Below are 56,575 nucleotides of genomic sequence, written 5' to 3'. Positions count from 1 at the left end.
ACCGCCCCGGTCCGGCATCTGGAAAGCCAACGTGCGCCCCTCGATGTTGATGCGTCTGAAAGCAGGCCCCGCGATCGTAGAGCCCACTGGTGCAACTTACTGAGGCTTTACCTAGTTCCCGTGTTCCGGGTCAGAGGAGGCAGGATGTTGGTCATGTCCAACGTTTCCCCCTCCGGCCCGGCCATGGCCGCGAGCCCCCTCACCCGCGCGGTGCTCGAGATCGACGAGTACGCGGCGGGCCTCGGCTGGGACCAGCCGGCCCGTCTCTTCGCCCTCGTCGACACCGCACGGCTGCGCGCCAAGGAACCCGCGCTCGCCTCCCAGCTGGGCCTGGGTGACGATGCCACCGCCTACACCCCGATCGAGCAGGACAAGCTGCCGCGCGGGAAGCCCCTCGACGAGTTCCTCGGCACGATCGCCTGGCCCAAGGGCGTGGCCGGCTGCGCCATGACGGTGGAGCGGCTCATGCTGCCCCCGTCGGCGGAGGCCCAGGTCCCGCAGGGGCTGAACGAGAAGCAGCTCGCCAAGTGGGTGGCCGCGCACCCCGACCGGCAGGAGGTGCGGATGACCGTGGCGGTGCTGCGCGGCGGCGCCCGCGAGGCGGCGATCCGGCTGCGCGAGAAGGACACCGCGACGGAGGTGCTGACCGGCCCCGACCTGGTACCGGGCCTCGCGGAGGCACTGGCGGCGACCTTCGAGTCCTGAGTCCCTGCGATACGCCGAAGGGGCGCCCGCCGGTCCGGCGGGCGCCCCTTCGGCGTAACCGTGGTCAGCTCTTCGAGCAGCTCGGCAGGGACTTCGTGTCGCCCGTGCGGAGCTTCTCCAGGGACTTCGTGGCGTCGTCGATGGTGTTCACCTTCACCAGGGTGAGGCCGTCGGGCGTGTCGGCGGCGGCGGCCTCGCAGTTGTCGGCCGGGGTGAGGAAGTACTGGGCGCCGGCGTCGCGCGCGCCCACCAGCTTCATCTCGATGCCGCCGATCGGGCCGACCTCGCCCGCGTCGTCGATGGTGCCGGTGCCGGCGATGAACCGGCCGCCGGTGAGGCTCTCCGGGGTGAGCTTGTCGACGATGCCGAGCGCGAACATCAGACCGGCGCTGGGTCCGCCGACGTCGGCCAGGTTGATGTCGATCGTGAACGGGAAGACGTGGTCGGTCCCGGCCTGGATGCCGACGACGGCCCGGTCGCCCTCCTCCGAGGTGGTGGTCGTGATGACCACCTTCCGGGTGACGGTCGGCTCCTTGCGCGCCTTCTCGGCCGCGGCGGCCTCCTTGGCGGGGACGATCGTGAACTCGACGTCCTGACCCGGCTTCCGCTTGACGACCTGCTTGGCGACATCCGCCTGCGCGGTGATCGGCACACCGTCGACGGCCTTGATCACGTCGCCCGCGTGCAGCTTGCCCTCGGCGGGCGAGCCCTTGACCACGGCGCCGACCACGACCCGGGAGACCACCGGGATCCCCAGCTCGTCCAGGGCGGCCACCTTGGCGCTCTCCTGGGACTGGCTGAACTCCTCGGCGTTCTCCTGGCTCGACTGCTCCTCGGTCTTCCCGCCCGGGTAGAGGGTGTCGTGCGGCACCACCACGTTGTCGTGGGCGAGCCAGCCGTAGACGGCCTCGACGGCGTTCATCCGGTAGTCCGCGCCGGTGACGCGTACCGTCGTCATGTTGAGGTGGCCGTCGGTCGGGTAGGTCTTGTGTCCCGAGATGTGCAGGACGGGCTCTCCCCTGGCCTCACCGAGGGTGTTGACCGTGGGGCCCGGGCTCATCTCCGCGTACGGCACCGGGATCAGAACGCCCGCGATGAGCAGACAGATCAGGACCAGGGTGGAGGCGAGCATCGTCGCGGTGCGGCGTGGCATGGAACGACAGTACGGGACTCGCCTGTGGGTGCACCCCTGGGGCGGGTCCGTACGAGGCGGCCCGCGTCGGCCCTACGGCGAGGTGGTGACCGTGGCGGCCGTCGTGGCCGGTTCGCGCTCCGGCCGAGCGGAATCCGGTGTCGTGGTGTGGGCGCGTTCCATCGCGTCCCGGAAGCGGGCGTAGCCGGCGAGTTCGGCCACGTCACCTATGGTCTTGTTCCTCGAAGCCCAGCTTCCCCATATCGCCGCGCCGACGACTGCGAAAAGCGGAATCAGCAACCAGGCGAGCGCTGCCATCCCGACCTCCCATCCCCAGTGAGTTGATCAGCAGACTGTTTCATCTGTGATGTCAACGCTGGCGCTTGGGGGCCGGTTACGCAAATCGGGCGTTCGGCTACACGCCGTCGGCGCGTCGACTTGCGGCGCTCAGCAAGCGCCGCCCCTCCCCCAGCCTTCGGCCGGGGCCCCAGGCTACGGGCGGAAGCTCAGCAAGCCCCGACCCACTCCTCCGTGCCGTCCGAGAACGTCTGGTGCTTCCAGATGGGGACCTCGTGCTTGAGGTCGTCGATGAGCATGCGGCTGGCCTCGAAGGCCTCGCCGCGGTGCGGGCAGGACACGGCGACGATCACCGCGATGTCCCCGACGACCAGATCACCCACCCGGTGGACGGCGGCGAGCGCGCGCACCGGGTAGTTCGCGACGACCTTCTCCGCGACCCGGCGCAACTCCGCCTCGGCGGTCGGGTGGCTGGAGTAGCCGAGCCCGTCGACGTCCGCGCCGCCGTCGTGGTTGCGCACGGTGCCGACGAAGAGCGTCGTGCCGCCGGAGGCGTCGTCGCCGACCGCCCGGAAGACCTCGTCGAGGGAGAGCGGGGTCTCCCGGATCGCGAGGAGCTTGATCGGGTCGGCGGCGGCCTGCTCGCCGGGGTGGTCGTGCGTGTGTGCCATGGACCCATCGTGCCGTACGCGCGCGTGAAGCCGGAATAGCGGTTTCGACCGGCGGTCAGATCCCGCGCCGCTTCCGCATCTGGCGGACCAGCGCCGCCGTGCCGAGCAGCGCCACCGTCGCGCCGGCCGCGCCGGCCGCCGTGGCGTCCTTGCGGCCCAAGCGGCGGCCGGCGACCGTGTGGCGGCCCTCGGCCTCCTCCAGGAGCGCGGCGAGGACCTCCTCGTTCGTCCACTTCGGCCGCCAGCCGGCGTCGTGCAGCCGTCCGACGCTCACCACCCACGGGTGCATCGTGTAGGCGAGGTCGCCCGCCGGGGACGGGGTGAGCCCGATCCGGTGCAGCCGGGCGGCGGCGCCGAGGGCGACGGCGGAGGGCAGCTCCATGCGGCGGATGCCGGAGAGTTCCTCGACCTCCTCCTGTTCGAGCCAGCCCTCGCAGCCGACCGCGAACTCGCCGTCGACCTTCTCCAGGGCCGCGTACTCCAGGGCGCTCACCAGGTCCTCGACGTGGCAGAACTGCCAGGTGGGCCGGGAGCCCGCGACGACGAGCAGCCGGGGCGACTCGAAGTAGCGGGTCAGCGCCGTGTCCGTACCGCCGACGAGGACGGCCGGGCGGACGACGGTGACGTTGAGGCCGGGGTGCGCGCGGGGCGCCCGGCGGCCGAGGCGCTCGATCTCCAGCATGTCGCCGACGCCGGTGGCCTCGGCGGTCGCCCGCAGCTCGGCGTCCTCGGAGAGCGGGATGTCGTTCTCGGGCAGGGCGCCGTAGACCATCGCGGAGGTGCACAGCACCACCCGGTGGACGCCGGCGGCCGCGGCGGCGGTCAGCACGGTCTGGGTGCCGCGCACGTTGTAGGCCGTACGGGCGGCGGGGTCGGTCTCCAGGTCGAGATCGACCGCGAGGTGGACGACGACGTCGGCGCCGCGCAGCTTCTCGGCGATGGCCGGGTCGCGCACGTCGAGGACGTGCCAGTGCGCCTCGGCGACCTCGCCCCGGCGCTCGTCGATGGCGACGACCTTCTTGATCTCGTCGGAGGCGGCCAGGCGCCTGGTCAGCAGGTCACCGACCCCGGACGCGGCGCCGGTGACCGCGACGACGGGGCCGCGCGCGGCGGACCGGGTTGAGTGGTTTCGCGCTCCGCGAACCTGAGGATCTGGGGAACTCACCGGGCGTCTCCAGCGGTTGTCTTCAGTACGTACGCGGATGACGCGTACGGACCAGGTGGCGTCCATCCTGCCGCAGGGCACGGCCCGGCGGAGCACCGAGCCCATTTCCGGCTCGGATGTCTACGCTGGTGGTGTGCGGGTCTGTCTGACACAGGCCTGGTCGGGCAGTCGCCGTCGGCAGGAGGCCGGCGGCCCTACGAGCCGAGGAAACCTGTGAGTGACACCCCATTCGGATTCGGCCTTCCGCCGGAGGAGCCGGAGAACGGCGACGAGGGCAAGAAGAAGGACCCCGCCGGAGGTGGCCAGGGGTCCGGTGGCCAGGGCGGCAACCCGTTCGGGGCGAACCCGTTCGGTTTCGGCGGGCTGCCGGGCATGGGCGGTCCGGGCGGCGCGGACAACCCGTTCGCCGCGATGTTCGGCTCGCTGAACCCCAACGACCTGGGTGCGGCCTTCCAGCAGCTCGGGCAGATGCTGAGCTACGAGGGCGGTCCCGTGAACTGGGACATGGCCAAGCAGATCGCCCGCCAGGTGGTGGCCCAGGGCACCGCCGACGGCACCAAGGACGCCAGCGTGGGCCCGGCCGAGAAGTCGGCGGTCGAGGAGGCCGTGCGCCTCGCCGACCTGTGGCTGGACGAGGTCACCTCGCTGCCCTCCGGGTCGAACACGGCGGTGGCGTGGAGCCGCGCCGAGTGGGTCGAGGCGACCCTGCCGGCCTGGCAGCAGCTCGTGGACCCGGTCGCGGAGCGGGTCGGCGCGGCGATGGGCGATGTCCTGCCGGAGGAGATGCAGGCCATGGCGGGTCCGCTGATCGGCATGATGCGCTCCATGGGCGGCGCCATGTTCGGCCAGCAGATCGGGCAGGCCGTCGGCGCGCTCGCCGGTGAGGTCGTCGGCTCGACCGATGTCGGTCTGCCGCTCGGCCCGGCCGGGCGTGCCGCGCTGCTTCCGCTGAACATCGAGGCCTTCGGCAAGGACCTGGGCGTGCCCTCCGACGAGGTGCGGCTGTACCTGGCGCTGCGCGAGGCCGCGCACCAGCGGCTCTTCGCGCACGTGCCGTGGCTGCGGGCGCACCTGTTCGGCGCGGTCGAGGGGTACGCGCGGGGGATCAAGGTCGACACCTCGAAGCTGGAGGAGGCGGTGGGCCAGCTCGACCCGACGCACCCCGAGCAGCTTCAGGAGGCCCTCCAGCAGGGCATGTTTCAGCCGGAGGACACCCCGGCGCAGAAGGCGGCCCTGGCCCGTCTGGAGACGGCGCTCGCGCTCGTCGAGGGCTGGGTGGACGCGGTGGTCCACGAGGCCGCCAAGTCGCGGCTGACCTCGGCGGACGCGCTGCGCGAGACGCTGCGCAGGCGCCGGGCCTCGGGCGGTCCCGCCGAGCAGACCTTCGCGACGCTGATCGGTCTGGAGCTGCGTCCGAGGCGGCTGCGGGACGCGGCGCGGCTGTGGGCCTCGCTGACCGACGCGCGCGGGGTCGACGGCCGGGACGGGCTGTGGGAGCACCCGGACATGCTGCCGACGGCGACCGACCTGGACGACCCGGACGGCTTCGTGCACCGGGAGCACCTGGACTTCTCCGAGCTGGACAAGATGCTCGGCGAGGCGGCGAAGGGCGACGCCCCCGAGGACGGGGACGGCAAGGAGTGAGTCTGTTCGACGACGCGGTCCTGGTCCTGAAGGGGTACGAGGGCCAACCCGAGCTGCGCGATGCCTATCTGGAGCATCTCGCCGCCCACCCGGACGGCATGTACAAGCCCTGCACGGCCGGGCATCTGACGTCCAGTGCGCTGGTGGTCGATCCGGCGCGCGGGCGGGTGCTGCTGACCCTGCACAAGAAGCTGGGCATGTGGCTGCAGATGGGCGGTCACTGCGAGGAGGGCGATCCGACGGTCGAGGCGGCGGCGCTGCGCGAGGCGACGGAGGAGTCCGGGATCGCGGGTCTGACCCTGCTGCCGGGCGGTCCGGTGCGGCTGGACCGGCATCCGATCCCGGCGCCCTGCCACTGGCACCTGGACGTGCAGTACGCGGCGCTCGCCCCGGCGGACGCGGTGGAGCAGATCAGCGACGAGTCGCTGGACCTGCGCTGGTTCGCGTACGACGAGGTGGCGGGGGTGGCGGACACCTCGGTGGTCCGGCTGGTGGAGGGCACACTGGCCCGGCTGTCGTAGCCACGGGCGGCTGCCGTGGACGCGGGCGGGCGCCTCGGACACGGCTGAGGGGGCGGTCGCCGTGGCGGCCGCCCCCTCACGCGCGCTCAGTTCCAGGCGTTGTTCTGGTTCTGGCCGTGCGCGCCGTGCTGTCCCGCGCCGAACTGGGCGGCGACGCCCTGGCCGATGGCCGCGTGCTGCGGGGGCATGACCTCGCTGGGCTGGACGAGCGCGAAGCCCTGGCCGAGGAAGCTCAGCTCCCAGCCCTCGCCGGTGTTGCCGCGGCGGCGGCGGACGCTGGAGTTGGTCGTCTGGGCCTGCATCTGGACGCGCAGCCCGGTGGACCAGGCGACGATGGCGTCCGCGTCGACGTTGACGTACTTGTCGGGCGTGACGTGCATCATCAGCGGCTGCCCGGAGGTCATCAGGGCGACCTTGCCGCGGCCGGAGATGTTGAGCTGGTACTTGCCGGAGCCGGAGATGCCGTACTGGCTGTCGACGGCGATGACCTCGGTGTGGAGGGTCGAGTCGAGCGCCAGGACGTAGCCGCTGTCGACGGTCAGGCCCTCCTGCTCGACCTCCACGATGTGGACGTACTGGGCGAGGTTGGCGAAGTAGACCGTGCCCTGGCCGGAGCAGCGCATCAGGTCCAGGCCCTCACCGGTGCGGGCGTGGGCCCGCCGCTGGTTCGGGGTCTGGTACTCGCCGTCGAAGTCGACGAGTCCCTGGTAGGCGACCATGGCGCCCTTGCGGGCGAGGATGTCGTCCTGCCCGGTGAGGGTGATCCGCAGGAGCTGCGGGTTCTGGACGACGTACCGCTCCTGGCTCTGCTGCTCGGCGTGGTTGAAAAGCGGGCTCTGCATGATGTGTTCTCGCTCTCCCTCAGCCCCGGGCCGGCAGGCGGTCGGTGCTGTCCTCGCTCGGCTGGACGACGACGATGCCCTGGCCGGAGAAGGCCATCTGGTACGCCTCGCCGCTGCCCCGCCCGATGAGCGAGGAGGCCTTGAAGCTGCGCTTGCCCTTGACCTTGAGCGTCGGCGACCAGGCGACGAGCGCGTCGGGGTCGACGTACGTCTCGTCCTCGCCGCGTCCGCAGTCGACGACGATCGGTGTGCCGCGCGAGGTCAGCGCGACCCAGCCGGTACCGGCGATCTGCACGTTGAACAGGCCCTGGCCGGCGAACTTGGCGAGGCCCTTGACGCGCTCGACGCCCCACTGGAGGTGGGCGTCGAAGGCGAGGAGGTTGGTGCCGTTGACCGAGAGGGAGTCGTCCTGGAGGTTGATCACGACGACGTCGGCGCCGTAGTCGGCGAGGTAGAGCAGTCCGTCGCCGGTGCACTTCATGATCGGCGCGCCCTCGCCGGTGGCCCACTGCTGGGCCACCTGGCGGACGGCGGGCGGGTTGGGCTCGTAGGTGATGAAGCCCTCGTAGGCGACCATCGAGCCGGTCCGGGCGTAGAGGTCCTGGCCGGATGCCATGGCCACCTTGAGCATGGTGCGGCCGTGGTTCTCCATCCGGGCCGCGACGGGGGTCGGGGCGTAGCCCGCGAGTTGCTGGTTCATGACTTCGGGCTCCCTCAGACCTCGTAGGGCTGGACGACGATGAAGTTGCCGGGGGCGGCGCGGAACTGGAGGTTCACGGTCTCTCCGCTGTGGCCGGGGTAGGCGTTGCGGCGGAGCCGCACCTGGCTGGAGAGGATGACCTGAGAAGCGGACGACCAGGCGACGACGGCGTTGCAGTCGGCGAAGGTGGTCGGCGTGACGGGCAGCACCACGGGGATGCCGCGGGTCTTGACCACGACGGTGCCGGTGCCCTGGAACTGCATGGTGAACAGGGCGCCGCCGGGGATGCCGTGGCCCTCGATGCGGCGCACCTCGTACTGGAGGGTCTCGTCGAACGCGAGGACGTTCTCGGCGGAGACGCAGATCCCGTCGCCCTGGAGTTCGATCGGGTGCAGATGGGCACCCTCCTCCGCGAGGAAGACCTGTCCGCGGCCGGTGCAGCGCATCAGCTGCATCTCCTGCCCGGTGGCGTTGCCGACGATCCGGCCGGCGAAGCCCGCGCCCTTGTACCCGAAGTCGACCTTGCCCTGGTACATGACCATGGAGCCCTGCCGGGCGAGGACGGGAACGCCGCCCATGGCGAGGTCGACCCGCATGAGCTGCTGGTTCTGCGGGGTCCAGCGGGCGCCGGTGGCGGTCTCCTTGTACGGGGCGAGCGCGGCGGCGAGCCCCGCTCCTCCCGCCGGGACACCCTGCGGGACACCGGGCTGCTGCCCGTACGCCGGGGACTGCTGCCCGTACTGCTGCGGCGGCTGCTGCCCGTACGGGGCGGGCGCGGCCTGCCCGTACGGGGGCTGGCCCTGCGGCGGGTACGGGCCGGGGGCCTGCCCGGGGAACTGGCCCGGGGGCTGACCCGGGACCTGGCCGTACTGCTGCGGCGGCTGCTGCCCGTAGGGGGCGGGGGCCGGAGCGGGCGGCGGGACCGGGCCGGGGGCCAGCGGCGCCACCATCGTGGGCGCGGTGTGGACCGGCTGCACGGGTGCGGGCGGCGCGGGTGCGGGCGGGGCGCCGAAGGCGGGCGCGGGCGCCGGAGCCGGGGGCGCGCCGAAGGCCGGCGGGGCCGCCGACTGCGGCGGCGGGGCGAAGCCGGGGGCCTGGGCCTGCTGCTGCGGGACGGCGGGCTCCTCCTCGGCGACCTCGCCGCCGAAGTTGCGCAGGAGCGCGTCCAGTCCGCCGTCGAAGCCCTGGCCGACGGCGGCGAAGCGCCAGACGTCCTTGAGGTAGAAGTCGCCGAGCATCACCGCGCGCTCGGTGGTGAACTCCGCGCCGGTGAAGGCGTACCGGGCGACCTCCTCGCCGCCCGCGACGATCCGCAGGTGGCCGGGGCCGACCTGGGACATCTGGCCGGCGCCGTCGATGGTCGCGGTGAACGACAGCTTGTGGATGTTCGCGGGGATGCGGTCGAGGGTGACGCGGAAGGACTCGGTGTCGCCGGACTGGGCGCCCAGCAGCTGCACGGACTCCTCGGGCGTCTTCGGCTGGTTGAAGAAGACGAAGTAGCGGTCGTCGGAGAGCCGCTCCTCGGCGTCGAGACCGAAGCAACTGATGTCGAAGGTCAGTCCGGGCGCCGCGATCTGCACACCCACGTACAGATCGGTCCCTGCGGTCAGATCACTGATCTTGGCCTTGTGGCCGCGTTGGAATTCCCTGGCCATGCGTAACGACCGTCCCCCATCCCGAATGGCGAATGCTCGCGCCAGGCTAACCGCTGTATGCGACATTGAGACAGGCCAGGTCGTTTTCGGTACGGAATCGGGAAATCCACTCCCGCGCGTACCCGGGGCGTCACTCCTCGCGAGCGGCGGGCAAATGCGGCAGCCGCTCGGCGGCCACCACACCCTCCAGATAGCCTCGGGCCCGCTCGGTGCGGGGGTACGCCTCCAGGAGCCGCCAGAACCTCGGGCCGTGGCCCGGTACGAGCAGATGGGCCAGCTCGTGCAGGAGGACGTAGTCGACGACGTACTCGGGCATGCCCTGGAGCCGGTGGGAGAGGCGGATGCTGCCTTCGGAGGGGGTGCAGGAGCCCCAGCGGGAGTTCTGGTTGGTGACCCAGCGCACGGAGGAAGGCCGGGCCCGGCCGCCGAAGTACTGCTCCGAGAGCCGCAGTGAGCGCTCGGTCAGCTCACGGTCCCCGAGGACGCTCCGGCTCTCCTGGGCGGCCAGCTTGTCCAGCATGACGCCTACCCAGCGGCGCTCCTCCGCCTCGGACATCCGGGCCGGGATGAGCACCACGGTCCGGTCGCCCTCGCGGTAGGCCGAGACGGTCCTGCTCCGCCGCGGGCTTCTGCGGACCTCGACCGCACTCGTCCCGGCACCGCGGTGCGGCTTGTCGGTCACGCTGCGCTGTGGGTCGGCGGGCACGGCCCCGACGTTACCCGCTGCCGACGGGGGAAGTCCCGCCTCCGGAGTGGTTTCGGGAACGATCCGACCCCACCGCGCACCATTTGAATGACTATTCCCCTCGCCTGTGGACAACTTTCGGCGCCCGTCACGACGGCGGGGCATTCTCACCACGGACGGCGAAAGAGCCGTTGTCGATCATGAGGCTTTCGATCATGAATGCGCGGTACGGGACGAGGGCGGGGGCGGGACGAATGCATCCGATGGTGAAACCGGCACTGCGGCGGGCCTGGCGGGGGCTGCGCCGCCTCCAGTTCGGGGTCACCCCCGCGCACGCGGTGGTGCTCGACCCCGTCGACCCCGGGACGGGAGCGGTGCTGGGACTCCTGGACGGCACCCGGGGTGTCGAACTGCTGCGGGCCGAGGCGCGGGCACGCGGCCTGCCGGAGGGACACCTCGACGCCCTCCTCGGGCGGCTGGAGTCGGCCGGGCTGCTCTCCGACGCGGCGGCCGGGCGACCGGGGAGGACGGGTCCGGCGGCCGGGGCGCGGGACACCGCCCTCGATCCGCTCCGCGCCGATCTGGCCTCGCTCTCGGTGGTCCATCCCGAACCGGACCGGGCGGCGCGGACGCTGGCGGCCCGGCGGGCCCTGCGCGTCCAGGTCCGGGGCGCCGGACGGGTGGGGACGACGGTGGCGGCCCTGCTGTCGGCAGCCGGAGTGGGCACGGTCGAGGTGCTGGACTCCGGCCGGGTCGAGCCCTGGGAGACGTCCCCCGGCGGGCTTCCGCCCGAGGCCGTGGGTGAGCGGCGGGCGACGGCGGCGCGACGCCTGGTCGGCGGCTGGCGGAGGGGCCGGGCCGCCGCGGTCCGGCCGGGCAGGGCGGCGCCCGGCCGCGGACCGGGTGAAGGGAGCGGCGGGACCGGACTCTCACTCGTCGTGGTGACACCGAGGGACGGACTCGGGGCGTACGTCCCCGATCCCCTCCCGGCCGGAGGGTGGGTCGCCACCGGCACCCCCCATCTGTACGCGGGGGTCCTGGAGGCGACGGGCACGGTCGGTCCGCTCGTGCTGCCCGGCGGCACGGCCTGCGCGCGATGTCTCCAGGAGGCGCGGACGGACGGGGAGCCGGACTGGCCCCGGCTGCTCGCCCAGTGGCGCTCGGGCGCCCCGCACCCCCTGCCCGCCTGCGACCTGGGGCTTGCGACGGCGGTGGCGGGGCTGGCCGCCGCGCACGCGCTGGTGTTCCTGGACGGGGACCTCCCGGCGAGCACGGGCACCCGTTGGGAGGCGTCGCTGCCGCTGTTGGAGTGGCGGGCGGAGCGGCTGAGACCCCATCCGGCCTGCCCCTGCGGCGCGGCGCGCGCGGGAGAGGGGGAGCGCGCCTCGGCGGTCGGAGGCGCGCAGGACACAATGGCGGGGTAACGGCCCTGCGCGGCACGGCAGTCTGGGTTTTGGAGGGGCGTATGTCTGATCTTCCCCGGAAGGCGGTCACCCGGACCGCCAAGTTGGCCGCGTTGCCGCTGGGCTTCGCGGGCCGGGCCACCTGGGGCCTGGGCAAGCGGATCGGCGGGAGATCGGCCGAGCTGGTCGCCCGCGAGCTCCAGCAGCGCACCGCCGAGCAGTTGTTCAAGGTCCTCGGTGAGCTGAAGGGAGGGGCGATGAAGTTCGGACAGGCGCTGTCCGTCTTCGAGTCGGCCCTCCCCGAGGAGGTGGCCGGGCCGTATCGGGCGGCGCTGACGAAGCTTCAGGACGCTGCGCCGCCGATGCCGACGCGGACGGTCCACGCGGTCCTGGAGGAGCGGCTGGGCGCGGAGTGGCGGGAGCTGTTCCTCGAGTTCGAGGACAAGCCGGCCGCCGCCGCCTCGATCGGCCAGGTGCACCGGGCCGTGTGGCACGACGGGCGCGAGGTCGCGGTCAAGGTGCAGTACCCGGGTGCCGGGGAGGCGCTGCTCTCGGACCTGACGCAGCTGAGCCGATTCGCGCGGCTGCTCGGTCCGCTGATCCCGGGCATGGACATCAAGCCGCTGATCTCGGAGATGCGGGACCGGGTCTCCGAGGAGCTGGACTACGGCCTGGAGGCGGCGGCGCAGCAGAGGCACGCGGAGGAGTTCGCGGACGATCCCGATGTGCGGGTGCCGGCGGTGGTGCACCGGGCGGACCAGGTCCTGGTGACCGAGTGGATGGACGGCATCCCGCTGGCGGAGGTGATCGCGGACGGCACGCAGGAGCAGCGGGACCGGGCGGGTCAGCTGCTGGCCCGCTTCCTCTTCTCCGGCCCCGCGCGCACGGGGCTGCTGCACGCCGATCCGCACCCGGGGAACTTCCGGCTGCTGCCCGGCGCCGACGAGGACGAGGGGCCGGAGGGCTGGCGGCTCGGGGTCCTCGACTTCGGCACGGTGGACCGGCTGCCGGGCGGGCTGCCGGAGACGATCGGGACCTGCCTGCGGATGACGCTCGCCGGTGACGCCGACGGTGTCTACGGGGCGCTGCGGACGGAGGGCTTCGTCAAGGAGTCGGTCGCGCTCGACCCGGACGCGGTCCTGGAGTACCTGCTGCCGATCATCGAACCGGCGGAGGCGGAGTCCTTCCTCTTCACCCGGGGCTGGATGCGCACCCAGGCGGCCCGGATCGCCGACCCCCGCTCCCCCGCCCACCAGCTGGGCAAGCAGCTCAACCTGCCGCCCTCGTACCTGCTGATACACCGGGTGACGCTGAGCACGATCGGGGTGCTGTGCCAGCTCAACGCGACGGTACGGCTGCGGGACGAGCTGGCGGAGTGGCTGCCGGGCTTCGTGCCTGCCCCCGCCGCCGATTAGTCCCGGCCGGGGCGGGGGCAGGGCCGGGGGCGGGGGCGGGGGGCCGGGCCGGGGCGGCCTTCACCACCAGGAGGAGTCGAGGCGGCCCTCGATCGAGCGGATGTTGGCGCGGGCGCACTCCTCGCAGAAGTAGCTGCGCCGGCCGTTCTCCACGGAACAGGTCCAGGTCAGCGGCAGGGTCTCGGAGGTCTTGCCGCAGCGCGCGCAGGCGAGGGGGCCCTCGGGGGTACGGGCGTCGTTCACCCTTGTGACGATAACCCGACGAAGCCCCGCCGACCCGACAACGCACCGCGGGGGCCGGTCCGTTCGGACGGGCCCCCGCGGGGGCGCCCCTGGGGGGCGCGGGATCTGTCGGTCCGGGTACGGACTCAGTGCATGACGGCCATGGCGAGCGCGCGGCGGGCGCGCAGCGAGACGCGCTCGGCGCGGCGCTGCATGCGCCGGGCGGCGACCAGGCGCACGGCCTGGCGTTCCGCGTCGGCCTCACGCTGTCGCTCGTGCATATGAGCACGAGCCAGGGCTTCTGGGGCGAGTTGCATTTCACGGGTCCTGTTCTGACGCGCGACGGGCGCGGCGGAGGGGGAGAAGACTGAGGTCGCGAAGCCGGCGGGCTCGCTGGTGGAAGAGGTCATCGGGGCCTGCTTCTGGGGATCGTGCGTGAGGGGGCGGTCGATGGTTCCGGTGGCGCTCATGCCGCGACGACCGGGTTCTTGCGCGGACGGCCACGGGGCCGCTTGCGGGCGACGACGACGCCCTGGACGAAGAGCTCGCCACCCCAGACACCCCAGGGCTCGCGGCGCTCCTTGGCGCCGGCGAGGCAGGCGGCCACGAGCGGGCAGGTCCGGCAGAGGGACTTCGCGTACTCGACGTCGGCCGGGGACTCCGCGAAGAAGACCTCCGGGTCGTAGGCGCGACAGGGGACGGGCACGCCGAGGTTCTCGATGGCGTCGTCGAGCGCGGTGAGCGCGGTGAGGGGGATCAAAGCGGGGTCCTCCGTGAGGCCGGGCAGGGGGATCGAGTCGGAAGGCGGTACGGACGGGGCGTGCGCTTCGAGTTGCACGGCGGTATTTCCTCGTCTGGTCGTTTCCGGCCGGTTGACCGGGTTTTCGGCTGGTACCGGGTGGTGCTGTCCCGAGGCGCCTTCGTGTCCTCCCCGTTCGGGGACAAACAGAAGGGCCGCGGATCCCGGGTGGGGTTCCGCGGCCCTGAAGGCGCCGGTCTGATCAAGGATCAGACTGGATCACTCCAGGGTTCGAGCCCACGGAAGGCCCACATCTTGTGGTGGTGCGTCGTCGTCTGCTGCTTGCCGGCACCGGTCGCCGCAAAGCCATAGACCGTGGCCTTGCCTGCTTCTACTGCTTCCAGTGCCTTGGTCGGTCGCTCATTGCGCAGCTTCCGGGCAGCCTCACCGAGACCGGAAATACCGGCGACGGGCAGACCGGTGGCGGGCAGACCGGTGCCAAGGAGCGCAGCGGCGGAGAAGCCGAGCGTGCAGGCGGAGGCGGCCGAGCGATCGGTCATTTTGGCGGTGCTGACGAAGCTGACGGTGCTGGCGGAGCTGGTCTGGATGGTGTAGCTGATCACTGGATTCGCCTCCTCTCGGCGTCTCGGAGGGTTCGGGTGTGAGCCGGACCCTCATGTTTATTTGGACAAGTACAGCACGAAGACAGGGCTTCGAAGAAGCCGCTGTTGTCGTGGTTAAGAACCTATGGGGCTTGACGGGGCAGGCGCAAACTATTTTTCCGACGAGTTTTCCTCAGTCCTCGTCCACTCCTGCCCCACTGTCCTCACCTGCGCAGATGGCCAGGACATCGGCGCCGAAGCGGTCCAGCTTGCGGGCTCCGACGCCGGAGATCGTGGAGAGCTCCCCGCCGGTGGCGGGGACCCGCTCGGCGATGGCCATCAGCGTCTTGTCGGTGAACACGCAATAGCCCGGCTGGCCGAGTTCCCTGGCCTGTTCCGAGCGCCACTCGCGGAGCCGCTCGTAGAGGCCCTCGTCCATGTCCGAGGGGCAGTCCTCGCAGCGCATCAGCTTCATGGCGCCCGCCTCGGTGAGGGTCGTCCCGCAGACCCGGCACAGGGCGGGGCCGCGCGGCTTGCGCCGGCCTGCCGCACCGGAGCCCCGCTCGAAGGAGCCGGACCCGCCGGACGGGACCGTGCCGAGGGACCCGGAGCCGGGCCGCAGCCCCTTGAGAAAGCGGCTGGGCCGCCGGGAGGCCCGGCCGCCCGGGGAGCGCGCGAGCGCCCAGGAGAGCGTGAGGTGGAGCCGGGCGCGGGTGACACCGACGTACAGCAGGCGTCGTTCCTCCTCGACCTGCTCGTCGGTCTTGGCGTAGGTGATGGGCAGCATGCCCTCGGTGAGGCCGACCAGGAAGACGGCGTCCCATTCGAGGCCCTTGGCCGCGTGCAGCGAGGCGAGGGTGACGCCCTGGACGGTCGGGGCGTGCTGGGCGGCGGCCCGCTCGTCCAGCTCGGCGACCAGGTCGGAGAGGGTGGCGCCCTGCTTGGCGCGGGCGAAGTCCTCGGCGAGCCGGACGAGGGCGGCGAGGGACTCCCAGCGGTCGCGGACGGCGCCCGAGCCCGCGGGCGGCCTCGTCGACCAGCCCTTGGTGGAGAGCACGGCCCTGACCTGCGCGGGGAGGTCGTCGGCGTCGTCGAGGAGGGAGTCGTTGCCCCCGGCGCGGGCGGCGCCGCGCAGGGCGATGCCCGCCTCCCGTACCTCCTGGCGCTCGAAGAAGCGCTCGGCGCCGCGCAGCTGGTAGGGCACCCCGGCGTCGGCGAGGGCCTGCTCGTAGACCTCGGACTGGGCGTTGATCCGGTAGAGGACGGCGATCTCGCCGGCCGGGACGCCGGCGGCGATGAGGTCGCGGATGCGGCGGGCGGTGCCCTCGGCCTCGGTGGGCTCGTCGGCGTACTCCGTGTAGACCGGCTCGGGGCCCGGGTCGCGCTGGGAGATCAGCTCCAGACGGTGGTCGGCGGCCCGGCCGCGGGCCTGGCTCAGCAGCCCGTTGGCGAGGTGGACGACCTGCGGGGTGGAGCGGTAGTCGCGGACGAGCTTGACCACGGTGGCGCCGGGGTGGCGGGTGCGGAAGTTCAGCAGGTGGTCGGGGGTGGCGCCGGTGAACGAGTAGATGGTCTGGCTGGCGTCGCCGACGACGCAGAGGTTGTCGCGGTCACCGAGCCACAGGTCGAGCAGCCGCTGCTGGAGCGGGGAGACGTCCTGGTACTCGTCCACCACGAAGTGCTGGTACTGGCTGCGGATCTGGTCGGCGATGTCGTGCCGGTCCTGGAGGATGCCCACGGTGAGCAGCAGCACGTCCTCGAAGTCGATCACCGAGCGGTCGCGCTTCAGCTGCTCGTACATGGCGTAGATCTGGCTGATCTCGGCCGGGTCGCGGGGGGCGTCCCTGAGGGACTTGGCGACGACGGCCGGGTAGTCGGCGGGGACGGTCTGGGTGACCTTGGCCCACTCGATCTCGCCGGTGACGTCCCTGAGCTCGTTCCGGTCGAGCCGGACCCGGCAGCGGGCCGCCGCGTCGGCGACCAGCTGGATCTTCCGCTCCAGGAGCCGGGGCAGATCGCCGCCGACGGCTTTCGGCCAGAAGAACTGGAGCTGGCGGAGGGCCGCCGAGTGGAACGTACGGGCCTGGACACCGCCCGCGCCGAGCTGCCGGAGCCGGCCGCGCATCTCGCCCGCGGCGCGGTTGGTGAACGTGACGGCCAGCACGCTGGCGGGCTGGAGTCTGCCCGACCGGACCCCGTAGGCGATGCGGTGGGTGATCGCCCGCGTCTTGCCCGTGCCGGCTCCCGCCAGCACGCACACCGGGCCGGTCAGGGCCAGGGCGACCTCGCGCTGCTCCGGGTCGAGCCCGTCGAGCACCGCGTCGGCCGTCTCCGGGACCTGCGGGAAAAGAGTGGAGTGCGTTGCTGCTGTCACCCCCCAATGCTGCCAGGTCGGGCGGACTCGTCGCGGAGGCTTGTCCACAGGGGGCCTCGCCGGTCATACGAACTCCGGGAATGGGACGGAAGGCCCGTACGTTCTCCTTCTCGGCACCCGTCAGCGAAGAAGAGGAGCGCCTGGTCATGCAGGGCACTGTGACGATGTACAGCACCACGTGGTGCGGCTACTGCCGTCGGCTGAAGAGCCAGATGGACCGCGAGGGCATCGCGTACACCGAGATCAACATCGAGCAGGACCCCGAGTCGGCGGCCTTCGTCGAGAAGGCCAACGGCGGCAACCAGACCGTGCCCACGCTTCTGGTGGTGGCCCCCACGGGTACCGAGTCGGTCATGACGAACCCGTCGCTGGCCCAGGTCAAGCAGGCGCTGACCGCCTGAGCCCCGCGAGCGGTACGACGAAGCCCCCGGCGACACACGGCCGGGGGCTTCGTCGTACCGGTCGGCCGGACCACCTCGCCCGGCTCGGTCGTATCCGTCGGTCAGACCACGTCGCCCGGCTTCGGCAGCGGCTTGCCGTACCAGCGCTCGATCAGCCGGGAGGCGATCGAGATGCCGTACGGGGGCACGATCTCGCCGGACTCGAAGGCGGCGGCCAGGTCCTCGCGGGAGAACCAGCGGGCCTCGTGGATCTCCTCGCCGTCCACGTTTATCTCCGAGGACGTGGCCCGGGCGAAGAAGCCCAGCATCAGGCTGGACGGGAACGGCCAGGGCTGGCTGGCGATGTACTCGACCTCGCCGACCGTGACGCCCGCCTCCTCGAAGACCTCGCGGGCGACCGACTGCTCGATGGACTCGCCCGGCTCCACGAAACCGGCGAGGGTCGAGAAGCGGCCCTCCGGCCAGTGCACCTGACGGCCCAGGAGCGCCCGGTCCCGGTCGTCCGTGACCAGCATGATCACCGCGGGGTCGGTCCGCGGGTAGTGCTCGGCGCCGCAGGCCTGGCAGCGGCGGATGTGGCCGGCCGCGGCGATGACCGTGCGCTCGCCGCAGCGCGAGCAGAAGCGGTGGAGGCGCTGCCAGTTCTCCAGGGCCACCGCGTGCACCATCAGGCCGGCGTCCCGGTCCGAGAGCAGCAGACCGGCCTCGCGGAGCCCGGCGGGCCGCGCGGACTGGTCCATGCGGCCGGGCAGCGAGTCCTTCTGGAGCGCGAAGTAGGAGACGCCTTCGGCGTCCGTGCCGAGGAAGTAGCGGTGGGTCTCGGTGACCGGCGCCTCGAACGCCGGGGTCATGACGAGTTCGGTGCTGCCGTCCGGCAGGTCGTCGATGAGCACCTGCCCCGCGGAGACCACGAAGACCCGGGTGGTGGGGTGGCTCCAGGCGGCGGCCAGCCACGCCTCGTCGAGGCGGTGGTGCGCGGCGCGGTCGATGCCGCTCGGGGCGGTGAGCGAGATCGGGCGGTCCGCCGGCGCGTGCTTCGGACCGCTCTGCGCGTTCTTCAAGGTGCTCACAGGTGCTTCCAACTCCCCCGGATCGGTGTGTGGGTTCAGCGCTGGGCGACGAGGAGGGCGGCGGGCAGGTCGCCCCACAGGTGCGCGGTCGTCTCGACGCCCTTCATGAGGAGATCGAGTTCGATCTTCTCGTTGGGGGCGTGCCAGCCGTCGGACGGGACGGAGATGCCGAGGAAGAGGACAGGCGCTTCCAGGACGTCCTGGAGGTCGGCGGCCGGTCCCGAGCCGCCCTCGCGGGTGTAGCGGACCTTGGCGCCGTCGAAGGCCCGGCTCATGGCCCCGGCGACCGCCTTGAGGGCGGGGTGGCCGAGGGGCGTGAGGCAGGGGCGGGTCGGGGCGCCGAAGACGATCTCGTACCGGATGCCGGCGGGGACGAGGGCGGCGAGCCAGTCCCGTACCGCCAGTTCGATCTTGGCCGGGTCCTGGCCGGCGACCAGCCGGAACGACAGCTTGAGCTGGGCGGAGGCGGGGACGATCGTCTTGCCGCCGGGGCCCTGGTAGCCGCCGCCGATGCCGTTGACCTCGGCGGTGGGTCGGGCCCAGACGCGCTCCAGGGTGGAGAAGCCGGCCTCGCCGAGGGTGCCGTGCGACTTCGCGGTGCGCAGCCAGGCCTCCTCGTCGAAGGGCAGCTCGGCGACGAGGGCGCGCTCGGCGTCGGTGAGTTCGGTCACGCCCTCGTAGAAGCCGGGGATCGCCACGTGCTCGTGCTCGTCGTGGAGGGCGGCGACGATCCGGCCCGCGACGGTGGCCGGGTTCGGGACGGCGCCGCCGAAGGAACCGGAGTGGATGTCCTGGTCGGGGCCGTACAGCTCGATCTCGCAGTCGGCGACCCCGCGCATGCCGGTGCACACGGTGGGGGTGGTCTCGGACCACATGCCGGTGTCGGAGACGATCACGGCGTCGGCGGCGAGCCGCCCCGCACGGGTCTCGACGAGCTCGCGGAAGTGCGGGGAGCCGGACTCCTCCTCGCCCTCGACGATCAGCTTGAGGTGCACGGCGGGCGCCGTGCGGCCGGTGGCGGCGAGGTGGGCGCGGACGCCGAGGGTGTGGAAGAACACCTGGCCCTTGTCGTCGGCCGCCCCGCGCGCGTACATCCGGCCGTCGACGACCGTCGGCTCGAAGGGGTCCGTGTGCCAGCCGTCCTCGCGGGCCGCGGGCTGCACGTCGTGGTGGCCGTAGACGAGGACGGTCGGGGCGTCCGGGTCGTCGGAGGGCCACTCGGCGAAGACGGCGGGGGCGCCGTCGGTCTCCCAGACCTCGACCGTGGTGAAGCCGGTCTCCGTCAGCTTGGCGGCGAGCCACTCGGCACTGCGCCGTACGTCGTCGGCCCGGTCCGGCTGCGCGGAGACGGAGGGGATGCGCAGCCACTCGGCGAGGTCGCCGAGGAAGGCGGCACGGTGCTGCTCGATGTACGTACGTACGGCGTGGACGGCGCTGTCCGGGGTCTCGCTCATGCCCCCGAGCCTATCCGGCGTCCTGGGGTGCCCCTCCCAGCAGGAGGGTCTCCAGCTCGGCCCGGCCGGGCAGCCGGGCGGGCCGCGCGACCTCACCCGTTCGGACGTACACGAAGGCGGCGGCGACCTCCTCGGGCGGGAGGCCGTGCTGCTCGGCCCAGGCGAGCCGGTAGATCGCGAGCTGGAGGGGGTCGGCGGTGCGGTGCCTGCTGGTCTTCCAGTCGACGATCTCGTACGCCCCGGAGTCCGGGTCCCGGTAGACGGCGTCGATCCGGCCCCGGACGACCCGGCCGCCGAGCGAGAGGTGCACGGGGACCTCGACGCGGTACGGGGTGCGGTGGGCGTACGGGGTACGGGCGAAGGCCTCCTTGAGTTCGTCGAGGTCCCGCTCGTCCAGGATCTCCGGCTCCCCCGCGAAGTCCTCGCCGCCGGGCAGCTCCTCCGGGCCGAGGAACGGCAGCGGCAGCTCCTCGAACCGGGACTCCACCCACGCGTGGAAGCGGGTGCCCCGGCGGGCGGCCGGCTGCGGCGCCTGGGGCATGGGCCGGGCCAGCTCCTGGGCGAAGCCGTCGGGGTCGGCGGCGAGCCGCAGCACCTGGGAGGCGGAGAGGTACGCGGGGAGCAGGACGTCCCGGGTGGTGGCGCGGGCGCGGCGCAGCTCGGTGGTGAGGGCGGTCAGGTCGCGGTCCCAGGAGGCGATGGTCCGGGCGTCCTCGGGGGTCAGCCCGGGTTCCGGGTCCCTCGGCGCGGGGACGCTGTCCGCGTGGGTGTCCTCGGGGAGGGTCTCCTCGTCCCAGAGGGGTTCCTCCTCCTCGGGCCAGGGGTCCTCGGGGTGCGGGTCCGCCGGGGACGGGGCCTGGGTGGGCCCGGCCTCCCGGTACGGGGTCTCCCTGGGCAGGGGGTCCCCGTGCAAGGGGTCCCCGTGCAGGGGCTCCCCATGCGGGGGGACCCCTTGCGGGGGCTTCCCGTGCGAGGGCTCCCCATGCGGGGGCTTCCCGTGCGAGGGCTCCCCGTACGAGGGCTCCCCGTGCGCGTCCTCGGTGTCCGGTGCCGTGTCGATGGACCACAGCGCCGTCTTCACCTGTTCCGCCGCCCTCCTCCGGAGGGCCAGCGCGTCCGCGTCCAGGGGCAGCGGCCAGGTCTGGTCCGTCCCGTCGTCCGCAAGGGTCGGGTTCTTCTCCTCCGGTCCCGGCTCCTGCGCCCAGGCCTCGATGTCGCCGTGGCCCGCCGCGCAGTGCTCGTACAGGTCCTGGAGGAAGTCCGAGGGGCCCCGGGGCTTCTTCTGCGAGGGGCCCCACCAGTGGGCGGAGCCGAGCAGCAGGGAGCGGGGGCGGGTGAAGGTGACGTAGCCGAGGCGCAGTTCCTCGGTGTGCTGGTGGTCCTTCATGTCGTTCTTGAAGGCCGAGAGGGACTTGGCGTCCCAGGTGTCGATGCGGGGCAGGGTGGGCGCGTCGCCGCGCAGGGCGTGCGGGAGGACCTGCGGCTGGGAGGTCCAGGACTCGCGGGCGCGGGCGCTGGGGAACTGGCCGGCGACCAGGCCGGGGACGGCGACGACGTCCCACTCCAGGCCCTTGGACTTGTGGGCGGTGAGGACCTTGACGGTGTTCTCGCCGCCGGGGAGGGCGTTGTCGAGGCCCTTCTCGTACTGGACGGCCGTCCGCAGGAAGCCGAGGAAGGCGAGCAGGCTCGCCTCGCCGTCGAGGGAGGCGAAGCCGGCGGCGATGTCGAGGAAGTGGCCGAGGGTCTCGCGGCGGCGGGCGGCGAGCGCGTGCGGGGACGCGGACAGCTCGACCTCCAGGCCGGTCGCGGAGAGCACCCGGTGCAGGACGTCCATGAGGGGGTCGGCGAGCGAGCCGCGCAGGGCGCGCAACTCGGCGGCGAGGCGTGCGAAGCGGACCCGGGCGTCGGCGGAGAACGCCAGGCCGTCGTCGGCGGCGCCGCCGGAGTCGAGGAAGGTGTCGAGCGCGTCGGCGAGGGAGACGACCTCGGCCGGGTCGACGCCCTCGACGGCGGCGGCGAGCCGCTGTTCGGGGTCCGGCGCGTCGCCGCCCCGGTGGACCAGGAGGCGGGCCCGGCGGCCGAGGAGGGCGAGGTCGCGGGGGCCGATGCGCCAGCGGGGGCCGGTGAGGAGGCGGACCAGGGCGGCGTTGGCCCCGGGGTCCTGGAGGACCTCGCAGACGGCGACGAGGTCGGCGATCTCGGGCAGGTGGAGGAGGCCGGAGAGGCCGACGACCTCGACGGGCACGTCACGGGCGACGAGGGCCGCGTGGATGGCGGGGAAGTCGGTGGCGGTACGGCACAGGACGGCGATCTCGCCGGGCTCGCGGCCGGTGCGGACGAGGTGGGCGAGGGAGTCGGCGAGCCAGTCGATCTCCTCGGCGTGGGTGGGGAGGAGGGCGATGCGGACGCTGCCGTCCTGCTCCGCGCCGGGCGCGGGCCGCAGCGCCTCCACGCCCGCGTGCATCGCGCGCAGGGGGGTCGCGAGCCGGTTGGCGAGGTCGAGGAGACGGCCGCCGCTGCGCCGGTTCTCGGAGAGCGAGTAGCGGTCGGCGGGGCTGCCGTCCGCGTGCGGGAAGTGCTCGGGGAAGTCGTCGAGGTTGGCGACGGAGGCGCCGCGCCAGCCGTAGATGGCCTGGCAGGGGTCGCCGACGGCGGTCACGGCGTGGCCGGTGGGCGGACCCGCGGCGCTCCGGCCGAAGAGTCCGGAGAGCAGCAGCCGCTGGGCGACGGAGGTGTCCTGGTACTCGTCGAGGAGGACGACCCGGAACTCCTGGCGGAGGATCTCGCCGACTTCGGGCCGGGTGGTGGCCAGCTCGGCGGAGCGGGCGATCTGGTCGCCGAAGTCGAGCAGGTCGCGGGAGCTCTTGGCGGCGCGGTAGCGGACGACGAGGTCGAGGAGTTCTCGGCGGGCGGCGGCGGCCTCGGGGATCTTGCGCAGTTCGGCGTTGCTGAGCCGGGCGCCGTCGAGGGCGGTGAGCAGCTCGGAGTCGTACGCCCGGAGCGTCTCCGGCGGTACGAGGTGTTCGGCCAGCTCGGCATCGAGGGCGAGGAGGTCGGTGACGAGGGTCGGGAACGACCGGGTGAGGGCCGGGTACGGGCCGGGGGCCTCGCGCAGCACGCGCGCGGCGAGCTGGTAGCGGGTGGCGTCGGCGAGGAGCCGTGAGGTGGGTTCCAGGCCGATGCGGAGGCCGTGGTCGGTGAGGAGCTGACCGGCGAAGGCGTGGTACGTCGAGATGCGGGGCTCGCCGGGGGGCTCGTCGGGGTCGATGACGTCGGGGTCGGTGACCCCCGCGCGGACGAGGGCGGTGCGGACGCGCTCGGCGAGTTCACCGGCGGCCTTGTTGGTGAACGTGAGGCCGAGCACCTGCTCGGGGGCGACCTGGCCGGTACCGACCAGCCACACCACGCGGGCGGCCATCACCGTCGTCTTGCCGGAGCCGGCTCCGGCCACGACGACGTGCGGGGCGAGCGGCGCGGTGATGCAGGCCGTCTGCTCCGGGGTGAAGGGGATGCCGAGCAGCTGCTTGAGCTGCTCGGGGTCGGTGATGCGTGAGGTCACCCCAAAGAGGCTAACGGGGCCGACCGACATTCCGGTCCGGTACGGCTCCGGCCCGGAAGGTCATCAGGGGCTCGTCACGCGGGCGTGCCCTGGTCCAGCTTCGACAGGTCCACGGTCTCCGAGGCGGGCGGGATCACCACCTTGACGGGCTTGTCGTAGTCGGAGAGCACCAGGGTGCCGGGTTCGCCGCCGCCCTTCTTCGCCATCTTGAGGATGTACGGCTTGCCCTCCTGGGCGACGGACACGCTGGTCGTCTCCCCGTCGGCCCTCTTCTTCACCAGGGTCGCGACCGGGGTGCCGCCGACCTTCGCGTCCGGGCCCCTGACGAGGCCGCGGCGCTCGGCCTTGTCCTTGCCGAGGTCCGCGAGGAGCGACTTCAGGTCGCAGACGCCGCCGAGGTCGGCGCTGCCCGCCTGCCCCGGGGAAATCTTCAGCCAGCGGCCCTTGACCAGCTCGATCGTGGCGGCGATCTGCGCGGGGGACATCCCCTGGGAGGTCATGGAGGCGCGCCAGAAGGCCTCGTCGCCCTTGAGGTAGGTGATCGCGTCGGCCTTGCGGAGTTCGGCGGTGCCGCCCTTGATCTTCATCACGCCGGTGCACTCGTCGTGGTCGTTGACGGCGAAGTCGATGTCGAGCGGCTGGCCGCCCGTGGACAGCCGGCCGGTCATGCGGAGGGAGGTCGCGGACCGCGTGGCGGTGACCGCCTTGTTCCCGATCTGCTCGGCGGTGAGGCCGGCGAACGGATCGGGTGACGGGGCCGTCACCGCCGGTGCGGCGGCCTGGGCGCCGGCCGCCGCCCAGGCCACCGCGGGTGCGGGGCCTGTCACGACGGCGACGGCGCAGACGACGGCCGCGGCACGGAGCTTTCGGTGGGACGCCATGCGAGCCTCCTCGCGGTTCACCCGAGCCCTGTCCACCAGGGTCGCTCCACGCGCGCGTGGCCGCTACTCCACCCGGGTGGGTCAGGAACCGCCGAGCTTGGCCAGCTCCGCCATGTCGACGATCTGGTCGGCCGGGGGCGCGGCGACCGCGAGGGGCTTGTCGTACTCGCTGAACGTGACGGTGCCGGGCTCCTTGCCGCCGGTGCTGACGACGCGCAGGACGTACGGCTTGCCCTCCTTGGCGACGTAGAAGGTGGTGGTCTCGGCGCCCTTCTTCTTGGTGAGGGTGGCGGCGGCGGCGCCGTCGACGTCGGCGTCCTTGCCGCGGGTCAGGCCCGTGCGGTCGCTCTTGTCCTCCTCGTCCATCTCCTTGATCATGGTCTTGAGGTCGCAGAGCGAGCCGAGGTCGTTGTCGTCGCCCTGGGACGGCATCTTCATCCAGCGGCCCTTGAGGAGCGCGGACATGGCGCCGGCCTCGTCGGCCGAGGCGCCCTCCTCGCCGCCGGTGGAGCGCCAGAAGGCGTCGTCGCCCTTCATGTACGTGAAGCCGCCGGTCCGCAGGATCTCGGCCTTGCCCTCGCCACCCGTACCCGCGGACATGCTGCCCTTGCAGGAGCCCTTGCTGTCGAGGGTGAAGTCGGTGGTCATGTCCTGGCCGTCGGTCTTGCCGGTCCCGTTCATGCGCAGGGAGGTCGCCGTCTTGGTGGTCGTGACGGCCTTCTCGGCGATGGCGTCGGCGGTGAGCCCGGCGAAGGGGTCGGCGGCGGCCTTGTCCTTGTCCTGGGAACAGCCGGTGACGCCGGCGACCAGGGCCACGCAGATCGTCGCCGTCGCCCAGAGCTTCCTGTTGGCCCTCATGCCCGTACTCCTCACAGCGGTCCTTCACAGCTTGTCTTCACGCCGCCCTTACCGGACGTCGCGAGAAGAGTGACCTGCGAGGAAGTGCGAAGGATGTACGGAAGGGGTACGTGACGCTCCCCACAGCGGGGACCGAGGGGTGTCAGTCGACGACGTGGCGGCCCTCGGGGCGGGCGCTGCACGAGGCGCGGAACGAGCAGGTCGTGCAGTGCTGGCCGGTGGTGGGGGTGAACCGCTCGTCGAGGACCCGGCCGGCGGCGGTGGCGAGCAGTTCGCCGACCCACTCCCCGGTGAGGGCCTCCTGCGCCTGGACCTTCGGCAGGGCGTCGCCGCCCTCCTTCTTCGGGGCGCCCTGGCGCAGCTGGACGAGTTCGGCGCCGCCGGGTTCCGGCCGCCGGCCGTCGAAGAGCTCGTCGAGCGCGCCCTCGCGGACGGCGAGCTGGTAGACGGCGAGCTGGGGGTGGTGGTCGACCTCGTCGCGGGTCGGCGCGGACTTGCCGGTCTTGAAGTCGACGACGTACGCGCGGCCCTCCGCGTCGGTCTCGACGCGGTCCATGGAGCCGCGGATGCGGACCTCGTACTCCCCCGCCGCCAGCGTCACGTCGAAGTCCTGCTCCGAGGCGGCCGGGGTGCGCCCGCCCCGGTCCATGACGTGCCAGCTCAGGAAGCGTTCCAGGGCCACGCGCGCGTGGGCCTTCTCCTGGGCCGACTTCCAGGGGGCGTCGAAGGCGAGGGCGTCCCAGACGGAGTCCAGGCGGGTCATGAGGACGTCGAGATCGGCCGGGGTGCGGCCGGAGGCCACCTCGTCGGCGAGGACGTGGACGACGTTGCCGAAGCCCTGGGCGGCGGTGGCGGGCGCCGCGGCCTTGACCTCGCGGCCCAGGAACCACTGGAGGGAGCAGGTCGTGACCAGGTTCTCCAGGGAGCTGGGCGACAGGGCGACGGGCCGGTCGCGGTCGCGCAGCGGGGCCGCGCCCCGGGTCGGCTCGAAGAGGCCCCACCAGCGGTCCGGGTGGGCGGCGGGGACGAGCGGCTGGCCGTCCTCGTCGGTGAGCGCGGCCAGCCGCGCGAGCCGGTGGGCGGCGGCGTCGCGGAGCGCGGGCGTGGCCGCCGGGTCGACGGTGGTGGCGCGCAGCTCGGCGACCAGGGCGGAGACGGCGAGGGGGCGGCGGGGGCGGCCGGGGACGTCCTTGGGCTCGGCGCCCAGCTCGGTGAGGAAGCGGGACGGCTGGTCGCCGTCCTCGGCGGCGGCCTTCACCGCGGTGACGACCAGCCGGTCACGCGCGCGCGTGGCGGCCACGTAGAAGAGGCGTCGTTCCTCGGCGAGGAGGGCGCCGGGGGTGAGGGGTTCGGCGAGGCCGTCGCGGCCGATGCGGTCGGCCTCCAGGAGGGAGCCGCGGCGGCGCAGGTCGGGCCAGAGGCCCTCCTGGACGCCGGCGACGACGACGAAGCTCCACTCCAGGCCCTTGGAGCGGTGGGCGGTCATGAGGCGCACGGCGTCGGGGCGGGTGTGCCGGCGGGTGAGGGTGTCGGCGGCGATGTCCTGGGCGTCGAGTTCTTCGAGGAAGTTGAGGACGCCTCGGCCGCCGACGCGTTCCTCGGCGCGGGCGGCGGTCTCGAAGAGGGCGCAGACGGCGTCGAGGTCGCGGTCGGCGTTGCGCCCGGCGGGGCCGCCGCGCAGGGCGGCGCGCTCCAGGCGGCCGGGCCAGGGGGTGCCGTTCCAGAGCACCCAGAGGGCCTCCTCGGCGGTGCCGCCGTCGGCGAGCAGGGTGCGGGTGTCCCGGAGGAGGTCGCCGAGCCGCTTGGCGCCGCGGGCGTACGCGGGGTCGTGCGCGACGAGCCGCTCGGGCTCGGCGAGGGCGCGGGCGAGGAGTGCGTCGGAGGGCGGCGGGACCTTGTTGCCCGCGTCGCGCTCCTCGTCGCGCAGGGCGCGGCCGAGTCGGCGGAGGTCGGCGGGGTCCACGCCGGCGAGGGGGGAGGCGAGGAGTTCCAGCGCGGTTTCGACGGAGAGCCAAGGTGCGTCGGTCGCGGGCCGGCCCACGGCCTCGGGCCCCGACGAGACCGCCCGCAGCGCCAGCAGCAACGGCGCCACCGCCGGTTCGTGGCGCAGTGGGGTGTCCGCCGCGTCCGTTTCCACCGGGACGCCCGCCGAGGTGAGGGCGCGGCGGAGGGACGGGAGGGTGGCGGCGGCGCGGGTGAGGACGGCCATGTCCTGCCAGGGGACGCCGTCCTCCAGGTGCGCGCGGCGCAGCAGGTCGGCGATGTTCTCGGCCTCCGCCGAGGCCGTGGGGTAGGTGTACGCCTCCGCCCGGCCGCCGTCCCGCGCCGCCGTGAGGTCCCGGTGGGCGCGGACCCGGTCGGCGGGGAGCCGGGGCATCGGCATCCGCCGGGCGAGCTGCCGGGTCGCCCCGAGCAGTTCGGCGCCCGAGCGGCGGGCGGTGCGCAGCACGCGTACGTCCGCGCCGCCGAAGGCGTCGGGGAAGTCGAGGATGCCGTTCACGTCGGCGCCCCGGAAGGCGTAGATGGACTGGTCGGGGTCGCCGAGGGCGACGACCGTGCTCCGGCCGCGGCCCGCGAGCGCGTGCAGCAGCCGGACCTGCGCCGGGTCGGTGTCCTGGTACTCGTCGACGTACACCGCGTCGTACCCGGGCAGGGTGGTGTCCCCGGCGAGCAGTACGGCCCGGTGGACCAGCTCCGAGTAGTCGAGGACGCCCTGGAGGTCGAGGACGTCGAGGTACTCGGCGAGGAAGCCGGCCGCCGCCTTCCAGTCGGGGCGGCCGACCCGGTCCGCGAAGCGGGCGAGGGCGTCCGGTTCGAGGCCCAGCTCGCGGGAGCGGGCGAGGACCGCCCGGACCTCGTCGGCGAAGCCGCGGGTGGTGAGGCAGGCGCGCAGTTCGTCGGGCCAGCGGATGCTGCCGAGGCCGTCCTTCTCCAGGTCGACGTGGCCGGCGAGCAGCTCGCGGACGGCGAGGTCCTGTTCGGGGCCGGAGAGCAGCCGGAGGGGTTCCGCGAAGAGTTCGGCGTCCTGGTGGGCGCGGATGAGGGCGTAGCAGTACGAGTGGAAGGTGGTGGCCTGGGGCGGGCGGCGGCCGCCGAGCCGGGCGGCCATGCGGTCGCGGAGTTCGACGGCGGCCTTGCGGCTGAAGGTGAGGACGAGGAGGCGCTCGGGGTCGGCGCCGCGCTCCATGCGGGCGGCGACGGCCTCGACCAGGGTCGTCGTCTTGCCGGTGCCGGGTCCGGCGAGGACGAGAAGTGGTCCGCCCGCGTGGTCAACCACTTCCCGTTGCGCTGCGTCCAGCTGAGGGGGATCCATGGGGGCCGGCGTGGTACGCACCAGTCGGTACGCGCCCGGGGTCCGCTGCCGTCCCGGACCCGGGTACGGCTGTCCCTGGTGCGGCGGCGTACGCCGGGTGGTCGAGGAGGTACTCACGTGGGTCGCCGGTCCTGGTGGGAGTGGTGGTGCGGGTGAGGCGGGCGTCCGCCTCGGCCGTCCGTCGGGCCCGGGGGCCCTCCGCCGCTCCGGGAGACGCGAACGTCGACGTTACGCGAAACGGCCCGCCGCCGAGCCGTACTCCGCGCCCCGCCCCCTCGCGTGCGGGACCGTCCCGGCGGCGGGCGCGCCCCGCCCTCCGTGTGCTCCCCCGGCGGACGGGCTCAGGTGTGAGATCCGTCCCAGCGGGCCCGCCGCATGTCGATCCTCGGTACGTGCCCCTCGGCGGCCGGACCCGCCTCGCGCAGCGGGGTGCCCTCCTCGCGGTAGTGGCCGAGGGCCCGCAGCTCGTGCCCGGGGAGCAGGGTTCCGTCCGCGCGGACCACCCGCCACCAGGGCGCCGTCCCGCCGTACAGGGCCATGACGCGGCCCACTTGGCGGGGTCCGCCCTCGCCCAGCCACTCGGCGACGTCCCCGTAGGTCATCACCCGGCCGGGAGGGATGCCGTCGGCCACGTCGAGCACTCGTTCCGCGTACTCGGGCAGTTCTCCGGTCTCCCCCACGGGCTCCTCCATGCTCATCCGCCCCATCCTGCCTCACCCCACCGACATGGCCCTGATGCCTCCGCGCGGCTGTTCTTCGTGCCACCATCGTCCGGGCGGTGACTGGTGATACGAGATCAAGAGCGACAAGTACAAGAACGAGAACACGAGCAAGAACGAGAACGACACGACGCGCATGCAGAGACGGACATGGTGATGGCCCCGGACACCCAGCCCCCCGAGGAGGGCAAGGCCGACGTGCCCGAGCGGGTCTCCGGCGACGAGCCGCTGCTCGCCGCCCGTGTCCACCGGCCCTCCGACCTGATGAGGCTGCTCGCCGGCCTGCTCGCGATCGGGCTCGTCATCGCCATCGCCGCGTTCGCCCACGCGACGACCTCGGGCCTTGAGGAGGACATCAACAAGGGCGCGGTCGGCGCACCCGACGTCTTCGTCAAGATCGCCGGTCTCGTCTCCTCCATCGCCGTCCTGCTGGTCCCGGTCGCCTTCGCCATCGAACGTCTGATCAAACGTGACGGGCTGCGCATCGCGGACGGCGTCCTCGCCGCCGTCCTCGCACACGGCGTCACCCTCGCCACCGACCTCTGGGTCGCCCAGGCCGCGCCCGGCACGATCCAGGACGCGCTGACCCAGCCGCAGTCCGGCGGCGGGCTCACCGACCCGGTGCACAACTACCTGGCCCCGGTGATCGCGTACATGACGGCCGTCGGCATGGCCCGCAGACCCCGCTGGCGGGTGTCGCTGTGGGCGGTGCTGCTGCTCGACGCGTTCACGATGCTGGTGGCCGGCTACACCACCGCGCTGTCGATCATCCTGACCGTCCTGATCGGCTGGACGGTGGCGTACGGCACGCTGTACGCGGTCGGCTCCCCCAACGTCCGGCCCACCGGCCAGACCCTCCTCGCCGGCCTGCGCCGGGTCGGATTCAAACCGGTGACCGCGCTGCGCGCCGAGGGCGTCCCGGACTCCGCGGACAGCGGCGACCGGGGCCGCCGGTACATCGTGACCCTGGAGGACGGGCCACCGCTGGACGTCACCGTCGTCGACCGGGAGCAGCAGGCCCACGGCTTCTTCTACCGGGTGTGGCGGCGGATCACCCTCCGGACGATCACCACCCGCCGCTCGATCGTCTCGCTGCGGCAGGCCCTTGAGCAGGAGGCGCTCCTCGCGTACGCGGCCATCGCCGCCGGGGCGAACGCGCCGAAGCTGATCGCCACCTCGGAGCTCGGCCCGGACGCCGTGATGCTCGTGTACGAGCACATCGGCGGACGCAGTGTGGACTCGCTGGACGACGCCGAGATCACCGACGAACTGGTCCGCAGCGCCTTCCGCCAGGTGCGGGCGCTCCAGTCGCGCCGCATCGCGCACCGCAGGCTCACCGGCGACGCGATCCTGGTGGATCGTTCCGGCAGGGTGATCCTCACCGAACTGCGGGGCGGCGAGATCGCGGCCGGCGACATCATCCTGCGGATGGACGTCGCCCAGCTGCTCACCACCCTCGGTCTGCGGGTCGGGGCCGAGCGGGCGGTCGCCGCCGCCGTCGAGGTCCTCGGCCCCGACACCGTCGCCGACTGTCTGCCCCTGCTCCAGCCGATCGCCCTGAGCCGCTCCACGCGCGCGACGCTGCGGAAACAGGCCCGGGAGCGGTCGGCACGCGAGCGTGAGGCCGTGCTCGCCGCCTCGGAGGCGGCCAAGCACGAGCGGGAGCTCGCGAAGGCGGCGGCGCACGGCGGGCCCGAGACCGTGCAGACGGAGACGAAGGCCGAGAAGAAGGCGGACAAGAAGGCCGAGAAGCGGGCGCTCGACGAGGCTCTCGACGAGGCCCGCGAGGAGGACCTGCTCTCCCAGATCCGTCAGCAGGTGCTGCTGATCCGCCCGCAGGCGCCGGTGGAGCCGGTCCGTCTGGAGCGGATCAAGCCGCGGACGCTGGTCAGTCTGATCGCGGGCGCGGTCGCCGCGTACTTCCTGCTGTCGCAGATCGCCCGTACACCGCTGTCGACGGTCAGCCAGGCGGACTGGCGGTGGGTGGCGGCCGCCGTGGTGTTCTCGGCGCTCAGCTATGTGGCGGCGGCGATGGCCCTGGTGGGCTTCGTACCGGAGCGGGTGGGGTTCTGGCGGACGGTGGTGGCGCAGGTCGCCGGCTCGTTCGTGAAGATCGTCGCCCCGGCGGCGGTCGGCGGTGTGGCCCTCAACACCCGCTTCCTCCAGCGCGCGGGCGTGCGCCCCGGGCTCGCGGTGGCGAGCGTCGGTGCCTCGCAGCTGTTCCAGCTCGGGGTGCACATCATGCTGCTGCTCTCCTTCGGCTATCTGACGGGTACGGAGAAGTCGCAGTCCTTCACCCCGTCGAGGACGGTCATCGCGGGTCTGCTCACGGTCGCGGTCCTCGTTCTGGTCGCGACGGCGATCCCCTTCATGCGGAAGTTCGTCTCGACCCGGCTGCGGTCGCTGTTCGCCGGTGTCGTGCCGCGCATGCTGGACGTCCTCCAGCGGCCGATGAAGCTGGTGACCGGCATCGGCGGGATGCTGCTCCTGACCGCCGCGTTCGTGTTCTGCCTCGACGCCTCGATCCGGGCGTTCGGGCACGGGACCGTGACGGTCAGCTACGCGAGCGTGGCCGTCGTCTTCCTCGCGGGCAACGCGCTCGGCTCGGCGGCGCCGACGCCCGGCGGCGTCGGCGCGGTCGAGGGCGCGCTCACCCTCGGTCTGGTGGCGGTGGGCCTGCCCATCGAGGTCGCGACCCCGGCGGTGCTGCTGTACCGCCTGCTCACGCTGTGGGTCCCGGTGCTGCCGGGCTGGATCTGCTTCAACTGGCTGACGAGGCGCGGAGCGCTGTAGCGGACCACCGCCCGTCGCCCCGCGCCCCCACGATCACCGCCCGCCGCCCGCCACCCGCATGGACCTCCGTCCCGCGCGGGTGCGCGGGCGGCGGCACACCATGGGCCTATGCCGATCTCCGCCGCCCAGCGCGCCGCTCTGTTCACCGCCACCACCGTGCTGCTCGCCGCCGGGTGCTCGGACGGCGGAGAGGGGACGGCGGAGCAGGCGCGGCCGAGCGGCTCCGGCGGCCTCTCCGCGCTGACGGCGCAGAAGCTGTCCTGGGCCCCCTGCCCGGCCCCTTCGGCCGCCGAGGGCGGCGGGCCCGCGCCCTCCCCGCTGCCCGGCGGCGCGACCTGGGAGTGCTCCTTCCTGCAGGCGCCGCTCGACTGGTCGGTGCCGGAGGGCGAGACGATCGAGCTGGCCCTCATCCGGGCCCGGGCCCGCGACAAGAACCGGCGGATCGGTTCGCTCGTCTTCAACTTCGGCGGTCCCGGCGGCTCCGGCATCACCGGCCTGCCCGGCTTCGCCACCGACTACGAGACCCTGCGCGGCCGCTACGACCTGGTGTCCTTCGACCCGCGCGGAGTGGGCCGCAGCGACCCGGTCGAGTGCGCCGGCGACAAGGAACTCGACGCCTACTACGCCCTGGACTTCACGCCCGACGACGAGGCGGAGGAGCGGACGCTGTCGGAGGCGCAGAAGAAGTACGCGACCGGCTGCGAGCGGGACGCCGGCCCGGCCCTGCCGCACGTCGGCACCGAGAACGCCGCCCGGGACATGGACCTGATGCGCCAGGTCCTCGGCGACGAGAAGCTCCACTACTTCGGCATCTCGTACGGCACCGAACTCGGCGGCGTCTACGCGCACCTGTTCCCGAAGAACGTCGGCCGGGCCGTCTTCGACGCCGTCGTCGACCCGGAGGCGGGTGTCGAGGACGGCGCGCTCGGCCAGGCGAAGGGCTTCCAGCTCGCCCTGGACAACTTCGCCCGGGACTGCGTCGACCGGGGCGCGGAGTGCACCCTGCCCGGTACGACCGTCGCCGAGGTCGAGTCCTTCGTGACGGACCTCCTCGCGGCCCTCGACAAGGAGCCGATCCCGGGCATCGGGGACCGGAAGCTGACCCAGACGCAGGCCACCAACGGCATCGCGCAGGCCCTGTACTCCAAGGAGTACTGGACCTATCTGGAGCAGGGGCTCGACGCGGCGGACGGCGGCGACGGGGCGCTGCTGCTCTCGCTCTCGGACGCGATGAACGGGCGCGGCGAGAACGGCTCGTACAGCAACATCCAGGCCGCCAACGCCGCCATCAACTGCGTGGACTTCAAGGAGCGCTACACCCTCGGCCAGGCGAAGGAGCGGCTCGGCCGGTTCCGTGAGGCGTCCCCCGTCTTCGGCGACTTCATGGGCTGGGCGCTGGCGGGCTGCGCGCAGTGGCCGGTGCCGGGGCTCTGGGAGCACCCGGACGTCTCCGCGCCCGGTTCGGCGCCGATCCTTGTCGTCGGCAACACCGGCGACCCGGCCACCCCGTACGAGGGCGCCCGCTCGATGGTGGAGGCGCTCGGCCAGGGCGTCGGCGTGGAGCTGACGTACGAGGGCGAGGGCCACGGTGCCTACAACAGCGGCAACGCGTGCGTGAAGAAGGCCGTCGACGCGTACCTCCTGGACGGCCGGGTCCCCGCCTCGGGAACCGTCTGCAAGTAGCCCGGCCCCGGGAGCCCGGCCCGGTGGACAAGACACCCCCTAGGATGACCGCCTTGCCGGGATCCTGGGGGAACACATGTCCGTACGGATACGTATGACGGTTCTGGCCGTGACGGGGGTACTGCTCGCGGGCTGTACGAGTGCGGGCGGCGGGGCCCCCGGCCCCGCCTCCACCTCACCGACGACCACCGGAACAGGCCCGACGGCCACCGAGGCCGGTCCGCCGGACGCCACCCCGGCGCTCCCCGGCCCCCTCACCGGCCAGCGCCTCGACTGGAAGCGCTGCCCCGCCCCGGAGGGCGGGCAGCGGCCCGGCGCGGAGTGGCGCTGCGCCACGGTGACGGTGCCGCGGGACTACATGAAGCCGGCGGGCGCCACCCTCCCGGTCGCGCTGATCCGCAAGCAGGCCACCGACGAGCGCGGCCGCATCGGCTCGCTGCTGTTCGACTTCGGCGGCCCCGGCGCCTCCGGGGTCGACATCCTGCCCCGGGCGGCCGAGGAGTACCGGGGCCTGAACGAGCGCTACGACCTGGTCGGCTTCGACCCGCGGGGCGTGGGCCGCAGCGCGGGCGTGGTCTGCCGCACGGACGCCGAACAGGCCGCCGCCGAGGCCACCGTCGACCTCACCCCGGACACGGCCGCCGAGGAGGCCGCGTACCTCAAGGACAGCACCGACTTCGCCGCCGGCTGCGCCGAGCGCTCCGCCCCGCTCCTCGCGCACACCACGACCAGCGCCACCGCCCGGGACCTGGACCTGATCCGGCAGGTCCTCGGTGACGAGAAGCTCCACTACTTCGGTATCTCGTACGGCACCCAGCTCGGCGGCACGTACGCCCATCTCTTCCCGGGGAAGGTGGGCCGGCTCGTCCTCGACGCCGTCGTCGATCCGACCGCCGACACCTTCGGGCACGCCCGCCACCAGACGACCGGCTTCCAGCGGGCCCTGGACAACTACCTGAAGAGCACCGGCCAGGACCCGAAGGCCGGGACCGAGCGGATCGCGCGCCTGCTGCGGAAGCTGGACCGGGCCCCGCTGACGGTCGGCGAGCGCCGGCTCACCGAGAGCCTGGCGCTCACGGGCATCGCGGTGACCCTGTACGGGAAGGCCAACTGGCCCCTGCTGACCCAGGGCCTCCAGGAGGCCGGGGCCGGTCGCGGCGGCGCCCTGCTCGCGCTCGCCGACGCCTACAACGACCGTGACGCGAGCGGCCATTACTCCACCCAGTCCCACTCCCAGCGGGCGATCTCCTGCGCCGACTCCAGCACGCGGCCGACCGCCGCGCAGGCGAAGGCGCTGCTGCCCGAATTCCGCCGCCTCTCCCCCGTGTTCGGCGCGTTCCTCGCCTGGGACACGGCCGGCTGGTGCGCCGGGTGGCCGGTGAAGGGCGAGCGGGCGACCCCGGAGGCGAGCGCCCCGGGCGCGGCCCCGGTCCTGGTGGTGGGGACGACGGGCGACCCGGCGACCCCCTACGAGGGCGCGGAGCGGATGGCGAGGGAACTCGGGGACGGCGTCGGCGTCCTGGTGACCAACAGGGGCGAGGGGCACGGCGCCTACGGCACCTCGCGGTGCGTGACGGAGAAGGTCGACGCGTACTTCCTCAAGGGCACGGTCCCGGAGTACGGCACGACCTGCTGAGCGCGAGCGCATGACGAAGGGCCCGGACCTCCTGAGGAGGTCCGGGCCCTTCGACGAGTCGCCTAGTAGACCGGCTTCTCGGGCTCGATCTGGTGGACCCAGCCGATCACGCCGCCGCCGACGTGCACCGCGTCCGCGAAGCCCGCGGACTTGAGCACGGCGAGGACTTCCGCACTGCGGACACCCGTCTTGCAGTGCAGGACGATCCGCTTGTCCTGCGGGAGGTCCTGGAGGGCGGTGCCCATCAGGAACTCGTTCTTCGGGATCAGACGCGCGCCCGGGATCGAGACGATCTCGTACTCGTTCGGCTCGCGGACGTCGATGATGTCGATGTTCTCGCCCTCGTCGATCCACTCCTTGAGCTGCTTCGGAGTGATCGTGGAGCCGAGCGCCGCCTCCTGGGCCTCCTCGGACACGACGCCGCAGAAGGCCTCGTAGTCGATGAGCTCGGTGACGGTCGGGTTCTCGCCGCAGACCGCGCAGTTCGGGTCCTTGCGGACCTTGACCTGGCGGTACTGCATCTCCAGAGCGTCGTAGATCATCAGGCGGCCGACCAGCGGGTCGCCCACGCCGGCCAGGACCTTGATGGCCTCGGTGACCTGGATGGAGCCGATGGACGCGCACAGCACGCCGAGGACGCCGCCCTCGGAGCAGGACGGGACCATGCCCGGCGGCGGGGGCTCCGGGTAGAGACAGCGGTAGCAGGGGCCGTACTCGGACCAGAACACGGACGCCTGGCCGTCGAAGCGGTAGATCGAACCCCACACGTACGGCTTGTTCAGCAGCACGCAGGCGTCGTTCACCAGGTAGCGCGTGGCGAAGTTGTCCGTGCCGTCGACGATCAGGTCGTACTGGCTGAAGATGTCCATCACGTTCTCGGCTTCGAGCCGCTCTTCGTGGAGGATCACGTTCACGTACGGGTTGATGCCGAGCACGCTGTCGCGTGCCGAAGCGGCCTTGGAGCGGCCGATGTCGGCCTGGCTGTGGATGATCTGCCGCTGGAGGTTCGACTCGTCGACCTCGTCGAACTCCACGATGCCGAGCGTGCCCACGCCGGCGGCGGCCAGGTACATCAGCGCCGGCGAGCCGAGGCCGCCGGCACCGACACACAGCACCTTCGCGTTCTTCAGCCGCTTCTGCCCGTCCATCCCGACGTCCGGGATGATCAGGTGGCGGGAGTACCTGCGGACCTCGTCTACGGTGAGCTCGGCAGCCGGCTCGACCAGGGGTGGCAGCGACACGGGGACTCCGGTTGTCGGTATGTCAGTACGGTTGTTCTCCCCGTAACACTGCCACGCCTCTTCTCATTCCGAGACACCCGGTCCGATCCGCGAGACGATTTCGTCCCAGTAGCCGGGCAGCGAGTGAAATGCCGCGGTTTGCCCCGGGGTCCCCGTCCGGTCGGTGAAGAAGATCGTCCCGGCCCCCTGCCAGCGGGCGATCCGCAGCGCCTCCTCCAGGTGGGTGCGCGGGACGCCGTGCACGAGATGGACGAACTTGGCCTCCGTGTACTCGGCCGTCCACTCGGCCGCCTGTGACCAGCGGTAGTCCGCCCACGGACCGGAGAAGGTCACCAGCTGGTCGGCGGTCTCCGCGTATCCCGGGTGGGGGTGGGTGCCGTGGCCGAGGACGAGGTGGGCCTCGCCGCCGAGGATCGCCTCCAGGGTCGCGGTGACCCGCCGCACCCCGGCCAGGTCGGCCCGGTCCGCGGGGCAGCGGTCCAGGTAGAAGCCGTCCACCCGGTACCAGTCGAGGAAGCGGTGGGCGTCCGAGACCAGCTCCCCGAACGGCCGGGAGCCGTAGGAGGCGTCCAGGTGCCCGAGGACCCGGACCCCGGCGTTGCGGAGCCTGCCCGCCGCCTCAAGACAGTGCGGGTCCGGACGGCTGCCGGGACCCTCCGCCACATTGAGCACCGCCCAGTGCAGCGGTGTCCCCGGCCGGGTCAGCTCGCCCCACTCGACGGGGGCGAGCAGCGGGTGGGCGTAGCCGGGCACGCCCACCCCCAATGCCTGGACGGCTCCGGTCGCCGTCAGATGCGACACGCCGCCTCCATCCAGATGTCGGCGAGCGACTCCTCCAGGTTGATCCGGGGCCGCCAGCCCAGCCGGTCGCGGGCGGTGCGCACGTCGGCCTGCTGCCAGGGGCCGCAGCCGTCGGGGTACGGGTACGGCGCCGAGGCCAGCTGGTCGGCGATGGTCCCCTCGGTGCGGGGTGCGCCGATCATCGGGCGCTGCGGCATGCCGTGCGGGGCGTCCAGCTCGTGGAGGTTGCCGGAGTAGCCGGCGACCCGGGCGAGGACGGCGGCGGCGTCACGGAGGCGGACCGCCCGGCCGGTGCCGATGTTGACGACGCCCTGCGCGGCGGAGAGCGAGGCGGCGTGCACGGCCCGCGCCACGTCCCGGACGTCGACGAAGTCCCGCTGCACCCCGAGTCCGCTGAGCTTCAGCTCGCCGTCCCCGGCCTGCATGGCCCGGCGCATGGCCTCGGCCAGACGCCCGAGCGGCGAACCGGCGGGCGTGCCCGGCCCCACGGGCGAGAACACCCGGAGCACCACGGCGTCGAGCCCCGAGCCGAGGACGAGTTCGGTCGCCGCCAGCTTGGACACCCCGTACGGCCCGCCGGGGCGGGGTACGGCGTCCTCGGCGGTCGAGGAACCGGGCTGGCTCGGCCCGTACTCCGAGGCGCAGCCGACCTGGACGAGCCGGGCGCCGCAGCCGCTGCGGCGCAGGGCCTCGCAGACGGTGGCGACGGCGACGGTGTTGTGCCGGGTCAGGTCGCGGGCGCCGCCGCGGGTGGCGCCCGCGCAGTTGACGACGACCCCGGGGTGGACGGCGTCGAGGAAGCGGGTCAGCGCGCCCGGACTCCCGGAGGCGAGGTCGAAACGCACATCGGCGTCGTCCCCCCGGCCGAGCGCGGTGAGGTGCACGGCCGGGTCGGCGAGCAGGCGGTCGGCGACGAAGCGGCCGATGAAGCCGTTGGCTCCGAGCAGTAGCACCCTCATCGCGCGGCCCCTTCGTGCCGACCGGCCGGTCCTTGGGATTGAGGGGTCATGGTCTTCGGTCTCCTTGCGGGGTGATGAGAGAGGTGACGGGGCACGCCCGCGGCGTCGGCTCCGCGGGTGTGCGGGGTGTTCATGGGCTCTTCACGGGGTGGCGTGGGCGGAGGCCCGGACGAGGGCGCCGGTCGCGTGGGCCAGCAGGCCGAACGCGGCGGCGCCGCAGACGAGGGTGGGTACGGCCCCGGGACCCCAGGTGTCGACGAGGGCGCGCACCGGGGCGGCGAGCGCGTCGAAGCCGGGGACGGGGACGCGGGAGGCGAGGACGCTCGCGAGGGCGAGCGCCTCGGCGGCGCAGGCGGCGGCGAGGGCGGCGGTGGCCGTCTCGGGGAAGCCGTGGACGGTGAGGAGCCGGGCGAACAGCAGGAGGGCGCCGAGGGCCAGGGCCCCGGAGCTGAACCCGGTGAGTTCGAGGAGGCCGGTGAGGGCGAGGAGTTGGAGGGTCACGGTGGCGAGGAGCAACGGGCGGACGCCGGCGGCGAAGTCGGCGAGGCCCCGGCTGACGACGATCCGGCGGCGGGCCCGGTTCGCGAAGAGGCGGGCGCACCAGGCGGTGGGGGCGACGGCGAGCGCGAGGCCCAGGAGCGGTCCGGTGGTCAGGTCCCAGGGGCCGTCGGGGCCGCCGCTGAGCACCTGGCCGAGGAGTCCGTCGCCGCCGACCGCGTAGGCGAGGAGCCAGAGGGTCCAGAGGCGGGCGGCGGGCACGCTCCGGCCCTCGGGGACGCGGAGCGGGCCGCGCCGGACGGCGAGCAGCAGGGCCCCGGCGAGGAGGAGGGCGCCGGTGGCGCCGACGGCGAACCGTACGGGGCCGTGGGTGAGGGCGAGTCCGATGCCGGTGAGCGCGGCGGCGGCGCCGGGGGTGAGGACGGCGAGCACCCACGCGTCGGTGTCCTGTCGGACCGGCGCGGGGGGCGGGGCCGGTTCGCTTCCCCGGGGCACGCGCGCGTAGAGCTCCTCGGCGAGCGAGAACACGTCCCGGTGCCGGAAGCGCGCGGCGGTGCGGTCGGTGAACCCCTGCGCTTCGAGTCCGGCGGCGATCTCCAGCGGGTCGACGGCCCGCGCGCAGAGCTCCCGGTGGCGGTGCATGAGCACCTTGACGGGGTCGGCGTGCCCGCGCCGGGGGCGGGCGGCGGCGGGGGCACGGGCGGAGGGGCCGTCGGCCGGGACCGGGAGGCCGGGCGTACGGGAGTCCGGCGCGGTGCTCTCCGGCGCGGTGTCCGCCTGGGCGCTGTCCGCCCGCGCGGTGTCCCCCGGCTCGGGGGGGATCTCGGCGGCCTCCCCCTGGGCCCGGCCTATCCCGGAGGGCGGTCCGTCCATCGGTTCGGCCGGGTCCGACCGGTCGGCGCCGGCCACCGGAGCGGCCGGGTCCTCCGGGCCGCGGAGGTCGAGCGTCCCGCCGGTGGGCGGGGTGAGGGCGGGGGCGCCGAGGAGGGCCTCGGAGCGGGCGTCCCAGGCTCCGGGGCTCGTCGGGGCGGCGGAGCCGCGCATGGGGGTGCCTCCTTCAGGCATCGGGGGCTCCTGTCCCGGCGTTCACGGTCTGGTTGGCCCAGCTGCCCCGTACATGTGCCTCGGCGGGGTGGGCGAAGGGCACGCCGTCCCCGGGGCGGTGGCGCACGGGCGCGTGGGAGAGGAGCTCCAGGTAGATACCGCGGAACGCGGCGAGGTTCTGTTCGACGGTGAAGAGTTCGAGCGCGCGGGCGCGGGCGGCGGCGCCGAGCCGGTAGCGGCGCTCGGGGTCGCGGAGCAGCGCGAGGCAGGCGTCGGCGAGCGCCCGGGGGTTGCGCGGGGGGACGACGAGGCCGGTGCCGCCGATGATCTCGACGACCGCGCCGACATCGGTGGAGACGGTGGCGCGCGCGCAGAACATCGCCTCGACGAGGGTGGCGGGGAAGCCCTCCACGACGCTGGACAGGACGACGACCGCGCCGGAGGCGTAGGTGTCCTCCAGGGTGGGCGCCTCGGGGCCGCCGAGTTCCTCGAAGGTGACCGGGTTCTCGCCGACGGCGTGCGCCCCGGCGGCCTCGTCGGGGAAGAGCTGGGCGGCGAGCCCCCTGCAGTGCGTGAGGTACGCGCCGGCGCCGGGTTCCCGTACGGGCACGGCGACGATCCGCAGCCGGGCGTCGGGCTGCCGTGACCGGATCTCCGCGAAGGCGTGCAGCAGCGCGATGAGGTCCTTGGCGGGTTCGACGCGGCCGACCCAGACGAGGGTGGCCGGGTCGCCGCTCTCCTCGTCCTCGCCGACCTCGGCGAAGCGGTCGGCCGCCATGCCGGGGTGGACGGTACGGATCCGGGCCCGGTCGGCGCCGCACTTCTCCTGCCAGCGGCGGGTGTGCGCGTTGCCCGGGGTGAGGAGCGCGGCCTGTCCGTAGACCTCGGCGGCGAGCCGGCCGTGGAGTGCGGCGAGCAGCGCCCGCAGCGGGGCGGAGCGGTCGGCTCCGGCGGTGGAGAGGTAGTGGGAGCGGAGCGGTGCGCCGTACTCGGTGACGAGCAGCGGGGTCCCGAAGAAGCGTTTGGCCAGGAGGCCGGGGAGAGCGGTGGTGCCGCCGGCGGTGGCGTGGCAGAGGTCGGCCGCGCCGAGGGCCTCCTCCTCGTACCAGTCGAGGGAGAGCGGGCGCAGGGCGCGCTCGACGTGCTCGACGAAGGCGAGGTGGTCGGGGAGGCCAGCGGCGGCGGCGCCCCGGCTCGCGCCGGCCGCGCGGCAGGCGGCTTCGAGGGCGCGGACGGCGTCGTCGGAGCGGAGCGCACCGGGGAGTCCGCCGCGCTCGCGGGCGAGTTCGGCGAGCGCGTAGAGGCCCGTGGCGAAGGCGTCGTGGTCCTCCGCGCAGAGCCCGGCCGTCAGCCGGTGGAAGGCCTCGGTGAAGCGGTGGCGGTCGCGGCGGCCGTAGGCGCGGCGGGCGGCGCGGGGGCCGAAGGCGGTCCGTTCGAGGAGGTTCCCGTGGGCCGGGGCCGCGTCGGAGGCCCCCCGGCCGACGGTGCGGACGACGCGGGTGTTCGGGGGGAGCGGCGTCGGGGTGCCGGAGCCGCCGAGGGAGTACAGGTCGAACTGGTGCTGCCCGAGCCCGCGTACGAGCCGCTCGCACCAGCGTCCGGATTCACCGGTGGCATACGGGTAGCCACCCTCCGTGAGCAGTCCGATCCGCACGAGTGCACCCCCGATCTCCCTTGGCGGCGGCCACCGTTGGTCCGGTGACTCGCAGCGGGAAGAACGTAAGCGGAGAAACCGGTGGTGCGACGGACGGTTGTCCGTCGCACCACCGGAAGGGGTGAATGCACGTAACTTTCCCGCCCCCGTCGCGTTCTGTCGCGCTAAGCGTCAGATCCGTCACGGAAGGTCAGGCAAGGGCCAGCCCCTGGCGCCTCTCCCGGCGCTCAGCCCGTCGGGTACACCCAGGGGTTGGCGCGGCACTTGATTCCGCCGATGTTCAGCGACTTCGTCTGCTGCTGCATCACCGGGGCGAGCGCGCCGGGGGTACCGCATCTCACATGGCCGTGCCCGAGCCGGTGCCCGACCTCGTGGTTGATGAGCATCTGCCGGTAGGCGTACATCGCCTTGGGGCCGAAGGTCGCCGATCCCTGCGCCCAGCGGAAGGCGTTGATCATCACGCGCTCGGTGGAGGCCGAGTCGCAGGACACGTTGTCGACGGTGGTGTCGAGACGGGACTTCGCGCACCAGTCGCCCGTGGTGCCGGGGCTGGCGAGCGTGAGCACGAACTGGGACTCCCCGCTGGAGACCCGCTCGAAGGTCATCGCTCCCTGCCCGGCCCAGCTGCGCGGGTCGTTCAGGGTCTTGTGCACGGCGTCGGCGAAGAGGCCCGGGTCGAGCCCGAGCCCCTTCTCGATGTCGATCCGGTAGCGGATCAGGCGCCCCTTCCCGGGTGCCTTCTGGAAGCCCGGCACGGTCGTGAACTCGCCGGAGCCTTCCAGTTTCGGGTCGATCGGGAACTGCCGGGTCATCAGCTGCTCGTACGTGGGCGCCGGGGTGGCGGCCGGGGCCGGGGCTGCCGGGGTCTTCGGGGTGGCCCGTCCGTCGGAGCGGGAGGCGGAGTCGTCCGCGGCCCGCTCGGCGGGCCGCTCGGCGGCGCGGGCGGTGGCCGGGGCGTCCTTCCGGTCGGCGACCTGCCCGGCGACGACGAAGGCGAGGACGGTGGCGACGGCGGCAGCCGCGACACCTGTGAGGGTACGGCCGAGACCGCCCCGGACGACCGGGGCCTCGACCGCCTCGGGTACCGGTTCGGGCGCGCTCTCACGGCGGGGCCCGGGGACGAACGCCGCCCGGGAGTCACCCTGTTCGGGCCCGTCGGTACGGGGGGAGCCGTGCCGGGACGCGTACTGCTGGGGTCGCGGCGCGGAGCCCTCGTCGTGCTGCGGGTGCCCGCCACGTACGGGAGTCCGGTACGCGGGAACACCGTGCGCGGGGGTCCCGGGCGTCCCGTGCGCGGGAGTGTCGAAGGCGGATCCGACGTATCCGGAGGCACCGTAGGAGGGGGTGCCGTGGGCGGGGGTCCCCTGCCCCGGGGCCCCGTGGGCGGGGGCGCCGTGCGCCGGAACGCCGCGCGCGGGGGTGCCGTACGCGGGGATGCCGTGCGCCGGAGTGCCGTACCCGGGTGCGCCGTGCGCGGGACCCCTGTACCCCGGTGCCCCCTGTCCCGGCGGCGGTCCCGGTCGCCCCTGGGTGCCCGGTGCGGTCTGGCCCCCGTCGGGCGTCCTGCGCCGGCGGCCCGGCCCCGGGGCGCGCTCGGCGGGTGCTCCCTGCGGCTGCGCCGCCCCCGTCGTCCGTCCGGGGGCCGGCTGCTGACCGGTGTCGGCCACCGGCGGCGCGGAGCCCTTGCGACTATGTCGTCCCACGCCCCGGATCAGCTCCCGCCGTTGTCGGCGATCAGGTCCCGGACGGCCTGGGCGACCGTTTCGGGGTACTCCATCATCGCCACGTGCCCCGCCTCGGGGAGGGACAGCAGGCGCGAGCCGCGGAAGGCGGCGGCGGCCTTGCGGGCCATCCGGTACGAGACGAGCTGGTCGCGCCCGCCGTAGACGAGCAGCGTGGGGGCGAGGACGCGTTCCGCCTGCCGCCACAGTCCGTGCTGCCCGCCGAGCGTGTACGCGTCGACGATGCCGCGCGAGGAGCGTGCCATGGCGTCCCAGAAGTAGGGAAGCTCCAGGCGCCGTTCCATCTCCTCGACGGCGTGCCGGAGGCCCTCGTCGGAGACCCGGCCGGGGTCTCCGTAACAGAGGGAGAGGACGCCCCGGACGCGCTGCTCGGCCGTCCAGTCCTTGCTGAGCTTCGCGAAGGCCGAGGCGACGCCGGGCACCGCGAGCAGCACCGTGGGCCAGGCGGTGCGCTGGGCGCGCAGCTCGGGCAGGGCCGGGGAGACCAGGGTGAGGGTGCGGACCAGGTCGGGCCGGGCGGCGGCGACCCGGGTGGCGACGGCGCCGCCCAGCGAGTTGCCGAGGATGTGCACGGGCCCGCGGCCGGCGGAGTCCAGGAGGCGGATGACGGCGCGGGCGTGCCCGGTGATCGAGTAGTTGCCGTCGTCGGGCGGCGGGGAGTCGCCGAAGCCGGGGAGGTCGACGGCCTCGCCGTCGACGAGGTCCGCGAGCAGCGGCATCAGGGCGGACCAGTTCTGCGAGGAACCGCCGAGGCCGTGGACGTACAGCGCGGGCGCCAGGCCGGGCCCGGTGCCGGGCCGGGCGCGCACCGTGAGGGTGAGTCCGGGCAGCGACACGGAGCGGAGCTCCTCGCCGTCGGCGACCCGCACGGCGCGGGTGGTGCGCGGGGTGGGTGGCGCGGCGGCGGTCCGGGTTTCCGGCAGCTCGGTCGACGACATGGCCGCAATATTACGAGACGATCACGCGGCGAGGCGTGTGGGTGCCGTCACAGGTGCGTGTGCGGCGGGGCGCGGGTGCTCCTAGGCTCGAAGAGAGGGCCTTCGGAGAGGACCGCGACCCGCATGCCGGAAGGAACCGCATGACTGCCGATCCGACCGATCCGGACACATTCGCCGAGGAAGAGGACGCCGTGCTGGACCAGGAGATCCCGGAGGCCGACGCCGCCGAGCAGCACACGGATCTGCGGCAGCGCGAGGACGAGCAGGTCACCCATGTCGAGCGCGACTCGGCGAACGAGGCCGACTCCTCCGAGCAGGCGCGTGTGGTCACCCTGGACGAGGACGACTACCGCTGAGACGGCACCGGCACCGGTGAGACGGCCGCCGGCGGGGCGACTCCCGCCGATTTGTTCGGTTTAATATTGAATCGACTGTCGACCGGGGCGTCCGGTCCGTGAAATTCTGCGTTCGCACCGCGCACAGCCGGGTTACCCAAAAGTACGATGGCGGCGCGTGCGACAGCGCGCATGGATCGATTCTTGGGAGGCCGCGTGAGCGCCATCGAGCAGACAGAGGCAGCACGCCCTCGGGGCACGCGCCTGCCGCGACGTGCCCGACGGAACCAGCTCCTCGGTGCCGCCCAGGAGGTGTTCGTCGCCCAGGGTTACCACTCGGCCGCGATGGACGACATCGCGGAGCGGGCCGGCGTCAGCAAGCCGGTGCTCTACCAGCACTTCCCCGGAAAGCTGGAGCTCTACCTCGCCCTGCTCGACCAGCACTGCGAGTCCCTCCTCCTCTCGGTGCGGACGGCGCTGGCCTCCACCAGCGACAACAAGCTGCGGGTCGCGGCCACGATGGACGCGTACTTCGCCTACGTCGAGGACGAGGGCGGCGCCTTCCGGCTCGTCTTCGAGTCCGACCTCACCAACGAACCGGCCGTACGCGAGCGCGTGGACCGGGTGAGCCTCCAGTGCGCCGAGGCGATCTCCGACGTGATCGCCGAGGACACCGGCCTGTCCAAGGACGAGTCGATGCTGCTCGCCGTGGCCCTCGGCGGTGTCTCCCAGGTCGTCGCCCGCTACTGGCTGTCGAGCGGGTCCGCCATCCCGCGCGACAAGGCGGTCGGCCTGCTGACCTCGCTCGCCTGGCGCGGCATCGCCGGCTTCCCGCTGCACGCGGTGGAAGGCCAGCTGAGCGCCGAGGGGCACTGACCGCCGGACGCACCTGCCGTCCCGCGTGTGTTCGCTCCTGGCGTGTCCGAGTGAACCGTGTGCGTCCCCTCACCGGGCTAATGTGTGCAGCGTACGGCGCGGGTATTCGCGCAACGCTGACCGTTCGGAGGGACATAGCCGTGGAGGTCAAGATCGGCGTGCAGCACGCACCCCGGGAGATCGTTCTGGAGAGCGGGCAGTCCGCCGAGGAGGTGGAGCGCGCCGTCGCCGACGCGCTGGCCGGCAAGGCGCAGCTGCTCAGCCTCTCGGACGAGAAGGGCCGCAAGGTCCTCATCCCGGCCGAGAAGATCGCGTATGTGGAGCTCGGCGAGCCCGCCGTGCGCCGCGTGGGCTTCGGCGCGCTCTGAGCCCGGGATCTACGGGGAAGGCCCGGTGGACCGTCACGGTCCACCGGGCCTTTCGCGTACCGGCGCGGCTCGTCCCTACGGGTCGTTCGTATGCCTGTATGGCCACGTCAGCGCGTACGGAAGGATTGCGTGCCGGACGCCCGGGGTAGGAGGGATCTCGACCGCACCACCCGCCCCGCACCCCTCGCGAGGTGATCAGCAGTGTTCCTGGAAGTCCTCGGTTCCGCCCTGCTCGGTTTCGCCCTGGCCTGGGCCGCCGTGCACCGGCTGCCCGACCGCCTCCCCGTCCGGGTGATCGTCCTCGTCACCGGCACGCTGGGCGGTGTGTTCGGCGCGCTCGTCACCCACGGAGCCCTGGGCCCCGGTCACTTCCTCGCCACCCTGGTCGGCGCGGTGGCGGTGGCGGCGGTGCTGCTCTCGCTGCTGGTCAGGCCGGCCTCACGCCGTCTGCGCCGATCAGCCGCGATGTGAACCGACACGAGAGATGAGCCGGCACGAGCGGCCGGTCGAAGAGACCCGCGTACGGAGACCGCACGCGGGCCTCCGTACGACAGCTACGACAGCTACAGCAGGTACAGCAGCTGCGGCGGGGAAGACCCGGGCGGAGGCCTAGGCGGCCAGGCCCAGCGCGGCCATCCGCTTGGTGTGCGCCTCGGTGATCCGGGAGAACATCCGGCCGACCTCCGCGAGGTCGAAGCCGTCCGCCACGCCGCCGACCAGCATCGTCGAGAGCGCGTCGCGCTCGGCGACCACGCGCTGGGCCTGCGAGAGCGCCTCACCCATCAGCCGGCGGGCCCACAGCGCGAGCCGGCCGCCGACGCGCGGATCGGCGTCGATCGCCGCACGGACCTTCTCCACGGCGAAGTTGCCGTGGCCGGTGTCGTCGAGCACGGACAGCACGAGCCCGCGCGTGTCGGAGTCGAGGCGGGCCGCGACCTCCCGGTAGAAGTCGCTGGCGATCGAGTCGCCCACATAGGCCTTGACCAGGCCCTCAAGCCAGTCCGACGGCGCGGTCATGCGGTGGAAGTCGTCGAGCGCCTTGGCGAAGGGCTCCATGGCCGCGGTCGGCTCGGCGTCCACCTCGGCGAGGCGGTCGCGGAGCCGCTCGAAGTGGTGGAACTCGGCCGAGGCCATCTTCGCCAGCTCCGCCTTGTCGCCGAGGGTCGGCGCCAGCTTGGCGTCCTCGGCGAGCCGCTCGAAGGCCGCGAGCTCTCCGTAGGCGAGGGCGCCGAGGAGGTCGATCACGGCGGCGCGGTACTGCGGCTCCTCGGCGGCCGTCGCCCAGTCCTTGGCGGCGATCCCGGTGGGTGTGGCGTTGTCAGGCGTCTCCATGGAGCGCACAATAGCCCGCTCGCGCACCCTGGGAAGGCGCTGGTCAGTCAGTGTGACCGTGCCCTCATCACCATTTCTCCCAACACACATGCGCGATTCCGGGGTACAGTGATAAGGCGCCTGCTGATTATGCGGACATGCTTTGGCACGTTCGGACGTATTCGGTGGGCCGACTCATGAATGAGGATGCCCGGTCGGTGGCCCGATCGGCTCCGGCCCGACAGCCCTTCCGGCGGACCCGCGGAAGGGTCACCCTCAGCGGTACGACGCTCGAGCGACGGCAGTGGTCCCGCGCCGCCCGGCAGAGATCCCCCAGGATCCGGCCGGCAGTTCCTGGCACGGTACGACCCCCTTCGTTCGCCTCGCGCCGCGTCTCACAGAAGAGGCAGCACCCTGACTACGACTTTCCGAGAACTCGGAATCCTTCCCGAGACGGCCGAGGCCCTTGAGGCCGTCGGCATCGTCACCCCCTTCCCCATCCAGGAGATGACCCTTCCGGTCGCCCTCACCGGCACCGACGTCATCGGCCAGGCCAAGACCGGCACGGGCAAGACCCTCGGTTTCGGTCTGCCCATCCTGGAGCGCGTCACCGTCCCCATGGACGTCGAGATGGGCCGGGCCAAGCCCGAGCAGCTCACCGACGCCCCGCAGGCGCTCGTCGTCGTCCCCACCCGCGAGCTGTGCCAGCAGGTCACCAACGACCTGCTCACCGCCGGCAAGGTGCGTAACGTCCGTGTGCTCGCCATCTACGGCGGCCGGGCGTACGAGCCCCAGGTCGAGGCCCTCAAGAAGGGCGTCGACGTCGTCGTCGGCACCCCCGGCCGACTGCTCGACCTGGCCGGCCAGCGCAAGCTCGACCTGTCGCACGTCAAGGTCCTCGTCCTGGACGAGGCCGACGAGATGCTCGACCTCGGCTTCCTGCCCGACGTCGAGAAGATCATGAACATGCTTCCGGCGAAGCGTCAGACCATGCTGTTCTCGGCCACCATGCCGGGCGCCGTCATCGGCCTGGCCCGCCGCTACATGTCGCAGCCGACGCACATCCGCGCCACCTCGCCCGACGGCGAGGGCGTCACCGTCGCCAACATCAAGCAGCACGTCTACCGCGCGCACAACATGGACAAGCCGGAGATGGTCTCCCGCATCCTGCAGGCCAACGGCCGCGGGCTCGCGATGATCTTCTGCCGCACCAAGCGCACGGCGGCCGACATCGCCGAGCAGCTGGAGCGCCGCGGCTTCGCCTCCGGCGCGGTCCACGGCGACCTCGGCCAGGGCGCCCGCGAGCAGGCGCTGCGCGCCTTCCGCAACGGCAAGGTCGACGTGCTCGTCTGCACCGACGTCGCCGCCCGCGGCATCGACGTCGAGGGTGTCACCCACGTCATCAACTACCAGTCGCCCGAGGACGAGAAGACCTTCCTCCACCGCGTCGGCCGCACCGGCCGCGCCGGTGCGAAGGGCACCGCGGTGACGCTGGTCGACTGGGACGACATCCCGCGCTGGCAGCTCATCAACAAGGCGCTCGGCCTGGACTTCCACGACCCGGTCGAGACGTACTCCAGCTCCGCGCACCTCTTCGAGGAGCTGGACATCCCGGCGGGCACCAAGGGCATCCTGCCCCGCGCCGAGCGGACCCGCGCGGGTCTGGGCGCGGAGGAGCTGGAGGACCTGGGCGAGCCCGGCGGCCGCCGTGCGCGCGGCCCGAAGACCGACAGGCCCGAGCGGACCGAGGAGCGCCCCGAGCGCACCCGGACCCCGCGTCAGCGCCGTCGCACCCGTGGCGGCGAGTCCGACGCCCCGGTGTCGGCGGCCCCGGCCGCCGAGTCGGCGCCGGTGACCGTGCCCGCGACGGTGCCGGCGACGGACGAGGCGCAGGCCGAGTCCGGCCCGCGCACCCCGCGCCGCCGCCGCCGCACCCGCGTCGGCGCCCCGGGCGCCGCTCCGGTGACGCAGCCGCAGTCGGCTCCGGTGGCCCAGGCCGCCGCTCCGGTGGCCCAGGCCGCCGCTCCGGTCGCCGCCCCGGTCACCCGGGCCGTGGTGGAGGCCGCTCCGGCGCCCGCCGCCGAGGCCCCGGCCGCCGAGCCGAAGACCCCCCGCCGCCGTGGCCGTACGGCCGCGCGTCCGGAGGCCGTGCGCTCCGCCCCCGTCTTCCAGGCCCCCGCGGCCCAGGAGCCGGCCCCGGCGCCGCGCCGTCGTCGTCCCCGCATCCGCCCGGTCGAGGACACCGTCTCCTTCCAGACCGTCGAGACCGCCGCGGCCGCCCTGCGCGCCGCGCCGGCCGCCCCGGTCGTCGAGGCCGCGCCCGCCCCGGCCGCCGTCGAGGAGGAGCCGAAGAAGGCTCCCCGTCGCCGTACGGCCAAGAAGGCCACCACGGCCTCCGCCCCGGCCGCCACCGTCGTCGCCGAGCCGGTCGTCGAGGCCGTCGTCGCCGCCCCGGTGGTCGCCGAGCCCGTCGCGCCCGTCGTCGAGGCCCCGGTCACGGCCGAGGTTCCCGCGCCGCGTCGTCGCCGTGTGGTGCGCAAGGCGGCCGGTTCGCCGGTCACCTCCACCCCGGTCGTCGAGGCGATCGTGGAGCCCGCGCCCGCCCCGGTCGTCGAGGAGGAGCCGAAGAAGCCCGCGCGGCGCCGTGTGGTCCGCAAGGCCGCCGGTTCGCCGGCCGTCTCCGCCCCGGCCGAGACCGTCATCGTGACGGCCCCGGCGGCCCCGGTGGTGGAGGCCGCTCCGGCCGCCGCCGTCGAGGCCCCGGTGGAGGAGCCGAAGAAGGCCCCCCGTCGCCGTACGGCCAAGAAGGCCGCCGTCGTCGAACCGGCCGCCGAGCCGGTCGCCGAGGCCGTCGAGGCCCCGGCCGCCGAGGAGGCCCCGAAGGCTCCCCGTCGCCGGGCCGCCAAGAAGACCGCGGTGGCCGCCGAGGCGCCCGACGCCTCCGAGCCGAAGGCCCCGGCCCGTCGCCGTACGACGAAGAAGGCCGCGGCTGCCGCCGAACCGGCCGCCGAGGCCGAGGCGCCGAAGGCCCCGCGCCGTCGCACCACGAAGAAGGCCGCGGCCCAGCCGGAGAGCTGATCCCGTCCGTCCCACCGCCGCGGCCCGGCCCCTCCCCAGGGGCCGGGCCGCGGCGTCGTACGCGGACCGCCCCGGTACTCGCCGCTCCGGTTACAGTCCAGACATGAGCAAGCCCCGGTCCCTCGTCCTGCCGCCCCGCACCCGTGCCCACCGGCTGGTGACCGCGCGCGGCGCCTTCGCCGTGCTCGACACGGCACCGGCGGGCGACCGGCGCGGCACGGTACTGCTGCTGCCCGGGTACACCGGCAGCAAGGAGGACTTCCTCGGCCTGCTCGGGCCGCTGAGCGAGGCCGGGTACCGGGCCGTCGCCGTCGACGGGCGCGGTCAGCACGAGACCCCGGGCCCGCGCGGCCGGGCCGGCTACCGGCGCCGGGCGCTCGCGCTCGACGCGGTGGCGCAGGCCGCCGCCCTCGGGGACGGTCCCGTCCATCTGCTCGGCCACTCCTTCGGCGGCCTGGTGGCCCGCGCGGCGGCCTCGCTCGCCCCGCGCGCCTTCCGTTCGCTGACGCTGCTGTCCTCGGGCCCCCGCCGGGTGGCCAGGCCGCAGCGCATCCGGGTACGGGTGCTGCGCGCCGCGCTCGCGCTGCTGCCCAAGGAGCGCGTCTGGCAGGCGATGTGCTGGCTGGACAGCCGGGGCGAGGAGCCGGACACGGACGACGCCCCCCAGCTCGCGGGCTTTCTGCGGCGGCGCTGGATGCGCACCCGTATCGCCCAACTCTCGGGCGCGGGGCGGCTGTTGCTCAGCCGACAGGACGGTACGGCCCAGTTGACCGCGCTGCGGATGCCACTGCACATGGCGTACGGGGCGGACGAGATGGTCTGGTCGACGGCGGACCTGGCGGCGACGGCGGCCCGCACCGGCGCGCACCACACGGTGGTGGCGGGCGCCGGTCACTCCCCCAACGTGTCGCACCCGCGCGAGCTGGCCGACCGGCTCACCGAGTTCTGGGAACGGCCCGCGTCAGAACTGCGCCTTGAGGTGCTGCCAGAAACCGTCCCGCAGGGCACGCCGGAGTGAGGCGTGGCCGCGCAGGGAGCGGCTGAGCAGGCGTTCCGCCTCGACGAGCAGGTCCTGGTCGACGGGTCCCGGCAGGTAGGGCGCGCTGGGCAGGAGTTCGGCGAGCCGGTCCCTGCCGCGCTCGCCGAGCCAGGTCGCCGCGATCTGCGCGCCGATGAAGCGCACCTCCTCGCGGGAGGGCGGCGGCTCGCCCTCGTTCTCGTACGTGGTGACCGGGCGGCGGGTGACGTACGGGCGGCAGAAGTCCAGCTCGAAGGTGCGCTGGCTGTCGACCTCCCAGAGCAGCGCCTCGGCCTGGTTGCGTCCCTCGGCGGCCTCGATGCCCCAGAGGTGGACACGGGCGCCGTAGCCCTGCGCGGCCTCGACGGCCGAGACGAGGTCCTCGTCGCCGCCGACGAGCGCGGCGTCGCTGATGGCGCGGTGGCGGGCGAGGGACTCCAGGTCCGTGCGGATCAGGGAGTCGACGCCCTTCTGCTGGTTGTTGGCGTTGAGGTTGCCGAGGCGGACCTTGACGTCGGGGAGTTCGGCGATGGCCTGCTGCTCGGGCGTGTGGATACGGCGTCTGGCCCCGTCGTACCAGTAGACGCGGAGCAGTCTGCTGTCGGCGAAGATCGTCCGGGCCGTGTCGATGAGCGCCTCGATGAGGCCCTCGGCGTCGAGGTCGAAGGAGCGCCGGTCCTCGGTACCCGCCACAAGCAACCCGGCCGCAGCATGGACGTAACCCGCGTCGACGAAGATGGCGTGCGTGGAGGGAGTCTTGGCGACCTCGGCCAGCATCCGCTGAAGGAGCTCATTGGTGCGCTCCAGGCGGGCGTCCAGCGCGTGGAGGCGGGTGTCGGTCTCGGTCACCTGAGTGGTGTCTGCGTCGTTCATACGGGGCTCATTGTCCGCCGCTCCGGGCCCGGCCGCCACACCCTTCTACCCGTTAGTAGTTAGCCTTCCGAAAATTTTCCTTAGCGTAAGGAATGTTTGCAGGGTGCAACTCGTTGGACCCCTATGTAACGCAGTTCTCCATCAGGAGGATCAACTCAGACGAAGGGAGAAGCCTGTGCGCTTCGAAATCCTGCGACTCGACGACATCGACGGTACGCCCGTCGACCGGACCGTCGTGGACGCCGCCTCCGTCAATCGGATCGTGCAGCAGGCCGCCTCGATCGGCCAGCGCATCTGGATCCGCCCCGCCGAGACCTCGGCCTCGTAACAGGCCGGGTCCACACCACGCACCGCGCCCCCGCACGGACTTCGCAAGAGCGGAATCCGTACGGGGGCGCAGTGGCGTCCGGGGGCTCCCCCGGGGGCCCGAGTCAGGCGTTCTGGATGACCTGGGTGACGCCGTTGATGATCTGCTGCACCGCGATGGCGGAGAGCATCATGCCGGCGAGCCGGGTCACCAGGACCACGCCGCCGTCCTTGATGACGCGGATGATCAGCAGCGAGTACCGCATGGTCAGCCAGAGCACGACGTGCATGGCCGCGATGGCGGTCCAGACGGAGACCTGCGAGGCCACGCTGTCGGCGTTCTGCACGGCGAGGATGACCGAGACGATGGCGCCGGGTCCGGCGAGCAGCGGCATGCCGAGCGGGACGAGGGCGACGTTCACGTCCTTGGTCTGCTTGGGCTCGTCGGTCTTGCCGGTGAGCAGGTCGAGCGCGATGAGCAGCAGCAGGAGACCGCCCGCGATCATCAGCGCGGGGACGGAGACGTGCAGGTAGTCGAGGATCTGCTGCCCGAGCAGACCGAAGACGGTGATGACGCCGAACGCCACGGCGACGGCCTGCCAGGCCATCCGGCGCTGCACCTTGGCCGGGCGGCCGGAGGTGAGGGCGAGGAAGATCGGCGTGATCCCGGGGGGATCCATGATCACGAAGAGGGTCAGGAAGAGCGAGCCGAAGACGGCGACGTCGAACACGGTGGGGTGCCTTGCGGGAGATGCGAACGGTGGGGTGCCGGCCCGACCGGGCGGAATCCAGGATTCCGGAGGCGGGGCAGGAAGAACGCCGCCACGCGCGACACGGGGTCACGGGGGGCGGACCGGAAGGAAGAGGAGCCCTGGGACGACGGGGGGCGGAGCCTGGCCGGCGGGGCTGGACGGGCCGGGCACGGCCGGGCCGGACACGACAACGGCCTGACCGGCCTGACCGGCCTGACCGGCCTGACCGGAGAGCATGCCGGAGCACGGCGCGGACCTGCCTGGAGTGGACCCGGCCGGAATCGGCCTGGCCGATCGACCCGGCTGGGCCAGACCCGAACTGACCGTCCGGCGGCCTGATCCGGCCCAGCCCAGCCGGGCCCTATCAAACCTGAGTCGAGCCGGAACCGAACCGTTCGGCCCGCCGCAGCGTGCCGTCCCGTGCGCGAGCCGGCCCCTGGGGGCCGACCGTCGTCAGGGCTGTGTGGGTGCGGGTCCCCCCGCGCCGGGGACCGGGAAGGCCCCTGCGGCGCGGCGGGTGATCTCGCCGTAGATCTCTGGGTCGGTCGTGTAGTCGCCGAGGCGGCAGGTCTTGCGGCTGCCGTGGTAGTCGCTGGAGCCCGTGGCCAGCAGCCCGAGCTCCTTCGCGAGCCCACGCAGCCGCGCCCGCGTCGCCTCGTCGTGGTCCATGTGGTCGACCTCGATACCGTCGAGCCCGGCCTCGGCGAGCCGGGCTATCGAGGCCTCGGGCAGCACCTGGCCGCGCTTGACGGCGAGCGGGTGCGCGAAGACGGTGACGCCGCCGGCCGCCTTGACGAGGCGGATCGCCTCGACCGGGTCCAGCTCGTGCTTCCCGACGTACGCCCGGCCGCCGTCGGCGAGCCAGTCGGGCGTGAACGCTCCCGACACATCCGGTACGACCCCCAGCTCGACAAGTGCCTCGGCCACGTGCGGTCGGCCCACGGAGCCGTCGCCGGCGATCCGGGCGACCTGCTCCCAGGTGACGGGCACCCCCAGCTCCTGGAGCTTGCCGACCATGGCACGCGCGCGCGGGACGCGGTCGTCGCGGACGAGCTCGCGCTCGGCGAGCAGCTCCGGCTCCTCGGGGTCGAAGAGGTACGCGAGCATGTGGAGGCCGATCCCGTCGACCCGGCAGGACAGCTCGGCGCCGGTGACGAGGGTGAGGCCCTCGGGGAGCGCGGCGATCGCCTCGGCGTGGCCGCGAGTGGTGTCGTGGTCGGTGAGGGCGACGACGTCGAGCCCGGCGGCGGCCGCGTTCCGTACGAGTTCGGCCGGGGAGTCCGTACCGTCGGAGGCCGTGGAGTGGGTGTGCAGATCGATGCGCACGACGCGGAACTCCGGGGACTCGGCACGGACGAGGGACGCTCCAGCATAACGGGCGAATCGAACACGCCGGTACGGAACGTCACCACCGGCCACCCCGCCCGGCGACCGCTCCCCATGGGCCCACGAGCCCGTAGGCCCGGCAGGATCCGAAGGACCGTCCTTTGCCGGTCGGTCTTAGCTCAGCAACCTCGGTGTCAGCGCGCCGCACGGGAGCAGTTCGACCTCGGCGCCCGCGTCGCGCAGGTCCGTCAGGACCAGCTCGTCGTACATGAGGAGACCGGACTGCTCGGGCCAGACGATCGCCCACAGCCACAGCCCGCAGGCCTCCCCCGCGAAGACCGCGCGGTCCTGCGGGGCGCCGTTCACGTGCCAGAGCGGGGTCGGGCGGCCGGCGGCGAGGACCTTCGTCTGCGGGGGTTTCTCGATGGCCATGCCCGCGCCGGGGTCGGGGCCGTCGATCCCGGCGTACCGGGCGCCGAGGCCGACGCCGAGTTCCTCGGCGATCAGGAGCAGCTCACCGATGCCGCCGAGCGGCCCGGGCCCCGAGCAGGCGACGGCGGTCGCGCGTCCGCCGCTGCGGTCGTCACCGGCGTACGCGACGCCCGTGAAGAGCCAGCCGACGGGCAGGGGCCAGGGCATCCAGACCGGCACCTGGGCCCGGTGCACGACGACACCGAGAGCCTCGACGCTGGGCGGGATCACGGGCTGGAGCGGGTGCACCGAGCCGTGCACATCACACTGCCAGGAGTCGGCGAAGAGTCCGGGCGCCCTGACCCGGCCACCGCACTTCGGACAACTGGGTTCGCCCCTCATAGGGCTCAACGGTCCTACCCCCGGAGCCCCGCGTCAAGGACGATCACGGACGATCACCCGTCCGGCCCGTGCCGTTCACCCGCGCCACCTGCGGATATACGTGTAGCTTGCACTCATTAGGCTCCCTAACTTATCGTGTGCATATTCCAACCATCTCGACGCGGAGGAGCCGCAGCATGCAGAGAGAAGAAGACGAGGGCGCGGCCGGGGTCGGCATCCTGCGCCAGCCGCCCGCCGTCTGGGCCACCGCCGGCGCCTCCGTCGTCGCCTTCATGGGCATCGGACTCGTCGACCCGATCCTCCCGTCGATCGCCCAGGGGCTGCACGCGACCCCCAGCCAGGTGTCGCTGCTCTTCACCTCGTACTTCCTCATCACCGCCGTCGCGATGCTGGTGACCGGCTTCGTCTCCAGCCGCATCGGCGGGCGCAGGACCCTGCTCGCCGGACTCGCGCTGGTCGTCGTCTTCGCCGCGCTCGCCGGCACCTCCGACTCCGTCGGCCAGCTCGTCGGCTTCCGGGCCGGCTGGGGCCTCGGCAACGCCCTCTTCGTCTCGACCTCGCTCGCCGTGATCGTCGGCGCCGCGGCCGGCGGCAGCGCGGCGGCGATCCTGCTCTACGAGTCGGCACTCGGCCTCGGCATGGCCTGCGGGCCGCTGCTCGGCGCCGTCCTCGGCAACGCGAGCTGGCGCTACCCCTTCTTCGGCACGGCCGCCCTGATGGCGGTCGGCTTCCTCTGCATCACGGTGTTCCTCAAGGAACAGCCGAAGCCGGCCCGCAAGGTCTCCCTGCTCGACCCGATCCGGGCGCTCGGCCACGGCGGGCTCGCCTCGGCCGCGGCGGCGGCGTTCTGCTACAACTACGCGTTCTTCACCGTGCTCGCCTTCACCCCGTTCGTACTGAACATGACGCCGTACAAGTCGGGCGCGGTGTTCTTCGCCTGGGGCGTGCTGCTCGCCGTCTTCTCGGTCCTGGTGGCACCCCCGCTCCAACGGCGCTTCGGCTCGCCTGCGGTGCTCGGCGGCTCGCTGGTGCTGCTCGCGGCCGACGTCGTGGTGCTCGGCTACGGCAGCCACACCACCGCGATCGTCTGCACGGTCCTGTCGGGCGCGTTCATCGGCGTCAACAACACCGTCTTCACCGAGCTGGCCCTCGGCGTCTCGGACGCCCCGCGCCCGGTCGCGAGCGCGGGCTACAACTTCGTCCGGTGGTTCGCCGCGGCGGCGGCCCCGTACCTCGCCCCGAAGATCGAGGAGTGGAGCGACGTCCACATGCCGTTCGTGGTGGCGGGCGTGGCGGCGGTGCTCGGCGCCGTGATCGTCCGGGTCCGGCGCACGGCCCTCACCCGCGAAGTCGGGGAACTGGCCCCGAAGCACGCCACGGAGGACGGCGTCGGCGTCTTCGCCAACTGACATCCCCGGACCGGAGCTCCCGGACCGGCCCGCCGGCCGGTGCGGGAGCCGGTCAGTCCAGATCCACGGACCTGCGCAGCGGATCGCGCAGGTC

At 73.2% G+C, this 56,575-nt stretch carries 51 protein-coding genes (2 of these 51 cut by a window edge); 17 read left to right on the top strand and 34 right to left on the bottom strand.

The genetic code is table 11. The annotated features are described in order from the left end of the window. Positions 1 to 18: the 5' end (the start) of a UPF0182 family membrane protein gene (locus tag V4Y03_RS22840; RefSeq protein WP_317877786.1), read on the bottom strand. Its footprint begins 2,940 nt before the window's first position; the window shows 18 of its 2,958 coding nt (coding positions 1-18); its start codon is at positions 16 to 18; its stop codon lies off the left edge, out of view. 135 nt (positions 19 to 153) lie between these two features. Here V4Y03_RS22840 and V4Y03_RS22835 point away from each other — a divergent pair, with 135 nt between their 5' ends. After that, positions 154 to 705, top strand: a complete 552-nt coding sequence (locus V4Y03_RS22835; protein ID WP_317877782.1) for a PPA1309 family protein — start codon at positions 154 to 156, stop codon at positions 703 to 705. 64 nt (positions 706 to 769) lie between these two features. Here V4Y03_RS22835 and V4Y03_RS22830 read toward each other — a convergent pair whose 3' ends face one another. The 4 genes from V4Y03_RS22830 to V4Y03_RS22815 form a co-directional block, all read right to left on the bottom strand. Further along, positions 770 to 1,858 (bottom strand): YlbL family protein, encoded by a 1,089-nt coding sequence (locus tag V4Y03_RS22830; protein ID WP_317877783.1) that lies wholly within the window; start codon positions 1,856 to 1,858, stop codon positions 770 to 772. A gap of 72 nt (positions 1,859 to 1,930) precedes the next feature. After that, positions 1,931 to 2,059 (bottom strand): hypothetical protein, encoded by a 129-nt coding sequence (locus tag V4Y03_RS33935; protein ID WP_442809815.1) that lies wholly within the window; start codon positions 2,057 to 2,059, stop codon positions 1,931 to 1,933. Positions 2,060 to 2,343: 284 nt separating this feature from the next. Next, complete coding sequence (locus tag V4Y03_RS22820) at positions 2,344 to 2,805, bottom strand: molybdenum cofactor biosynthesis protein MoaE (RefSeq protein WP_332436129.1); 462 nt, start codon at positions 2,803 to 2,805, stop codon at positions 2,344 to 2,346. A gap of 55 nt (positions 2,806 to 2,860) precedes the next feature. Continuing rightward, positions 2,861 to 3,970 carry an SDR family oxidoreductase gene (locus V4Y03_RS22815; protein WP_332436128.1) on the bottom strand — a complete coding sequence of 370 codons (1,110 nt, stop codon included), beginning with the start codon at positions 3,968 to 3,970 and terminating at the stop codon, positions 2,861 to 2,863. 213 nt (positions 3,971 to 4,183) lie between these two features. On the opposite strand from V4Y03_RS22815, the gene V4Y03_RS22810 reads away from it, so the two are divergent. Both V4Y03_RS22810 and V4Y03_RS22805 read left to right on the top strand, forming a co-directional pair. Continuing rightward, positions 4,184 to 5,614, top strand: a complete 1,431-nt coding sequence (locus V4Y03_RS22810; protein ID WP_317878012.1) for a zinc-dependent metalloprotease — start codon at positions 4,184 to 4,186, stop codon at positions 5,612 to 5,614. Next, positions 5,611 to 6,135: an NUDIX hydrolase gene (locus V4Y03_RS22805; RefSeq protein ID WP_317878013.1), complete on the top strand. Its 525-nt coding sequence runs from the start codon at positions 5,611 to 5,613 to the stop codon at positions 6,133 to 6,135. The genes V4Y03_RS22810 and V4Y03_RS22805 overlap by 4 nt, the downstream gene beginning before the upstream one ends. Positions 6,136 to 6,221: 86 nt before the next feature. Here the strand turns inward: V4Y03_RS22805 and V4Y03_RS22800 are convergent, their stop codons facing one another. From V4Y03_RS22800 to V4Y03_RS22785, 4 genes are all read right to left on the bottom strand, one after another. Then, complete coding sequence (locus tag V4Y03_RS22800; RefSeq protein ID WP_317878014.1) at positions 6,222 to 6,977, bottom strand: AIM24 family protein; 756 nt, start codon at positions 6,975 to 6,977, stop codon at positions 6,222 to 6,224. Between the two features lie 19 nt (positions 6,978 to 6,996). Continuing rightward, positions 6,997 to 7,677 carry an AIM24 family protein gene (locus V4Y03_RS22795; protein ID WP_317878015.1) on the bottom strand — a complete coding sequence of 227 codons (681 nt, stop codon included), beginning with the start codon at positions 7,675 to 7,677 and terminating at the stop codon, positions 6,997 to 6,999. Between the two features lie 14 nt (positions 7,678 to 7,691). Next, positions 7,692 to 9,332 carry a TerD family protein gene (locus V4Y03_RS22790; RefSeq protein WP_332436127.1) on the bottom strand — a complete coding sequence of 547 codons (1,641 nt, stop codon included), beginning with the start codon at positions 9,330 to 9,332 and terminating at the stop codon, positions 7,692 to 7,694. A gap of 130 nt (positions 9,333 to 9,462) precedes the next feature. After that, the gene (locus V4Y03_RS22785) at positions 9,463 to 10,038 is read right to left on the bottom strand and encodes a M48 metallopeptidase family protein (protein ID WP_317879004.1); all 576 of its coding nucleotides are present in this window, start codon (positions 10,036 to 10,038) and stop codon (positions 9,463 to 9,465) included. Positions 10,039 to 10,271: 233 nt separating this feature from the next. Between V4Y03_RS22785 and V4Y03_RS22780 the strand changes: the two genes are divergently transcribed. Continuing rightward, on the top strand, positions 10,272 to 11,441 hold the full coding sequence (locus tag V4Y03_RS22780; protein WP_332436126.1) for a ThiF family adenylyltransferase: 1,170 nt from the start codon (positions 10,272 to 10,274) through the stop codon (positions 11,439 to 11,441). Between the two features lie 41 nt (positions 11,442 to 11,482). Then, on the top strand, positions 11,483 to 12,835 hold the full coding sequence (locus tag V4Y03_RS22775) for an ABC1 kinase family protein (RefSeq protein ID WP_332436125.1): 1,353 nt from the start codon (positions 11,483 to 11,485) through the stop codon (positions 12,833 to 12,835). A 60-nt stretch (positions 12,836 to 12,895) separates the two neighbouring features. Here V4Y03_RS22775 and V4Y03_RS22770 read toward each other — a convergent pair whose 3' ends face one another. From V4Y03_RS22770 to V4Y03_RS22750, 5 genes are all read right to left on the bottom strand, one after another. Beyond that, positions 12,896 to 13,078 (bottom strand): hypothetical protein, encoded by a 183-nt coding sequence (locus V4Y03_RS22770; RefSeq protein ID WP_317878925.1) that lies wholly within the window; start codon positions 13,076 to 13,078, stop codon positions 12,896 to 12,898. A gap of 125 nt (positions 13,079 to 13,203) precedes the next feature. After that, positions 13,204 to 13,527: a hypothetical protein gene (locus V4Y03_RS22765; protein ID WP_332436124.1), complete on the bottom strand. Its 324-nt coding sequence runs from the start codon at positions 13,525 to 13,527 to the stop codon at positions 13,204 to 13,206. Beyond that, on the bottom strand, positions 13,524 to 13,895 hold the full coding sequence (locus tag V4Y03_RS22760; protein ID WP_317877369.1) for a WhiB family transcriptional regulator: 372 nt from the start codon (positions 13,893 to 13,895) through the stop codon (positions 13,524 to 13,526). The genes V4Y03_RS22765 and V4Y03_RS22760 overlap by 4 nt, the downstream gene beginning before the upstream one ends. A gap of 170 nt (positions 13,896 to 14,065) precedes the next feature. Further along, positions 14,066 to 14,419 (bottom strand): hypothetical protein, encoded by a 354-nt coding sequence (locus V4Y03_RS22755; protein WP_332436123.1) that lies wholly within the window; start codon positions 14,417 to 14,419, stop codon positions 14,066 to 14,068. A gap of 172 nt (positions 14,420 to 14,591) precedes the next feature. After that, complete coding sequence (locus V4Y03_RS22750) at positions 14,592 to 16,772, bottom strand: ATP-dependent DNA helicase UvrD2 (RefSeq protein ID WP_317877367.1); 2,181 nt, start codon at positions 16,770 to 16,772, stop codon at positions 14,592 to 14,594. Between the two features lie 146 nt (positions 16,773 to 16,918). Here V4Y03_RS22750 and V4Y03_RS22745 point away from each other — a divergent pair, with 146 nt between their 5' ends. Beyond that, entirely contained in the window at positions 16,919 to 17,173 is a 255-nt protein-coding gene (locus tag V4Y03_RS22745) for a mycoredoxin (protein WP_056553652.1), read from the top strand. A 101-nt stretch (positions 17,174 to 17,274) separates the two neighbouring features. On the opposite strand, the gene nudC is transcribed toward V4Y03_RS22745, so the two are convergent. The 7 genes from nudC to V4Y03_RS22710 form a co-directional block, all read right to left on the bottom strand. After that, the gene (gene nudC / locus V4Y03_RS22740) at positions 17,275 to 18,243 is read right to left on the bottom strand and encodes an NAD(+) diphosphatase (RefSeq protein ID WP_443079818.1); all 969 of its coding nucleotides are present in this window, start codon (positions 18,241 to 18,243) and stop codon (positions 17,275 to 17,277) included. 35 nt (positions 18,244 to 18,278) lie between these two features. Next, entirely contained in the window at positions 18,279 to 19,697 is a 1,419-nt protein-coding gene (locus V4Y03_RS22735) for a dipeptidase (RefSeq protein WP_317877366.1), read from the bottom strand. 10 nt (positions 19,698 to 19,707) lie between these two features. Then, complete coding sequence (locus V4Y03_RS22730; RefSeq protein WP_332436122.1) at positions 19,708 to 23,256, bottom strand: ATP-dependent helicase; 3,549 nt, start codon at positions 23,254 to 23,256, stop codon at positions 19,708 to 19,710. Positions 23,257 to 23,330: 74 nt separating this feature from the next. After that, the gene (locus V4Y03_RS22725) at positions 23,331 to 24,137 is read right to left on the bottom strand and encodes a hypothetical protein (RefSeq protein ID WP_332436121.1); all 807 of its coding nucleotides are present in this window, start codon (positions 24,135 to 24,137) and stop codon (positions 23,331 to 23,333) included. An 81-nt stretch (positions 24,138 to 24,218) separates the two neighbouring features. Continuing rightward, positions 24,219 to 24,995: a hypothetical protein gene (locus V4Y03_RS22720; RefSeq protein WP_332436120.1), complete on the bottom strand. Its 777-nt coding sequence runs from the start codon at positions 24,993 to 24,995 to the stop codon at positions 24,219 to 24,221. Positions 24,996 to 25,137: 142 nt separating this feature from the next. After that, positions 25,138 to 28,425, bottom strand: a complete 3,288-nt coding sequence (locus V4Y03_RS22715) for an ATP-dependent helicase (RefSeq protein WP_332436119.1) — start codon at positions 28,423 to 28,425, stop codon at positions 25,138 to 25,140. Between the two features lie 224 nt (positions 28,426 to 28,649). After that, positions 28,650 to 29,015: an MGMT family protein gene (locus V4Y03_RS22710; protein WP_056551386.1), complete on the bottom strand. Its 366-nt coding sequence runs from the start codon at positions 29,013 to 29,015 to the stop codon at positions 28,650 to 28,652. A 162-nt stretch (positions 29,016 to 29,177) separates the two neighbouring features. Between V4Y03_RS22710 and V4Y03_RS22705 the strand changes: the two genes are divergently transcribed. The 3 genes from V4Y03_RS22705 to V4Y03_RS22695 all read left to right on the top strand — a co-directional run bounded on the left by V4Y03_RS22705 (position 29,178) and on the right by V4Y03_RS22695 (position 35,139). Beyond that, the gene (locus V4Y03_RS22705; RefSeq protein ID WP_442809845.1) at positions 29,178 to 31,820 is read left to right on the top strand and encodes a flippase-like domain-containing protein; all 2,643 of its coding nucleotides are present in this window, start codon (positions 29,178 to 29,180) and stop codon (positions 31,818 to 31,820) included. 108 nt (positions 31,821 to 31,928) lie between these two features. After that, the gene (locus V4Y03_RS22700; protein ID WP_332436118.1) at positions 31,929 to 33,503 is read left to right on the top strand and encodes an alpha/beta hydrolase; all 1,575 of its coding nucleotides are present in this window, start codon (positions 31,929 to 31,931) and stop codon (positions 33,501 to 33,503) included. A 76-nt stretch (positions 33,504 to 33,579) separates the two neighbouring features. Beyond that, on the top strand, positions 33,580 to 35,139 hold the full coding sequence (locus V4Y03_RS22695; RefSeq protein WP_332436117.1) for an alpha/beta hydrolase: 1,560 nt from the start codon (positions 33,580 to 33,582) through the stop codon (positions 35,137 to 35,139). 62 nt (positions 35,140 to 35,201) lie between these two features. On the opposite strand, the gene moeZ is transcribed toward V4Y03_RS22695, so the two are convergent. The 7 genes from moeZ to V4Y03_RS22660 form a co-directional block, all read right to left on the bottom strand. Then, positions 35,202 to 36,380, bottom strand: a complete 1,179-nt coding sequence (gene moeZ / locus V4Y03_RS22690; protein ID WP_317878376.1) for an adenylyltransferase/sulfurtransferase MoeZ — start codon at positions 36,378 to 36,380, stop codon at positions 35,202 to 35,204. Between the two features lie 63 nt (positions 36,381 to 36,443). Continuing rightward, the gene (locus tag V4Y03_RS22685) at positions 36,444 to 37,181 is read right to left on the bottom strand and encodes a spherulation-specific family 4 protein (RefSeq protein WP_332436116.1); all 738 of its coding nucleotides are present in this window, start codon (positions 37,179 to 37,181) and stop codon (positions 36,444 to 36,446) included. Further along, a complete protein-coding gene (locus V4Y03_RS22680; protein ID WP_317878378.1) occupies positions 37,169 to 38,140 on the bottom strand; it encodes an NAD-dependent epimerase/dehydratase family protein in 972 nt (323 codons plus the stop codon). The genes V4Y03_RS22685 and V4Y03_RS22680 overlap by 13 nt, the downstream gene beginning before the upstream one ends. Before the next feature lie 141 nt (positions 38,141 to 38,281). Continuing rightward, positions 38,282 to 39,703 (bottom strand): hypothetical protein, encoded by a 1,422-nt coding sequence (locus V4Y03_RS22675; RefSeq protein ID WP_332436115.1) that lies wholly within the window; start codon positions 39,701 to 39,703, stop codon positions 38,282 to 38,284. Next, positions 39,696 to 41,336, bottom strand: a complete 1,641-nt coding sequence (locus tag V4Y03_RS22670; protein WP_332436114.1) for a DUF3492 domain-containing protein — start codon at positions 41,334 to 41,336, stop codon at positions 39,696 to 39,698. Before V4Y03_RS22670 ends, V4Y03_RS22675 begins: the two co-directional genes overlap by 8 nt. A gap of 227 nt (positions 41,337 to 41,563) precedes the next feature. Continuing rightward, positions 41,564 to 43,039 (bottom strand): DUF3152 domain-containing protein, encoded by a 1,476-nt coding sequence (locus V4Y03_RS22665; protein ID WP_332436113.1) that lies wholly within the window; start codon positions 43,037 to 43,039, stop codon positions 41,564 to 41,566. A gap of 8 nt (positions 43,040 to 43,047) precedes the next feature. Further along, positions 43,048 to 44,016: an alpha/beta fold hydrolase gene (locus V4Y03_RS22660; protein WP_317878695.1), complete on the bottom strand. Its 969-nt coding sequence runs from the start codon at positions 44,014 to 44,016 to the stop codon at positions 43,048 to 43,050. Positions 44,017 to 44,156: 140 nt separating this feature from the next. On the opposite strand from V4Y03_RS22660, the gene V4Y03_RS22655 reads away from it, so the two are divergent. The 4 genes from V4Y03_RS22655 to V4Y03_RS22640 all read left to right on the top strand — a co-directional run bounded on the left by V4Y03_RS22655 (position 44,157) and on the right by V4Y03_RS22640 (position 46,066). Further along, the gene (locus V4Y03_RS22655) at positions 44,157 to 44,372 is read left to right on the top strand and encodes a hypothetical protein (protein WP_332436112.1); all 216 of its coding nucleotides are present in this window, start codon (positions 44,157 to 44,159) and stop codon (positions 44,370 to 44,372) included. Positions 44,373 to 44,567: 195 nt separating this feature from the next. Continuing rightward, positions 44,568 to 45,227, top strand: a complete 660-nt coding sequence (locus V4Y03_RS22650) for a TetR/AcrR family transcriptional regulator (RefSeq protein WP_317878693.1) — start codon at positions 44,568 to 44,570, stop codon at positions 45,225 to 45,227. 140 nt (positions 45,228 to 45,367) lie between these two features. Continuing rightward, positions 45,368 to 45,595: a DUF3107 domain-containing protein gene (locus tag V4Y03_RS22645; protein WP_015036001.1), complete on the top strand. Its 228-nt coding sequence runs from the start codon at positions 45,368 to 45,370 to the stop codon at positions 45,593 to 45,595. Positions 45,596 to 45,796: 201 nt separating this feature from the next. Further along, a complete protein-coding gene (locus V4Y03_RS22640) occupies positions 45,797 to 46,066 on the top strand; it encodes a hypothetical protein (RefSeq protein WP_317878692.1) in 270 nt (89 codons plus the stop codon). A gap of 138 nt (positions 46,067 to 46,204) precedes the next feature. On the opposite strand, the gene V4Y03_RS22635 is transcribed toward V4Y03_RS22640, so the two are convergent. Beyond that, positions 46,205 to 46,927 carry a ferritin-like fold-containing protein gene (locus tag V4Y03_RS22635; protein WP_317878847.1) on the bottom strand — a complete coding sequence of 241 codons (723 nt, stop codon included), beginning with the start codon at positions 46,925 to 46,927 and terminating at the stop codon, positions 46,205 to 46,207. A gap of 486 nt (positions 46,928 to 47,413) precedes the next feature. Here V4Y03_RS22635 and V4Y03_RS22630 point away from each other — a divergent pair, with 486 nt between their 5' ends. Together V4Y03_RS22630 and V4Y03_RS22625 are read left to right on the top strand one after the other, a co-directional pair. Further along, the gene (locus V4Y03_RS22630; protein ID WP_332436111.1) at positions 47,414 to 49,984 is read left to right on the top strand and encodes a DEAD/DEAH box helicase; all 2,571 of its coding nucleotides are present in this window, start codon (positions 47,414 to 47,416) and stop codon (positions 49,982 to 49,984) included. A 103-nt stretch (positions 49,985 to 50,087) separates the two neighbouring features. After that, positions 50,088 to 51,002, top strand: a complete 915-nt coding sequence (locus tag V4Y03_RS22625; RefSeq protein WP_332436110.1) for an alpha/beta fold hydrolase — start codon at positions 50,088 to 50,090, stop codon at positions 51,000 to 51,002. On the opposite strand, the gene V4Y03_RS22620 is transcribed toward V4Y03_RS22625, so the two are convergent. Next, positions 50,946 to 51,875: an NYN domain-containing protein gene (locus V4Y03_RS22620; RefSeq protein ID WP_317878146.1), complete on the bottom strand. Its 930-nt coding sequence runs from the start codon at positions 51,873 to 51,875 to the stop codon at positions 50,946 to 50,948. The genes V4Y03_RS22625 and V4Y03_RS22620 overlap by 57 nt on opposite strands. A gap of 175 nt (positions 51,876 to 52,050) precedes the next feature. On the opposite strand from V4Y03_RS22620, the gene V4Y03_RS22615 reads away from it, so the two are divergent. Further along, positions 52,051 to 52,203 carry a hypothetical protein gene (locus tag V4Y03_RS22615; RefSeq protein WP_086024648.1) on the top strand — a complete coding sequence of 51 codons (153 nt, stop codon included), beginning with the start codon at positions 52,051 to 52,053 and terminating at the stop codon, positions 52,201 to 52,203. Positions 52,204 to 52,306: 103 nt separating this feature from the next. Here the strand turns inward: V4Y03_RS22615 and V4Y03_RS22610 are convergent, their stop codons facing one another. From V4Y03_RS22610 to V4Y03_RS22600, 3 genes are all read right to left on the bottom strand, one after another. Then, positions 52,307 to 52,912 (bottom strand): MarC family protein, encoded by a 606-nt coding sequence (locus V4Y03_RS22610; RefSeq protein WP_189800030.1) that lies wholly within the window; start codon positions 52,910 to 52,912, stop codon positions 52,307 to 52,309. Between the two features lie 474 nt (positions 52,913 to 53,386). Beyond that, on the bottom strand, positions 53,387 to 54,259 hold the full coding sequence (locus tag V4Y03_RS22605) for a PHP domain-containing protein (protein ID WP_332436109.1): 873 nt from the start codon (positions 54,257 to 54,259) through the stop codon (positions 53,387 to 53,389). Positions 54,260 to 54,433: 174 nt separating this feature from the next. Continuing rightward, a complete protein-coding gene (locus V4Y03_RS22600; RefSeq protein WP_317876584.1) occupies positions 54,434 to 55,072 on the bottom strand; it encodes a DUF6758 family protein in 639 nt (212 codons plus the stop codon). 176 nt (positions 55,073 to 55,248) lie between these two features. Here V4Y03_RS22600 and V4Y03_RS22595 point away from each other — a divergent pair, with 176 nt between their 5' ends. After that, on the top strand, positions 55,249 to 56,481 hold the full coding sequence (locus V4Y03_RS22595; RefSeq protein WP_332436108.1) for an MFS transporter: 1,233 nt from the start codon (positions 55,249 to 55,251) through the stop codon (positions 56,479 to 56,481). Positions 56,482 to 56,533: 52 nt separating this feature from the next. On the opposite strand, the gene V4Y03_RS22590 is transcribed toward V4Y03_RS22595, so the two are convergent. After that, positions 56,534 to 56,575, bottom strand: partial view of a suppressor of fused domain protein gene (locus V4Y03_RS22590; protein ID WP_317876586.1) — the 3' portion only. 543 nt of this gene lie beyond the right edge of the window; the window shows 42 of its 585 coding nt (coding positions 544-585); its start codon lies off the right edge, out of view; it ends in the stop codon at positions 56,534 to 56,536.

The organism is Streptomyces sp. P9-A4 (assembly GCF_036634195.1).
GTDB lineage: Bacteria > Actinomycetota > Actinomycetes > Streptomycetales > Streptomycetaceae > Streptomyces.
Note: the sequence above shows the minus strand (reverse complement) of the source record. Positions and strands in the feature narration are given on the sequence as shown.

Bases quoted from the DNA above. Each gene is read 5' to 3' on its own strand.
- V4Y03_RS22600 (WP_317876584.1), bottom strand. From the start codon at position 55,072: ATGAGGGGCGAACCCAGTTGTCCGAAGTGCGGTGGCCGGGTCAGGGCG.
- V4Y03_RS22835 (WP_317877782.1), top strand. From the start codon at position 154: ATGTCCAACGTTTCCCCCTCCGGCCCGGCCATGGCCGCGAGCCCCCTC.
- V4Y03_RS22625 (WP_332436110.1), top strand. From the start codon at position 50,088: ATGAGCAAGCCCCGGTCCCTCGTCCTGCCGCCCCGCACCCGTGCCCAC.
- V4Y03_RS22660 (WP_317878695.1), bottom strand. From the start codon at position 44,016: ATGTCGTCGACCGAGCTGCCGGAAACCCGGACCGCCGCCGCGCCACCC.
- V4Y03_RS22720 (WP_332436120.1), bottom strand. From the start codon at position 24,995: ATGAGGGCCAACAGGAAGCTCTGGGCGACGGCGACGATCTGCGTGGCC.
- V4Y03_RS22745 (WP_056553652.1), top strand. From the start codon at position 16,919: ATGCAGGGCACTGTGACGATGTACAGCACCACGTGGTGCGGCTACTGC.
- V4Y03_RS22675 (WP_332436115.1), bottom strand. From the start codon at position 39,703: ATGCCTGAAGGAGGCACCCCCATGCGCGGCTCCGCCGCCCCGACGAGC.
- V4Y03_RS22695 (WP_332436117.1), top strand. From the start codon at position 33,580: ATGTCCGTACGGATACGTATGACGGTTCTGGCCGTGACGGGGGTACTG.
- V4Y03_RS22725 (WP_332436121.1), bottom strand. From the start codon at position 24,137: ATGGCGTCCCACCGAAAGCTCCGTGCCGCGGCCGTCGTCTGCGCCGTC.
- V4Y03_RS22820 (WP_332436129.1), bottom strand. From the start codon at position 2,805: ATGGCACACACGCACGACCACCCCGGCGAGCAGGCCGCCGCCGACCCG.
- V4Y03_RS22635 (WP_317878847.1), bottom strand. From the start codon at position 46,927: ATGGAGACGCCTGACAACGCCACACCCACCGGGATCGCCGCCAAGGAC.
- V4Y03_RS22630 (WP_332436111.1), top strand. From the start codon at position 47,414: ATGACCCTTCCGGTCGCCCTCACCGGCACCGACGTCATCGGCCAGGCC.
- V4Y03_RS22700 (WP_332436118.1), top strand. From the start codon at position 31,929: ATGCCGATCTCCGCCGCCCAGCGCGCCGCTCTGTTCACCGCCACCACC.
- V4Y03_RS22775 (WP_332436125.1), top strand. From the start codon at position 11,483: ATGTCTGATCTTCCCCGGAAGGCGGTCACCCGGACCGCCAAGTTGGCC.
- V4Y03_RS22655 (WP_332436112.1), top strand. From the start codon at position 44,157: ATGACTGCCGATCCGACCGATCCGGACACATTCGCCGAGGAAGAGGAC.
- V4Y03_RS22680 (WP_317878378.1), bottom strand. From the start codon at position 38,140: ATGAGGGTGCTACTGCTCGGAGCCAACGGCTTCATCGGCCGCTTCGTC.
- V4Y03_RS22780 (WP_332436126.1), top strand. From the start codon at position 10,272: ATGCATCCGATGGTGAAACCGGCACTGCGGCGGGCCTGGCGGGGGCTG.
- V4Y03_RS22620 (WP_317878146.1), bottom strand. From the start codon at position 51,875: ATGAACGACGCAGACACCACTCAGGTGACCGAGACCGACACCCGCCTC.
- V4Y03_RS22765 (WP_332436124.1), bottom strand. From the start codon at position 13,527: ATGAGCGCCACCGGAACCATCGACCGCCCCCTCACGCACGATCCCCAG.
- V4Y03_RS22735 (WP_317877366.1), bottom strand. From the start codon at position 19,697: ATGAGCGAGACCCCGGACAGCGCCGTCCACGCCGTACGTACGTACATC.
- V4Y03_RS22800 (WP_317878014.1), bottom strand. From the start codon at position 6,977: ATGCAGAGCCCGCTTTTCAACCACGCCGAGCAGCAGAGCCAGGAGCGG.
- V4Y03_RS22595 (WP_332436108.1), top strand. From the start codon at position 55,249: ATGCAGAGAGAAGAAGACGAGGGCGCGGCCGGGGTCGGCATCCTGCGC.
- V4Y03_RS22710 (WP_056551386.1), bottom strand. From the start codon at position 29,015: ATGGGGCGGATGAGCATGGAGGAGCCCGTGGGGGAGACCGGAGAACTG.
- V4Y03_RS22705 (WP_442809845.1), top strand. From the start codon at position 29,178: ATGGTGATGGCCCCGGACACCCAGCCCCCCGAGGAGGGCAAGGCCGAC.
- V4Y03_RS22790 (WP_332436127.1), bottom strand. From the start codon at position 9,332: ATGGCCAGGGAATTCCAACGCGGCCACAAGGCCAAGATCAGTGATCTG.
- V4Y03_RS22795 (WP_317878015.1), bottom strand. From the start codon at position 7,677: ATGAACCAGCAACTCGCGGGCTACGCCCCGACCCCCGTCGCGGCCCGG.
- V4Y03_RS22830 (WP_317877783.1), bottom strand. From the start codon at position 1,858: ATGCCACGCCGCACCGCGACGATGCTCGCCTCCACCCTGGTCCTGATC.